Source organism: Pseudidiomarina tainanensis (assembly GCF_004214835.1).
In the GTDB taxonomy this organism is placed as follows: Bacteria; Pseudomonadota; Gammaproteobacteria; order Enterobacterales; family Alteromonadaceae; genus Pseudidiomarina; species Pseudidiomarina tainanensis.
The window spans coordinates 806,480-864,150 of record NZ_PIQJ01000001.1 but is presented as its reverse complement, the minus strand read 5'-3'; the positions used below and the strand labels follow the sequence as shown (position 1 = coordinate 864,150).

55 protein-coding genes and 2 tRNA genes (2 of these 57 running past the window's edge) are annotated in these 57,671 nt (G+C 47.3%); 30 read left to right on the top strand and 27 right to left on the bottom strand.

The window, feature by feature from the left end; genetic code table 11:
• From miaB to CWI82_RS04025, 22 genes are all read left to right on the top strand, one after another.
• A protein-coding gene (miaB, locus tag CWI82_RS04130) for a tRNA (N6-isopentenyl adenosine(37)-C2)-methylthiotransferase MiaB (protein WP_130202756.1) crosses the window boundary here: on the top strand, window positions 1-672 show its 3' end. 771 nt of this gene lie to the left of the window's left edge; 672 of the gene's 1,443 nt are visible here — the last part of the coding sequence; its start codon lies off the left edge, out of view; the stop codon is at window positions 670-672.
• A 15-nt stretch (window positions 673-687) separates the two neighbouring features.
• Window positions 688-1,677: a PhoH family protein gene (locus CWI82_RS04125; protein ID WP_130202755.1), complete on the top strand. Its 990-nt coding sequence runs from the start codon at window positions 688-690 to the stop codon at window positions 1,675-1,677.
• The gene (ybeY, locus tag CWI82_RS04120) at window positions 1,674-2,156 is read left to right on the top strand and encodes an rRNA maturation RNase YbeY (protein WP_130202754.1); all 483 of its coding nucleotides are present in this window, start codon (window positions 1,674-1,676) and stop codon (window positions 2,154-2,156) included. The genes CWI82_RS04125 and ybeY overlap by 4 nt, the downstream gene beginning before the upstream one ends.
• Before the next feature lie 18 nt (window positions 2,157-2,174).
• Window positions 2,175-3,053, top strand: coding sequence for a CNNM family magnesium/cobalt transport protein CorC (corC, locus tag CWI82_RS04115; RefSeq protein ID WP_092855646.1), 879 nt, complete (start codon window positions 2,175-2,177; stop codon window positions 3,051-3,053).
• Complete coding sequence (gene lnt / locus CWI82_RS04110; RefSeq protein ID WP_130202753.1) at window positions 3,054-4,580, top strand: apolipoprotein N-acyltransferase; 1,527 nt, start codon at window positions 3,054-3,056, stop codon at window positions 4,578-4,580. It begins immediately after the preceding gene.
• Window positions 4,581-4,633: 53 nt separating this feature from the next.
• On the top strand, window positions 4,634-4,825 hold the full coding sequence (locus tag CWI82_RS04105) for a hypothetical protein (protein WP_130202752.1): 192 nt from the start codon (window positions 4,634-4,636) through the stop codon (window positions 4,823-4,825).
• A 31-nt stretch (window positions 4,826-4,856) separates the two neighbouring features.
• Window positions 4,857-7,454 carry a leucine--tRNA ligase gene (gene leuS, locus CWI82_RS04100; protein ID WP_130202751.1) on the top strand — a complete coding sequence of 866 codons (2,598 nt, stop codon included), beginning with the start codon at window positions 4,857-4,859 and terminating at the stop codon, window positions 7,452-7,454.
• Between the two features lie 15 nt (window positions 7,455-7,469).
• On the top strand, window positions 7,470-7,958 hold the full coding sequence (locus CWI82_RS04095) for an LPS-assembly lipoprotein LptE (RefSeq protein ID WP_130202750.1): 489 nt from the start codon (window positions 7,470-7,472) through the stop codon (window positions 7,956-7,958).
• A gap of 6 nt (window positions 7,959-7,964) precedes the next feature.
• Window positions 7,965-8,984: a DNA polymerase III subunit delta gene (holA, locus tag CWI82_RS04090; RefSeq protein ID WP_130202749.1), complete on the top strand. Its 1,020-nt coding sequence runs from the start codon at window positions 7,965-7,967 to the stop codon at window positions 8,982-8,984.
• Entirely contained in the window at window positions 8,981-9,610 is a 630-nt protein-coding gene (gene nadD, locus CWI82_RS04085) for a nicotinate-nucleotide adenylyltransferase (RefSeq protein ID WP_092855656.1), read from the top strand. The genes holA and nadD overlap by 4 nt, the downstream gene beginning before the upstream one ends.
• A gap of 83 nt (window positions 9,611-9,693) precedes the next feature.
• Window positions 9,694-10,017, top strand: coding sequence for a ribosome silencing factor (rsfS, locus tag CWI82_RS04080; RefSeq protein ID WP_092856909.1), 324 nt, complete (start codon window positions 9,694-9,696; stop codon window positions 10,015-10,017).
• Window positions 10,017-10,487 carry a 23S rRNA (pseudouridine(1915)-N(3))-methyltransferase RlmH gene (gene rlmH, locus CWI82_RS04075; RefSeq protein WP_130202748.1) on the top strand — a complete coding sequence of 157 codons (471 nt, stop codon included), beginning with the start codon at window positions 10,017-10,019 and terminating at the stop codon, window positions 10,485-10,487. The genes rsfS and rlmH overlap by 1 nt, the downstream gene beginning before the upstream one ends.
• A 1-nt stretch (window position 10,488) precedes the next feature.
• On the top strand, window positions 10,489-12,375 hold the full coding sequence (mrdA, locus tag CWI82_RS04070; protein WP_130202747.1) for a penicillin-binding protein 2: 1,887 nt from the start codon (window positions 10,489-10,491) through the stop codon (window positions 12,373-12,375).
• The gene (gene rodA / locus CWI82_RS04065; protein WP_092855662.1) at window positions 12,350-13,459 is read left to right on the top strand and encodes a rod shape-determining protein RodA; all 1,110 of its coding nucleotides are present in this window, start codon (window positions 12,350-12,352) and stop codon (window positions 13,457-13,459) included. The genes mrdA and rodA overlap by 26 nt, the downstream gene beginning before the upstream one ends.
• Window positions 13,460-13,479: 20 nt before the next feature.
• Window positions 13,480-14,466: a lytic murein transglycosylase B gene (mltB, locus tag CWI82_RS04060; protein ID WP_092855664.1), complete on the top strand. Its 987-nt coding sequence runs from the start codon at window positions 13,480-13,482 to the stop codon at window positions 14,464-14,466.
• Window positions 14,467-14,469: 3 nt separating this feature from the next.
• Window positions 14,470-15,276, top strand: a complete 807-nt coding sequence (locus tag CWI82_RS04055) for a septal ring lytic transglycosylase RlpA family protein (RefSeq protein WP_092855667.1) — start codon at window positions 14,470-14,472, stop codon at window positions 15,274-15,276.
• Window positions 15,277-15,403: 127 nt separating this feature from the next.
• The gene (locus CWI82_RS04050) at window positions 15,404-16,576 is read left to right on the top strand and encodes a D-alanyl-D-alanine carboxypeptidase family protein (protein WP_092855669.1); all 1,173 of its coding nucleotides are present in this window, start codon (window positions 15,404-15,406) and stop codon (window positions 16,574-16,576) included.
• 23 nt (window positions 16,577-16,599) lie between these two features.
• Window positions 16,600-17,448, top strand: coding sequence for an aminotransferase class IV (locus tag CWI82_RS04045; RefSeq protein ID WP_092855671.1), 849 nt, complete (start codon window positions 16,600-16,602; stop codon window positions 17,446-17,448).
• Window positions 17,449-17,451: 3 nt separating this feature from the next.
• Window positions 17,452-17,718, top strand: coding sequence for a DUF493 family protein YbeD (gene ybeD, locus CWI82_RS04040; protein WP_092855673.1), 267 nt, complete (start codon window positions 17,452-17,454; stop codon window positions 17,716-17,718).
• Complete coding sequence (lipB, locus tag CWI82_RS04035; RefSeq protein WP_092855675.1) at window positions 17,708-18,373, top strand: lipoyl(octanoyl) transferase LipB; 666 nt, start codon at window positions 17,708-17,710, stop codon at window positions 18,371-18,373. Before ybeD ends, lipB begins: the two co-directional genes overlap by 11 nt.
• Complete coding sequence (gene lipA / locus CWI82_RS04030) at window positions 18,357-19,322, top strand: lipoyl synthase (protein ID WP_092855677.1); 966 nt, start codon at window positions 18,357-18,359, stop codon at window positions 19,320-19,322. Before lipB ends, lipA begins: the two co-directional genes overlap by 17 nt.
• Window positions 19,319-19,720: an MAPEG family protein gene (locus tag CWI82_RS04025; protein WP_092855679.1), complete on the top strand. Its 402-nt coding sequence runs from the start codon at window positions 19,319-19,321 to the stop codon at window positions 19,718-19,720. Before lipA ends, CWI82_RS04025 begins: the two co-directional genes overlap by 4 nt.
• Here the strand turns inward: CWI82_RS04025 and CWI82_RS04020 are convergent.
• The 17 genes from CWI82_RS04020 to rlmE form a co-directional block, all read right to left on the bottom strand.
• The gene (locus CWI82_RS04020; RefSeq protein ID WP_130202746.1) at window positions 19,701-20,531 is read right to left on the bottom strand and encodes a hypothetical protein; all 831 of its coding nucleotides are present in this window, start codon (window positions 20,529-20,531) and stop codon (window positions 19,701-19,703) included. The two genes, CWI82_RS04025 and CWI82_RS04020, sit on opposite strands and share 20 nt — an antisense overlap.
• Before the next feature lie 12 nt (window positions 20,532-20,543).
• Window positions 20,544-21,440 carry a lipoprotein NlpI gene (gene nlpI, locus CWI82_RS04015; RefSeq protein WP_130202745.1) on the bottom strand — a complete coding sequence of 299 codons (897 nt, stop codon included), beginning with the start codon at window positions 21,438-21,440 and terminating at the stop codon, window positions 20,544-20,546.
• A gap of 146 nt (window positions 21,441-21,586) precedes the next feature.
• Complete coding sequence (pnp, locus tag CWI82_RS04010; RefSeq protein ID WP_130202744.1) at window positions 21,587-23,722, bottom strand: polyribonucleotide nucleotidyltransferase; 2,136 nt, start codon at window positions 23,720-23,722, stop codon at window positions 21,587-21,589.
• A gap of 178 nt (window positions 23,723-23,900) precedes the next feature.
• A complete protein-coding gene (gene rpsO, locus CWI82_RS04005; protein ID WP_092855684.1) occupies window positions 23,901-24,170 on the bottom strand; it encodes a 30S ribosomal protein S15 in 270 nt (89 codons plus the stop codon).
• 121 nt (window positions 24,171-24,291) lie between these two features.
• The gene (gene truB / locus CWI82_RS04000; protein WP_130202743.1) at window positions 24,292-25,233 is read right to left on the bottom strand and encodes a tRNA pseudouridine(55) synthase TruB; all 942 of its coding nucleotides are present in this window, start codon (window positions 25,231-25,233) and stop codon (window positions 24,292-24,294) included.
• On the bottom strand, window positions 25,234-25,653 hold the full coding sequence (rbfA, locus tag CWI82_RS03995) for a 30S ribosome-binding factor RbfA (RefSeq protein ID WP_092855687.1): 420 nt from the start codon (window positions 25,651-25,653) through the stop codon (window positions 25,234-25,236). It lies immediately after the preceding gene.
• Window positions 25,654-25,659: 6 nt separating this feature from the next.
• The gene (gene infB / locus CWI82_RS03990) at window positions 25,660-28,332 is read right to left on the bottom strand and encodes a translation initiation factor IF-2 (RefSeq protein ID WP_092855689.1); all 2,673 of its coding nucleotides are present in this window, start codon (window positions 28,330-28,332) and stop codon (window positions 25,660-25,662) included.
• Between the two features lie 23 nt (window positions 28,333-28,355).
• The gene (gene nusA / locus CWI82_RS03985) at window positions 28,356-29,855 is read right to left on the bottom strand and encodes a transcription termination factor NusA (protein ID WP_130202742.1); all 1,500 of its coding nucleotides are present in this window, start codon (window positions 29,853-29,855) and stop codon (window positions 28,356-28,358) included.
• A gap of 24 nt (window positions 29,856-29,879) precedes the next feature.
• The gene (gene rimP, locus CWI82_RS03980) at window positions 29,880-30,329 is read right to left on the bottom strand and encodes a ribosome maturation factor RimP (RefSeq protein WP_407681422.1); all 450 of its coding nucleotides are present in this window, start codon (window positions 30,327-30,329) and stop codon (window positions 29,880-29,882) included.
• A gap of 169 nt (window positions 30,330-30,498) precedes the next feature.
• Window positions 30,499-30,575 (bottom strand) — tRNA-Met (locus CWI82_RS03975).
• A 65-nt stretch (window positions 30,576-30,640) separates the two neighbouring features.
• Window positions 30,641-30,725, bottom strand: a tRNA-Leu gene (locus CWI82_RS03970).
• Between the two features lie 28 nt (window positions 30,726-30,753).
• Complete coding sequence (gene secG / locus CWI82_RS03965; protein ID WP_130202741.1) at window positions 30,754-31,080, bottom strand: preprotein translocase subunit SecG; 327 nt, start codon at window positions 31,078-31,080, stop codon at window positions 30,754-30,756.
• A 3-nt stretch (window positions 31,081-31,083) separates the two neighbouring features.
• Window positions 31,084-31,848 (bottom strand): triose-phosphate isomerase, encoded by a 765-nt coding sequence (gene tpiA, locus CWI82_RS03960; RefSeq protein ID WP_092855702.1) that lies wholly within the window; start codon window positions 31,846-31,848, stop codon window positions 31,084-31,086.
• Between the two features lie 90 nt (window positions 31,849-31,938).
• The gene (gene glmM, locus CWI82_RS03955) at window positions 31,939-33,279 is read right to left on the bottom strand and encodes a phosphoglucosamine mutase (protein WP_130202740.1); all 1,341 of its coding nucleotides are present in this window, start codon (window positions 33,277-33,279) and stop codon (window positions 31,939-31,941) included.
• Complete coding sequence (gene folP, locus CWI82_RS03950; RefSeq protein WP_092855715.1) at window positions 33,276-34,094, bottom strand: dihydropteroate synthase; 819 nt, start codon at window positions 34,092-34,094, stop codon at window positions 33,276-33,278. The genes glmM and folP overlap by 4 nt, the downstream gene beginning before the upstream one ends.
• 58 nt (window positions 34,095-34,152) lie before the next feature.
• Entirely contained in the window at window positions 34,153-36,078 is a 1,926-nt protein-coding gene (gene ftsH / locus CWI82_RS03945) for an ATP-dependent zinc metalloprotease FtsH (RefSeq protein ID WP_092855717.1), read from the bottom strand.
• A gap of 45 nt (window positions 36,079-36,123) precedes the next feature.
• Window positions 36,124-36,750, bottom strand: a complete 627-nt coding sequence (rlmE, locus tag CWI82_RS03940; RefSeq protein WP_092855719.1) for a 23S rRNA (uridine(2552)-2'-O)-methyltransferase RlmE — start codon at window positions 36,748-36,750, stop codon at window positions 36,124-36,126.
• An 81-nt stretch (window positions 36,751-36,831) separates the two neighbouring features.
• Between rlmE and yhbY the strand changes: the two genes are divergently transcribed.
• Window positions 36,832-37,140, top strand: coding sequence for a ribosome assembly RNA-binding protein YhbY (gene yhbY, locus CWI82_RS03935; protein ID WP_092855721.1), 309 nt, complete (start codon window positions 36,832-36,834; stop codon window positions 37,138-37,140).
• Here yhbY and CWI82_RS03930 read toward each other — a convergent pair whose 3' ends face one another.
• Window positions 37,141-37,629 (bottom strand): helix-turn-helix domain-containing protein, encoded by a 489-nt coding sequence (locus tag CWI82_RS03930; RefSeq protein ID WP_130202739.1) that lies wholly within the window; start codon window positions 37,627-37,629, stop codon window positions 37,141-37,143.
• Window positions 37,630-37,779: 150 nt separating this feature from the next.
• On the opposite strand from CWI82_RS03930, the gene CWI82_RS03925 reads away from it, so the two are divergent.
• Window positions 37,780-38,049 (top strand): helix-turn-helix domain-containing protein, encoded by a 270-nt coding sequence (locus CWI82_RS03925; RefSeq protein WP_130202738.1) that lies wholly within the window; start codon window positions 37,780-37,782, stop codon window positions 38,047-38,049.
• A gap of 24 nt (window positions 38,050-38,073) precedes the next feature.
• Here CWI82_RS03925 and greA read toward each other — a convergent pair whose 3' ends face one another.
• The 4 genes from greA to dapB all read right to left on the bottom strand — a co-directional run bounded on the left by greA (window position 38,074) and on the right by dapB (window position 43,977).
• Entirely contained in the window at window positions 38,074-38,550 is a 477-nt protein-coding gene (greA, locus tag CWI82_RS03920) for a transcription elongation factor GreA (RefSeq protein WP_092855726.1), read from the bottom strand.
• Window positions 38,547-41,771: a carbamoyl-phosphate synthase large subunit gene (gene carB, locus CWI82_RS03915; RefSeq protein ID WP_092855729.1), complete on the bottom strand. Its 3,225-nt coding sequence runs from the start codon at window positions 41,769-41,771 to the stop codon at window positions 38,547-38,549. The genes greA and carB overlap by 4 nt, the downstream gene beginning before the upstream one ends.
• Window positions 41,772-41,773: 2 nt before the next feature.
• Window positions 41,774-42,913 carry a glutamine-hydrolyzing carbamoyl-phosphate synthase small subunit gene (carA, locus tag CWI82_RS03910; RefSeq protein ID WP_130202737.1) on the bottom strand — a complete coding sequence of 380 codons (1,140 nt, stop codon included), beginning with the start codon at window positions 42,911-42,913 and terminating at the stop codon, window positions 41,774-41,776.
• Window positions 42,914-43,173: 260 nt separating this feature from the next.
• A complete protein-coding gene (gene dapB / locus CWI82_RS03905) occupies window positions 43,174-43,977 on the bottom strand; it encodes a 4-hydroxy-tetrahydrodipicolinate reductase (RefSeq protein WP_130202736.1) in 804 nt (267 codons plus the stop codon).
• A gap of 132 nt (window positions 43,978-44,109) precedes the next feature.
• On the opposite strand from dapB, the gene CWI82_RS03900 reads away from it, so the two are divergent.
• Genes CWI82_RS03900 through CWI82_RS03885 form a run of 4 tightly spaced genes read left to right on the top strand, consistent with a single transcriptional unit; the run spans window position 44,110 to window position 50,113 of the window.
• Complete coding sequence (locus CWI82_RS03900; protein ID WP_130202735.1) at window positions 44,110-44,454, top strand: hypothetical protein; 345 nt, start codon at window positions 44,110-44,112, stop codon at window positions 44,452-44,454.
• Between the two features lie 58 nt (window positions 44,455-44,512).
• A complete protein-coding gene (locus CWI82_RS03895; protein WP_130202734.1) occupies window positions 44,513-45,757 on the top strand; it encodes a TolC family protein in 1,245 nt (414 codons plus the stop codon).
• Window positions 45,754-46,974 (top strand): efflux RND transporter periplasmic adaptor subunit, encoded by a 1,221-nt coding sequence (locus CWI82_RS03890; protein WP_130202733.1) that lies wholly within the window; start codon window positions 45,754-45,756, stop codon window positions 46,972-46,974. Before CWI82_RS03895 ends, CWI82_RS03890 begins: the two co-directional genes overlap by 4 nt.
• A gap of 10 nt (window positions 46,975-46,984) precedes the next feature.
• Entirely contained in the window at window positions 46,985-50,113 is a 3,129-nt protein-coding gene (locus tag CWI82_RS03885) for an efflux RND transporter permease subunit (RefSeq protein WP_130202732.1), read from the top strand.
• Here the strand turns inward: CWI82_RS03885 and CWI82_RS03880 are convergent.
• Window positions 50,110-51,309 carry a dicarboxylate/amino acid:cation symporter gene (locus tag CWI82_RS03880; protein ID WP_092855758.1) on the bottom strand — a complete coding sequence of 400 codons (1,200 nt, stop codon included), beginning with the start codon at window positions 51,307-51,309 and terminating at the stop codon, window positions 50,110-50,112. The genes CWI82_RS03885 and CWI82_RS03880 overlap by 4 nt on opposite strands.
• A gap of 278 nt (window positions 51,310-51,587) precedes the next feature.
• Between CWI82_RS03880 and CWI82_RS03875 the strand changes: the two genes are divergently transcribed.
• The gene (locus tag CWI82_RS03875; RefSeq protein WP_092855759.1) at window positions 51,588-51,902 is read left to right on the top strand and encodes a DMT family transporter; all 315 of its coding nucleotides are present in this window, start codon (window positions 51,588-51,590) and stop codon (window positions 51,900-51,902) included.
• A gap of 65 nt (window positions 51,903-51,967) precedes the next feature.
• On the opposite strand, the gene CWI82_RS03870 is transcribed toward CWI82_RS03875, so the two are convergent.
• From CWI82_RS03870 to grpE, 4 genes are all read right to left on the bottom strand, one after another.
• Entirely contained in the window at window positions 51,968-52,780 is an 813-nt protein-coding gene (locus CWI82_RS03870; protein ID WP_092855761.1) for a M48 family metallopeptidase, read from the bottom strand.
• Between the two features lie 113 nt (window positions 52,781-52,893).
• The gene (gene dnaJ / locus CWI82_RS03865) at window positions 52,894-54,033 is read right to left on the bottom strand and encodes a molecular chaperone DnaJ (protein ID WP_130202731.1); all 1,140 of its coding nucleotides are present in this window, start codon (window positions 54,031-54,033) and stop codon (window positions 52,894-52,896) included.
• A 108-nt stretch (window positions 54,034-54,141) separates the two neighbouring features.
• Window positions 54,142-56,052, bottom strand: coding sequence for a molecular chaperone DnaK (gene dnaK / locus CWI82_RS03860; RefSeq protein ID WP_130202730.1), 1,911 nt, complete (start codon window positions 56,050-56,052; stop codon window positions 54,142-54,144).
• A gap of 89 nt (window positions 56,053-56,141) precedes the next feature.
• Window positions 56,142-56,753 (bottom strand): nucleotide exchange factor GrpE, encoded by a 612-nt coding sequence (grpE, locus tag CWI82_RS03855; RefSeq protein WP_092855772.1) that lies wholly within the window; start codon window positions 56,751-56,753, stop codon window positions 56,142-56,144.
• A 124-nt stretch (window positions 56,754-56,877) separates the two neighbouring features.
• On the opposite strand from grpE, the gene nadK reads away from it, so the two are divergent.
• Window positions 56,878-57,671: the 5' portion of an NAD(+) kinase gene (nadK, locus tag CWI82_RS03850; RefSeq protein ID WP_130202729.1), read on the top strand. The gene runs 97 nt beyond the window's last position; only the first 794 of its 891 coding nucleotides appear in the window; it begins with the start codon at window positions 56,878-56,880; its stop codon lies beyond the right edge, outside the window.

The following is a 57,671-nucleotide window of genomic DNA, read 5'->3' as shown; positions in this document are numbered from 1 at the left end:
TTAGTCAGTCATTTGCATCTTCCAGTACAAAGTGGCTCTGATCGTATTCTGACACTCATGAAACGCGGCCATACTGCACTGGAATACAAATCGCAGATTCGTAAGCTGAAAAAAATTCGTCCTGATATTGCCATGAGCTCTGATTTTATTATTGGCTTCCCAGGCGAAACTGACGCTGATTTCGAAGCAACCATGGACTTAATCCAAGCTGTTGATTACGACATGAGCTTTAGTTTCATTTACAGCGCACGTCCGGGCACACCTGCGGCTGACTTACCCGATGATGTAAGCGAAGAGACCAAAAAACAACGCCTGCAATTATTGCAACAGCGCTTGAATCAGCAATCACATGCACATGCGCGCCGCATGCTCGGAACCGAACAACGTATTTTGGTGACTGGCCCGTCGAAAAAAGACCCAATGGAATTGAGCGGCCGGACCGAGAACAACCGGGTGGTCAACTTCACCGGTACGCCAGACATGATTGGCAAATTCGTTGATGTAAAAATCACCGATGTATTTGTGAACTCACTTCGCGGTGACGTGTTGCGCGTTGAATCTGATATGGGATTACGTGTAGATACATCACCCCAAGCAATTCTTGCCCGTCAGGCACGTACACAACCAGACGAATTGGGTGTTGCGACATTTGTGCCGCCAGTAGCCAATTAATATAACGAGGTAACCTTGAGTCAAACTGTCAGTACCCTAGACATCGATTTAGAACCTGCCGACAATCGCCGCATTGCTGATCTTTGCGGCGCTTTGGATGAAAATCTGAAGCATATTGAGCGTCGTCTTGGCATTGAAATTAGTCATCGCCACAATGAATTTCGGCTGATAGGTCCAACCCATACCGTTCAAGCGGGGGCGACAATCCTGCGTGATCTCTACGTCGAAACTGCGACAGTGAAAGGTGAAGAAGGAAAAGTGACACCACAAATGGTGCATTTAGCTGTGCAACAAGCCAAAGTGCTTGAGCAGTCGCCTGATAACGACCCTGCCGCGGAAAAAATGACTCATATAAAAACCAAGCGTGGGTTAATCAAGCCGCGTAACCATAATCAAGCCGAATACGTTCGCGCTATTTTGACTCATGATGTGAATTTTGGTGTTGGCCCTGCTGGCACAGGTAAAACCTACTTAGCCGTGGCTTGTGCTGTTGATGCGTTGGAGCGTCAAGAGATTCGTCGAATTTTACTGACGCGTCCAGCAGTCGAAGCTGGTGAAAAACTTGGATTTTTACCTGGCGATCTTGCGCAAAAAGTAGACCCGTATCTACGCCCGTTGTATGACGCGCTATTCGAAATGTTAGGCTTTGAAAAAGTCGAAAAACTCATTGAGCGTAACGTGATTGAAGTTGCGCCGCTGGCATACATGCGTGGTCGTACACTTAACGACGCATTTATTATTCTCGATGAAAGCCAAAACACCACCTGTGAACAAATGAAAATGTTTCTAACACGTATTGGTTTCAACTCGCGCGCTGTGATCACCGGGGACATTACCCAAGTTGATTTACCGCGTGGTCAAAAATCTGGTCTCCGTCACGTCATCGAAGTACTAAAAGATGTGGACGATGTCAGTTTTACCTTCTTCCAAGCTTCTGATGTCGTCCGCCACCCTGTGGTGCAACGCATTGTGCAAGCCTATGAGGCGTTCGACGAAAACTCATGAACCACGTAACCATTGACGTGCAAATTGCCTGCACTGCAGCGGAATTGCCGTCTGAAGCTTCTTTTGAAGCCTGGGTAGAAGCAGTGCTGCACCACCTCAACAGCACCACTGAAACCGAATTAACCTTACGCATTGTTGATCCAGAAGAGGGCTTAGCCCTTAATCAGCAGTATCGAAACAAAGCGTATGCCACCAACGTATTGTCGTTTCCATTCGAATCACCTATTCCCTTGCCTATCAACTTATTGGGTGATTTGGTTATTTGTGCTGACGTTGTTGCGCAAGAAGCGCGTGAGCAAAATAAGCCCTTAATCGCACATTGGGCACATATGGTTGTACACGGAACCTTGCATTTGCTAGGTTATGACCATATTGAAGACGACGAAGCCGAGCATATGGAACAGCTCGAAAGAGACATTCTGAAAGCACTGGGGTATGCTGACCCTTATGCTGATGACCACGCTGATAACCAGCACTAAACGGAGCAAAAACAGCACATGAGCGATGATAATCCACACTCTACCAACGGTTCTGCGCGTAAAACGTGGGCAACCAAACTGTTGCAACTTTTTACCGGAGAGCCGAACAGCCGCGAAGAGTTAGTTGATTTAATCCAAGACGCCGAAGAACGCGACTTAATTGATAACGACACCAAAGAAATGATTGAGGGTGTGCTTGATGTTGCGGAACTCAAAGTTCGCGACATTATGGTGCCACGTTCACAAATGGTTACTATCGATGTTAATCAAAGCGTTGAGTCTTTTCTGCCTATCGTGATTGATTCTCAACATAGCCGCTACCCAGTGGTTAGTGAGAACAAAGACCACGTTGAAGGTATTTTACTTGCCAAAGATTTGCTCGCTTATGGATTCGGTATGACCGACCATGAGTTTGCCCTGTCTGAAGTCATACGCCCTGCTGTGATTGTGCCAGAGAGTAAGCGTGTAGATGTGCTGTTGAAAGAGTTTCGCTCACAGCGTTATCACATGGCGATTGTTGTCGATGAATATGGCGGTGTTTCTGGTTTGGTGACCATTGAAGATATCCTCGAGGAAATTGTCGGTGAAATCGAAGACGAAACCGATTACAACGAAGATAACAAAGCGGATATTCGCCGAATTAACAAATCCCGCTATTCTGTCAAAGCGTTGACCACCATTGAAGATTTTAATGACTACTTCAATACCACATTCGGCGACGAAGAATATGACACCATTGGCGGCATGGTCGCCCATGGATTTGGTCATTTACCGCAGGTCGGCGAAGAGCTCACCCTTGGCGGCATTTTATTTAAAGTCACCGGTGCCGATAAACGCCGTATTCAACAACTCCAGGTAACCATCACGGATACCAATAACGCTGTAGATGCGGACTAGATGAACACGCGACGAATTATAGCGCTGCTACTTGGTGGCAGCCTAATATTCAGCTATGCGCCCTTCTCTCAGGCGTGGCTGGTGTTACCTGTTTTGGTTGCCTTACTGTTTACCCTGCGCGATACCACGCCATATATGGCTTGGCGTATCGGCTTTTATTTCGGTTTAGGTTGGTTTAGTGCCGGCCTTAGCTGGATCTACGTCAGTATTGACCAATTTGGTGGCTTACCAGTTCTCGCATCGATTGCCGTCTTAGCCGTATTGTTCATCTACTTAAGTATCTTCCCTGCATTAGCGTTGTTTCTGTGGAAATATAGCGAGCGTTGGCTGGGGCGGCTGGCGATTGGCGTGTTACCCCTCACTTGGTTGGTCAGTGAATCGATTCGAGGTTGGTTTCTCACCGGCTTTCCTTGGCTTGAACTTGGTTACACGCAAACCGATGGCTGGCTCGGTAATTACGCACCGTGGTTAGGCGGCGTCGGCATTACGGTCGTACTGTGGTCGATTGCAATTTCACTGTACTGTTGGTTTGAATATCAACGAAAAGAGTTTGGGCTGGTTGCCTTCGGCTTACTCATCATTCCATTCGCCCTACCGTGGATAAGCCCACTGAAATCCACTGGGGAAGAAGCTCGGGTTTTACTTGTACAAGGCAACATCGAACAATCAATCAAATGGAATCCAGATCAACACTGGCAATCTTTGATGACTTATCTGGACTTGAGTCGCCCTCATTATCCAACTCATGACATTATTGTCTGGCCAGAATCAGCGATTACCATGCCCGAACCTTATACCGATGATGTTTTGAAAAATATCGATAAGGCTTTAGTTGATACCAACACCACACTAATTACCGGTATTATTGATTATCAGAATAGCGAATACTTTAATACGATGATTGTGCTCGGTCTCGATGCACCTTATCAACCGGTCGAGCCTTATGCACATGGTCATACCAATCGTTATCAAAAACATCAGTTACTACCGATTGGCGAGTTTGTCCCGTTCGAAGACTTACTACGACCACTTGCGCCTCTGTTCGACTTGCCGATGAGCTCGTTTACGCGTGGAGACTACAAGCAACCGAACTTGCGCGCCAAAGGCTTTCACTTAGCCGGCGCTATTTGTTACGAAATAGCATTCCCGGCGCAAGTTCGAGCAAATGTCTCAGCCAGTACAGACTATATTTTAACCGTGAGCAACGACACTTGGTTTGGCGCTTCACACGGGCCAGCCCAACATATGCAAATTGCCCGTATGCGAGCATTGGAGCTCGGTCGCCCGTTATTACGAGCAACCAATAATGGAATCACTGCCGTGGTCGACGCCTATGGCAATGAGATTGCACGAGCACCGCAGTTTACCTCGACGGCATTAAGCGCCGAAGTTCCTATTGTCAAAGGACAAACGTTGTTTCAACTATTCGGTTCACTCGGCGCATGGCTAATCGCTGTTATACTGGCATTAGTCAGTACTTTGATAGCAGTTCGGCGTAGTCAAACCAGCTCAAAATCAGTAAACTAAGCTTACTCAAGCTACTGTATTAAACTTTTATTTATCCAGCATGGAGAATCGCCATGGAAAACATTATTGCCGCTTTGTTATTTGCCATTTTAGTTGGTGCTGGTTCACTTGGTGTGACTAGTTTGGGCATGTTTGCTTTTCACCGTAACGAAAACCGTGACGCCCAGCAGCGCGAACGCCTTGAATACGCCTTCTTTGGTGTGTTTGGTGTCGTCGTTATGCTGATGATGTGGTACGCCCTTTAATCAATTATTTAGCAGTTGAATGGATAGTCAGATGTCAAAAAAAATAGCGGAACAATATGATCCAGCCGTTGTAGAACCGCAAGTTCAGCAACGTTGGGAACGTGACCAAGTATTTAACGTTACCGAAGATGAAAACAAAGAGAAGTTTTATTGCTTATCAATGTTTCCATACCCGAGTGGCAAATTACACATGGGCCACGTGCGTAACTACACACTTGGTGATGTCGTTGCCCGCTATCAACGCATGCAAGGAAAAAACGTATTACAACCGATGGGTTGGGATGCTTTTGGCTTGCCTGCAGAAAACGCAGCTATCCAAAATAAAACAGCGCCAGCTAAGTGGACTTATCAAAACATCGACTACATGCGTAACCAATTAAAGTCGCTTGGCTTTGGTTACGATTGGTCACGTGAACTTGCAACCTGTACCCCAGAGTATTATCGCTGGGAGCAGTGGTTTTTCACGAAACTATTTGAAAAAGGTTTGGTTTACAAAAAAAATGCGACCGTGAACTGGGACCCAATTGACCAGACGGTATTGGCTAACGAACAGGTTATCGACGGTCGCGGCTGGCGTTCAGGCGCTATTGTTGAGCAAAAAGAAATTCCGCAGTGGTTCATTAAAATCACCGATTACGCTGAAGAGTTGTTGACGGATTTGGACCAGCTAGAAGGCTGGCCTGAGCAGGTCAAAACCATGCAACGCAATTGGATTGGTCGATCTGAAGGCGTCGAAATTGACTTTTCAATTGCCAATAGCGAGCGTCAGTTAACCGTTTATACGACGCGTCCGGATACGCTTTATGGCGTGACGTATATGGCGGTCGCAGCACAGCATCCACTTGCGCAAGAAGCTGCCGCAAACAATCCTGAATTAGCGGCATTTATTGAAACCATCAAAAATACCAAGATGGCGGAAGCTGAACTGGCAACCATTGATAAGAAAGGCATGGATACCGGTGTTCGTGCAGTGCACCCAATGACCGGCGAGCAGATTCCGGTGTGGGTTGCCAACTTTGTCTTGATGGATTACGGCTCAGGCGCAGTGATGGCGGTACCTGCTCACGACCAACGCGACTGGGAATTCGCGACAGCTTATGATCTACCGATTCAAGTTGTCATTGATCCAGCATCTGGCGATGAAGATATCGCTACCGGAGCGATTACAACCAAAGGTACTACCATTAACTCCGGCGAGTATGACGGTCTGAGCAGTGACGAAGCCTTTGACGCGATTGCTGCGCACCTAGAACAGCGCAACATCGGTCGTCGTCAGGTTAATTATCGTCTACGCGATTGGGGCGTTTCACGTCAACGCTATTGGGGCACGCCAATTCCGATGCTGAACTTGCCTAACGGTGAGTCGGTTCCAGTACCGGCGGATCAGTTACCTGTGCGTCTACCAGAAGATGTCGTGATGGATGGCACAACCTCGCCAATCAAAGCCGATGAAAACTGGCGTAAAACAACCTATAACGGTGCGCCAGCCGAGCATGAAACCGATACTTTCGATACCTTTATGGAGTCGTCGTGGTATTACGCTCGCTATTGTAGCGCCAATTTCCATGACGGCATGCTCAACCCTGAGCAAGCAAACTATTGGCTACCTGTTGATCAGTATATCGGTGGTATCGAGCATGCCATCTTACATTTATTGTATGCACGCTTCTTCCACAAGTTATTGCGTGACACCGGCTTGGTTAGTTCAGACGAGCCGTTTAAGCGCCTATTAACGCAAGGTATGGTTTTAGCAGATAGCTACTACCGCGAAGATGCTTCGGGCAAAATCACTTGGTACTCGCCGCTTGATGTTGAAATTATTCGTGACGAAAAGGGTCGTATTACCCAAGCGATTCTGACCACTGATGGCCAGCCCGTGCAACATGGCGGCATGACCAAAATGTCGAAATCCAAGAATAACGGTATCGACCCACAAGTCATGATTGATAAATACGGCGCTGATACCGTGCGTTTATTCATGATGTTCGCAGCGCCACCAGAAGCCACTTTGGAGTGGGCTGACTCAGGTGTTGAAGGTGCACAACGTTTCTTACGTCGCGTGTGGCGTTTAGTGGCTGACTTTGTTGAGGTTGCAGAACAGTCTCGCAGTCAGAATTGGAGCGAATTATCCGACGCTCAACAAGAACTACGCCGCGAAGTGCACCGTACCATTGCGAAAGTTACTGATGATATGGGGCGTCGCCAAAACTTCAATACGGCTATCGCTGCCATCATGGAGTTATTAAATCGCCTGCAAAAAGCACCATTAGCCACCGAACTTGATCGTGGCATTATGGCTGAAGCACTTGATGCAGTGGTACTTATGTTGGCACCGGTAACCCCACATCTGAGCGAAGCGCTGTGGCAAGCACTTGGGCACCAAGACGACGTCAACTTTGCCGCTTGGCCGCAATTCGACGAAGCCGCACTAGTTGAAACATCGGTGCTCGTCGTGGTTCAAGTAAATGGCAAAGTGCGCAGTAAAATTACTGTTTCCGCTGATGCAAACCAAGATCAAGTGACCGCTGTGGCGCTCGCTGATGAAAACGTACAAAAGTTTATTGATGGTAAAACCATTCGTAAGCAAATTTACGTGCCAGGTAAGCTTTTTAATATCGTAGCGAACTAACATAGGTTACCGACTATGCGACAGCTGATTCTGAAGTTAACCGTAATAGCCTTAGCCACAGCCCTAACCGGCTGTGGTTTTCAATTACGCGATGACTATCAGTTGCCACCGGCGATGCAAACAGTCAGTGTACAAGCACCCGCCTTTAGCGAATTTCAGCAAGTGCTTGAGCGCCGTTTGAATCTTGCTGGTGCAAAACTTGATGGCACGCAACAAAAAAGCCTCATTATTGAAGTGCTAGACGACACTCTCGATCGACGCACCTTGTCGTTATCGCAGTCAGGGCAAGTCGCCGAATATGAAATGATTTATACAGTCTATTACCAGTTGATTGAACAAGGCGAAGTTTCCGCGCAACAACAAGTTGAAGTCTATCGCGACTACCAAGATGACCCGAACTTTGCCTTGGCAAAAACACGTGAACGAGAGGTACTGGTTCAGGAAATGCGCGAAGAAGCAGCGCGCTTACTGTTGCGCCAAACGATTGCCTACCTCACGGAGTAATCGATAATGCAGCTCACCCCAACACAATTGCAAGACCAGTTCTCCCAATCGGGACTGCCTGCGGTTATTTGTGTGTTCGGTGATGCTCCATTATTAATCGATGACGCACTTCAACAATTACGTAAAATTGCGCGCCAACAGGGTATCGACGAACGTGAACGGCACTTACAAGACAGCCAGTTTGATTGGCGTTTGCTAAGAGACCAGAGTGCAAGTTTCAGCTTATTTTCAAGTAAAAAGCTTGTTGAGCTAGAACTACCGGAAGGCAAGCCTGGACGTGATGGCGCCGATGCTTTAAGACAGTATGCTCAAGCCCCACTTGAAGATCAGATTCTGATCATCATCGGCCCCAAATTAAAGCAAGAGCAGCTCAAATCAAAATGGTATCAAGACTTAGTCTCGGCTGGGCCCGTGGTGAGTGCTAACAGTCCTGATCGTGCCAGTTTACCCCGCTTTATTCAGCAACGCGCACAGCGATATCGGTTACAACTCAATGCAGAGGCAACACAACTGTTGACGAGTTGGTTTGAAGGAAATTTGCTTGCTCTGGATCAAGAATTACAAAAGCTCGCACTAAGCGATTTACCGCAACCGATATCTGCCGATTCGATTCAGCAAGCCGCTCAAGACCAGAGCCGATTTAATGTTTTTGCCCTGCAAGAAGCCATCCTGCATGCTGACCTAAATAACGCCCTGCATCGCCTCGCTCGCTTGTTAGAAGACGATGTTGAAGAAGCTATTTTAAATTGGATGCTACAACGTGAATGGCAACTCGTATGCACCTTGCAGCAAGCCGATAACTTTGCTGATGCTTGCCGTAAGAATGGCGTTTGGCGTAATCAAGAAGGCCCCTATCGAAACTTTTGTCAACGTATGACAGCTCCGGCTATCAGTAAAGCTGCTGAATTATTGACACGACTTGAGTATGCATTTAAACGCGACTCTGGTGAAGATTACGGTACGCTGGCGACGCATCTTGTTACTCTTTACTGCCAGCCGGATGCCGTGAGTCGGTTACCACAATGATGCGGGCAATATTAGGCGGTACCTTTGATCCAATTCATTGGGGTCATTTAAACGCAGTCAAGCACGTCTGTGAGCTCATTGCCTGCGACCAACTCATCCTGTTACCCAGCGCGCAACCGCCACATCGCAGTTATCCGGGCGCCAGCGCCGAACAACGGCTTGCTATGGCAAAGCTGGCCGCGCAAGAGCTACCTAACTGTATTGCCGACAATTGGGAATTATTGCAACCGCGTAAATCTTACACCCAGTTAACCTTGAGCCAATTTCATCAACGCTGGCCGCACGACACCTTAGTATTTATTGTTGGCGAAGATGCGTTTGCTGGGCTTGAAAGCTGGTACCAATGGCAACATTTACTCGACCATGCGCATATCGTGGTCATGCGTCGCCCGCATTCGCACAATATCTTCAGTGACACCTTACAACAATGGTTAGCCGCGGTTGAAACAAAACACCCTGAACAGTTGCGTGACCAGCCAAATGGTTACGTTTACCTCGCCGAAACGCCCGCATTTGATATCTCGGCTACAGCCATCCGCAATGCGATTCAAACTGAGCAAGCTTGGGCTCATCTTGTACCCACGACAGTTGCTAACTATATCCAAACACATCAACTCTATCGTTAGCTGATTTTTACCATTGCTTCGTGGTAAACTACGCCCGTTTTATGACATTATTTTATTAGCCGAATTATTGGAGCGTGGATCTCTTGCAAGCAGAACAATTACGCGACTTTGTTGTCGACAAAGTTGAAGACCTGAAAGGCCGTGACATTAAAGTACTTGATGTTCATGATCAAACCGACGTTGCAGAATATATGATCATCTGTTCAGGCAACTCAAAAACGCATGTTCGTAGTATTGCCAACTATGTGGCAACTGAAGCCAAACATCATGGTGTTGCACCACTCGGTATCGAAGGTCATGAACATTCAGAATGGGTTCTGGTCGATCTCGGCGATGTGGTTGTGCATATCATGCAAGAATCTATTCGCGACTTCTATGAGCTCGAAAAGCTCTGGGGGCGAAAGTAATGCGTATTCGGCTGATTGCTGTTGGGCAGAAAATGCCTGATTGGGTCAGCACTGGTTATCAAACCTACGCCAAACGTTTTCCAGCTGATTGCCAACTTGAACTCATCGAGATTAACGCTGGAAAACGTGGTAAAAATGCTGATATCGCGCGAATTTTGCGTCAAGAAGGTGAAGCGATGCTGGCTGCTGTTGGCAAGGGCGATCGCATTGTCACCCTGGAAGTAACCGGCAAAAGCTGGACGACACCTCAGCTTGCACAGCGGCTCGAAACTTGGCTCATGGATGGCCGTGATGTTAGCTTGTTGGTTGGTGGGCCAGAAGGACTCGCTCCCGAATGCATTGCAGCAGCTGATGAGCGTTGGTCATTGTCAGCATTAACATTACCACACCCTCTCGTACGTGTACTGATTGCTGAAAGTCTGTACCGCGCTTGGAGTGTTACCGCTAACCATCCATATCATCGCGAGTAATATGAAGCATAAACGCGTCACCATTCGAGATCATCATGCTGAATCTACGCTTTTCGGGCGTCGCGTTTTTGTTAGTCTGCTTATTGTTGTGATTGCCTTTGGTGTATTGTTCACCAACATGTATCGACTGCAGGTCGTTGATCATCAAAGTTTCCAAACTCGCTCCAATGATAATCGTATTAAGGTTGTTCCATTAGCGCCAAACCGTGGCCTAATTTATGATCGTCGAGGGCGTATTCTGGCAGAAAACCAGCCGGTAATGAGTCTTGAAGTAACGCCAGAAAAAGTTCAAGACTTAGAACAAACACTTACTCAACTGCAACAACTGCTCGCCATCGACGATGAGACCATCGCTGAGTTTCACGAGAACCGGCGTCGTGAACGCCGCTTTAATCAGATCATTTTGCTTGACGGTTTAACCGAACAACAGGCGGCGCGCTTTGCTGTGCGCCAACACGAATTTCCAGGCGTTAGCATTGAAGCGCGGCTGGTTCGGCATTACCCCTATGGCGAAGCAATTACTCATGCGCTTGGCTACGTCGCTAAAATTAACCGCAATGATTTAAACAAGTTACGCGAAGAGGACAAACAGGCAAATTACGCCGCCACACGGGTCATCGGTAAACTTGGTATTGAAAGATATTATGAAGAGCTGCTCCATGGCACCATCGGATATCAACAAGTTGAAGTGGATATCCACGGCCGCAATATCCGTACCCTCTCGGTTGAGCCACCTATACCAGGCCAAGATCTTCACCTTGAATTAGACATTGAACTGCAGCAATTTGCATACGAACTACTCGGGGACGAGCGTGGATCGATCATCTTGATGGATCCTCGCGATGGCGCAATTCGAGCCATGGTGAGTAAGCCAAGTTACGATCCGAACTGGTTTGCCCAAGGCATTTCTTACGCACAATACCAGAGCCTGTTAAATTCTCGCCACTCTCCTTTATTAAATCGTTCAACACAAGGCGGCTATCCACCCGCTTCAACGGTCAAACCACAACTTGCCGTGTTGGGTCTCGAAGAAGGTATTATCACCCCAACCACCAAAGTTTGGGATCCTGGTTGGTTCCAAATAGAAGGCGTTGACCATCGCTATCGTGACTGGTTAGCCTGGGGCCATGGCTGGGTCAATGTCACCGATGCGATTGTCGAAAGTTGCGATACGTTCTATTACGATTTAGCGTTAAAAATGGGCATTGATACCATTCACGATGGCATGGTTCGCTATGGTTTTGGTGCACGCACTGGAATCGATATCGCCGAAGAATCAGCAGCTGTCATGCCATCACGAGGCTGGAAGCGGGCTCGTTTCAATCAGCCGTGGTATGCAGGTGAAACCGTTTCGATTGGTATTGGTCAAAGCTACTGGACCACCACACCAATGCAATTAGCCGTGGGAACTTCAGTTATCGTCAACCGCGGCGAAAGACCCGTACCGCGGTTATTGCATGCCATTCAAGAAGGTGAAGTTGTCTTGCCGGCTGTGGTTGAAATGCGCGAACCTGTTACCTTGAAAAATCCCAAAAATTGGGATGTCGTATTACAGGCGCTCAATTTAACTGTGAGTTCGATTAAAGGCACCGCGCATCGTGCATTCAAAGATGCAACCTATACCAGCGGCGGTAAAACAGGAACGGCTCAAGTGCGTAGCATTGGTCAGGAAGAAGAATACAACGCCGAAGAAATTGATGAACGTTATCGTGATAATGCGATGTATGTTGGCCATGCTCCGGCTGAAAACCCTGAGTTAGTCGTTGTTATTGCCGTAGAAAATACGATTGGTGGCGGTGGTAGTGTTGCAGCCCCAATGGCAAGAAGGTTACTTGATTTCTACTTTGAACAGGAACAGCGTTATGCGCAGCAATCAACAAAAGAATAAGTGGCTGCAGCGTTTCCACATTGATGGTCCGCTATTTCTTGGCCTACTGGCGCTAGCGGTGCTTAGCTTAATCACCGTTTATTCCGCAAGCGGGCAAGATCTTGCCATGACAGAACGCCAGCTCATTCGTATCGGCCTAGCATTCACCGCAATGCTGGTGATTGCACAAATTCCTCTCGGTGCTATTGAACGTTTTTCGTTGCCACTGTTTGCTATCGGTGTTGTGCTGTTGCTGGGCGTATTGTTATTTGGTGAATCCAGTAAAGGAGCACAACGATGGTTGAACCTTGGTGTGGTCACCATTCAACCGTCTGAAATCATGAAGCTAGCCGTACCGATGACGATTGCGTGGTTTCTTGCTGAACACGGGATTCCACCGACTAAACGTCGATTAGCTGCCGCATTTATGTTGCTCATGGTTCCCACTTTGATGATCGCAAAACAGCCTGATTTAGGGACATCAATCCTTATTGCAAGCTCAGGTATTTTTGTCTTATTTCTATCGGGTATCAGCTGGCGTTTAATCACCTTTTTTGCGGCAGCTATTGGCGCTTTTATTCCGGTGTTGTGGTTCTTTTTAATGCATGGCTATCAACGCCAGCGAGTATTGACATTTCTTGATCCCGAACGCGATCCGCTGGGCTCTGGTTATCAAATCATTCAATCCAAAATTGCGATTGGTTCCGGTGGTGTTGAGGGCAAAGGCTGGCTTCAAGGTACACAATCACAACTCGAGTTTTTACCAGAGCGCCATACCGATTTTATCTTTTCCGTATTTAGTGAGGAGTTCGGCCTCGTGGGTGTGATTGGCCTGTTCATTCTATACGGCTTTGTCATTGTTCGTGGTCTGATTATCGCCATGCGTGCGCAAAAGGTTTATCAGAAATTACTCGCCGGTAGCCTCACCCTAACTTTTTTTGTTTATGTTCTTGTAAATATCGGCATGGTTTCCGGTTTATTGCCTGTGGTTGGTGTACCCTTACCTCTCATCAGTTACGGTGGCACCTCAATGGTGACTTTGCTCGCTGGGTTTGGTTTACTGATGGCAGTTGCAACGAACCAACGTTTAGTTATGCATGATTAACACAACAAGGAATAACAAGTATGGGTAACTTGAGTAAAGCATGTGTCATTGCCGTTTGCGGCGCGCTAAGCTTAACCAGCCAATTGGCATTCGCGTCCACAGATTATCAACAACAGCGTCAGCAGTTTGTTGAGCAAATGGTTACCAAACACGGTTTTACCGCAACTGAAGTTGAGTCACTATTGGCTCAGGCTACCCGTAATGAAACTATTCTTGAGGCGATTGCGAGACCCTGGGAAGCCAAACCTTGGTATCAATACTACCCAATTTTCCTTACCGAAAAACGCCTACAAGCAGGATTAAAATTCTGGCAAGAACATGAACAAACGCTTGCCCGTGCAGAGCAAGAATTTGGAGTGCCCGCTGAGATAATCGTCGCCATTATTGGTGTCGAAACCTTTTATGGTGAATACCGTGGTAAATATAGCGTACTTGATGCGCTTTATACGCTCGGCTTCCACTACCCGCCCCGTGCTAAGTTTTTCCGCTCAGAACTTGAACAATATATGTTACTTACACGCGAGGAATCTCTCCCAGCGCGAGAGCTAATGGGTTCTTACGCTGGCGCAATGGGTTACGGCCAGTTTATTTCATCGTCATATCGTCATTACGCGGTTGATTTTGACGGCGATAACGTCCGCGATCTGCTTGGAAATATCACCGACGCAATCGGCAGTGTCGCCAACTACTTTGCCGAGCACGGTTGGCAAGCTCATGCCCCTGTGGCAACCAAATTAACCGCGACAGACACCCACGCAAAGCTTGTCAGTAAAGGATTAAAACCAGATACATCAGTTGCAGAATTGAAGCAAAACGGTCTAGAATTAAACCAAATGGGCACAAGCACGGACGAGGCTTTGGCTAAAGTATTCGAATTCGAATTAGCTGACGGTCACGAGTATTGGTTGGGATATCACAACTTTTATGTGATTACTCGATACAATCATAGTCCGCTGTATGCCATGGCTGTGTACCAACTTAGTCAACAATTAAAACAAGCGCGCTAATTCATGATGATCGTTATTCGGTTACTAACAATAGCAGTGTTGATAGTTTTGTTGAGTGCATGTTCAAGTTCATCATCAACAAACTCTCGCTATAGTCAAAAATATGACTCTATTCCGTCGCGGTTACCCACCGCCGACGAGTTGGTTGAGCCTGAACCCTCTTTTGAGCCGCCGAGTCGTCAGGGTAATCGAACCTATTCGTTATTCGGTAATACTTGGCATATTTTGGATGATGTGTCCGATTTCAGTCAGGAAGGCGTGGCATCATGGTACGGTGAAAAGTTTCATGGTCACCTCACATCGAATGGCGAAACTTACGATATGTATGCGATGAGTGCCGCACATAAAACATTGCCACTGCCAACCTATGTGCGCGTAACCAATTTAGATAATGAAAAAAGCGTGGTGGTTCGAGTGAATGACCGCGGGCCATTTCATGGTAACCGTATTATCGATCTTTCCTATGTCGCCGCATACAAACTCGATATGCTCAAATCTGGTACGGCCCGCGTTAAAATTGAAGCTTTGCAACCTAGTTCAGGTAATGAAGTGCTGGCAGTCACGCCACCTTTAGAAGCCGAGTCGATTGAGCAATTTTATATTCAAGTTCATGCTGGCAGTGATACCGAACGATTACGGGCAGAAGCCAGCCGATTACAGAATTTATACCAAGTTCCTGCAACTACTCAGCCAAATAATGGTCTATACCGAGTAGTTTTAGGTCCATTGGCTGAACCACAAACCAATCAGTTACTTGAACAGCTAAGGAAAGCTGGGTATCCCGACGCATTTCGCGTTGCGGTTCCGTAATCTTAGCGTTTGTCGGTAGCATTGCAGCGCAACGTCGTATCGGCCCTGCCATATACTGCTATTGCGGGCATTTTTATGCTATATTCAGCGCCCTTTTCATCCAGAAATAAAAAAGAGAAGAGTTAACATGCGTCGTGTACTTCGTCATTTTTTTCGTACAATTGCCATTACCGCAGTAGCCTTTACTGCTGTTGCCCAAGCAGCAATTGTTCCCCCGGCACCATCAGTCAACGCCAAAGGGTATATCCTGATTGATTACACTACCGGGTACGTCATTACCTCAGAAAATGCCGATGAAGCGTTAGCGCCTGCTAGTTTAACCAAAATGATGACGAGCTATATCATCGGTCGAGAGTTACAAGCGGGACGAATCAGTAACGATGATATGGTAACCATCAGTAACAATGCGTGGGCGAAAAACTTCCCAGAGTCCTCAAAAATGTTCATCGAGGTTGGTAAGCAAGTATCGGTCGCTGATCTCAATCGCGGTATTGTGATTTCCTCCGGCAACGATGCTTGTGTTGCTATGGCTGAACACATTGCTGGTAGCGAAGATGCATTTGCTGATTTAATGAACACCTATGCCGCAGAATTAGGCATGAGTAGTTCGAGCTTTGCCAACAGTCACGGACTTCCTGATCCAAATCAGTACAGCTCACCGCGTGACATGGCTACGCTTGCCCGCGCCTTGATCCGTGATGTACCTGAAGAATACTCGTTATATGCTGAAAAATCATTCACTTATAACAATATCAAACAATATAACCGCAACTCTTTGTTGTGGGATCGCAGCATGAATGTCGATGGTATTAAAACGGGCCACACCAATGAAGCTGGCTACAGCCTGGTTTCTTCTGCAACCGAAGGCGACACTCGTTTAATTGCTGTCGTTATGGGAACAGCTAGCGAACAAGCTCGTAAAGTTGAGAGCAAAAAGCTGCTGAACTACGGCTTCCGCTATTACGAAACAGTTACTGCGTATCAAGCAGGTGAGAGTTTTGTCGATCACCGTATTTGGGGGGGTGAGCAAGACACGGTTCAACTCGGTGTCACTGAACCAGTCGTCATCACGCTACCACGCGGACAGCGCAATAATCTAAAAGCGAACTTTGAACTAAACCAAACTTTAGAAGCACCGATTGCTAAAGGTACACAAGTGGGTACGGTTTACCTGCAGTTAGAAGGCGAAGATATCGCAAGCTATCCATTAGTGACGCTAAATGCCGTTGAACAAGGCGGTATCTTCAAACGCTTAATGGATTGGGCTGAGCAGAAGTTTAGTGGTGAAGGCGAGAGTTAATATCCCCCTGCTAGGTAGTCAATGTGGCTGACATAATCTATTTAAACGGTGACTGGATCACCAGTGAAGACGCAAAAGTCTCGGTTTTTGACCGAGGCTTTTTGTTTGCAGACGGCGTATACGAAGTTATTCCGGTTTACCAACGCCGACCTTTCTTACTCGAATTACATATTCAACGCCTACAACGCTCAGCTGAAGCTATTGGTATCACGTTTATTGAGGCTAACTATTGGTACCAGTTGGTTGATGAATTGATTGATCGCAATAACTATGACAATGGTTTGGTGTACATTCAGCTGACTTTTGGCGCCGATAGCCAACGTAGCCATCTGCCGACGCAGCCTTTATCACCCACGATTTATGCCAGCATGTCTTCGTTACACGTTCATTGGGATACACCAATTCCTGTGAAAGTTGCAGTTTTAGAGGATATTCGGTGGCAGCGTTGTGATATCAAAAGTATTAGTTTGCTCGGTAATATCATGCTAAAACGCGAGGCCGCTAAATTAGGTGCATTTGAGCCATTATTGCATCGTCATGGGCGTATTACCGAAGGCGCTTCATGCAATTATTTTATGGTCAAAAACGGCCATTTATATACACCGCCTGCTGACCACTTGATTTTGGCGGGGATCACCCGCACATGGGTGATACAACTGGCGAAAAGTTTAGCTATCGAAGTGCATGAAGAACCAATGAATGTCAATGAATTGCAACACGTTGATGAGGTATTCCTGACAAGCTCAAGCCGCGAAGTACAGCCGGTTGGACAAATTGATGATATAATTGTCGGCAATGGTCAGTGCGGTGCAATAACTGCACAGATAGCTGAAGCGTTTCACGCCAGCAAACGACATCTCATTCAGGAGTAAAGCATGCAAAAAACACGCTTTGATGAGTTGGTAGAATTTCCGTGTCACTTTACCTTTAAAGTGATGGGACTTGCTGTACCCGAGCTTCCAGATTCGGTAGTTGCGGTTGCCCAGCAACATGCACCAGGTGATTACCTACCAACGGTAAAACCGAGTAGCAAAGGTAATTACCATTCTGTATCAATCAAAGTTCAAGTCACAAGCCAACAGCACATTGAGACGCTGTATCGTGCGTTAGCGGATATCGAAGAAGTTCGTTATGTCCTCTAAATTAGTTATTCGAAGTTTAGGTCGACAACCATACGAGCCGATTTGGGCCGCTATGCAAAAGTTTACTGATGAACGTGACGAAAATACCACCGATGAGCTGTGGGTGTTAGAGCACGACCCTGTTTTCACCCAAGGCCAAGCAGGCAAAGAAGAGCATATTCTGGCACCGGGCAACATCCCGATTGTGAAGGTAGACCGAGGCGGTCAAGTCACTTATCACGGTCCTGGACAGCTGGTGGTTTACTTTCTGCTCGATATTCGCCGGCGTAAGATGGGCGTTCGCCAGTTAGTTAATGCGATTGAAGATGCCATTGTGGCAATGATGGCAGAGTATGGCGTGGAAGCCGCTGCACGTCCTGATGCCCCAGGCGTTTATGTCAATGGTGCAAAACTTTGTTCGCTCGGTTTGCGTATACGTAAAGGTTGCTCATTTCATGGCTTAGCCTTGAACGTCGATATGGATTTGGAACCATTTTTGCGTATTAATCCATGTGGCTACGCCGGTATGCAAATGGTGCAAAGTAAAGATCTGAATGGTCCGCAAAGTGTCAACGAAGCGGCCCTGCATGTAACCCAAATTTTTGCTCGATTATTGGGTTATGAACACACGATAGAAGAAACAGGATTCGCGAAAGATTATGTCAAAGCCAGTTAGAGTTGAACCTGGAGTTAAATTACGCGACGCCGACAAAATGGCGTTGATTCCGGTGAAAATTGTCCCTACTGAGCGCGACCAAATGTTGCGCAAGCCTGAGTGGTTAAAGGTTAAGTTACCCGCGTCTACTCAACGAATTGACGAAATCAAACAAGCGATGCGTAAGCACGGCTTACACTCCGTTTGTGAAGAAGCCTCGTGCCCAAACCTCGCCGAGTGTTTTAACCACGGAACTGCGACGTTTATGATTTTAGGTGCTATTTGCACCCGTCGCTGCCCATTCTGTGACGTTGCACACGGCCGCCCTTTGCCTGTTGATCCTGAAGAAGCAGTGAAATTAGGTGCAACCATTCGTGATATGAAAGTGAAATACGTCGTGGTTACATCGGTCGATCGTGATGATTTGCGCGATGGTGGTGCTCAGCACTTCGCTGATTGTATTCGAGAAATTCGTGAGCAAAGCCCAGGTATCCAAGTCGAAGTGTTAGTGCCCGATTTCCGCGGTCGTATGGACGTTGCGCTTGAAATACTCGCAGATGAAGCACCTGATGTATTCAACCACAATCTAGAAACGGTGCCACGCATGTATAAGGCGGCGCGCCCTGGAGCGAACTACCAGTGGTCGCTCGATTTATTGAAGCGTTACAAAGAAGCGCGCTCTGATGTGCGGACTAAGTCTGGCTTAATGGTCGGTCTGGGTGAAACCAATGAAGAAATCTTAGAAGTTATGCGCGATTTGCGTGCTCATAACGTGGATATGCTGACGATAGGTCAATATCTGCAACCGAGCCGCCATCACCTTCCGGTGACTCGCTATGTCACCCCTGCCGAGTTTGATATGTTCCGCGAAGAAGGTGAAAAAATGGGCTTTACCCATATTGCCTCGGGGCCACTTGTACGCTCTTCCTATCATGCGGACATGCAAGCAGCCGGTAAGGAAGTAAAATGAGTACGCTCATTTGGTGCTTATTAATTGCGGGGTTGCTGCCCATTGCAGCGAAAGCCCCCGTGGTTTACTTTCAAAATCGCGATAAAGGCTATGACAACCGTCATCCTCGTGCCCAACAGAGCCGCTTAACCGGCGCTGGGGCGCGTGCAGTTGCTGGTCATTACAATGCCTTTGAAGCTTTTCCATTGTATGCAGCAGCGATTTTGTTAGTGTTGGTTACCGAACAAATCACTGCACTCAATACCACGCTTGCCATTAGCTTTATTGGTTTTCGTGTGGCATACCATGTGTTTTATCTCGCGAACTGGGACAAACTGCGCAGTTTGGTGTGGCTTTTTGCTCTACTTTGCCCGGTACTGATGATTGCACAAACAGCAATTACCGTGGGTGCGCAATAAGCTCGAGATAAAGCTCAGGCCATTCATTAATATCGTGATATTGCATTGGCGTCATCGCAATCAGCGGGCGCCAAGCAAACTTTCCAGCAACTGCGTTACAGGTTGCTACTGGATGCAAGCCCACCGACTCTGCCGCACTTCCCAAACGCCACTGTTCATCATTGATCTGCGTTGCCAATTGACGCCAATCCGCCACCGCGTGACGCCATGGTAACCGTCGCCAAAGTTGCTTTAATTCGCGCCCAGACATAACCGTGTTGTCGGTAACCACCACGTTGACACTGGCATGGTTATAACGCCCCACACAAAAACCTTCAGCAAGCTCAGGTGCCATGGCGTATTCATCAGCCAAGCCAAGCCAATGGCCTATTTCATGCGCAAATAGAGATAGTGACGCATTAATGGGAAGTATGATTTGATTAGCCGTGCTGCTCGCTATGCCATCACCGGCTCGAACAAAGACAATACGACGCTGGTTCATGTCAATTGTTTGTGTTTGTTGCCACCGACAATCCATGCGTGCGCGAGTACCGACAATGTCGCACTGCAATTGCGCTGCATGATAAGTTTGTATCGAAAAGCAATTCACAAACTGCGCCAGAGGGTGTTGATGCCACTGTGAAAGTTGTTCTAACACCTGTCGTTTTTGCGTCTGTGGCAAATAAAGCGTTACCGGCTCAACAACGCCACACTGTTGATTCTGGAGCGACGGCAGCGGCGCAATGCCATACGCTGCTGCCTCGTGTAAATTACTCGCGTTACTGGCATGACTCAGTACAAGTGCCATCACGCTGGTAAACATTGTCTTCACAACGTTACGCCGTTATCCATTCGTTGCATTGGTTTCTAATGCTTGTTTGCTGCGTTGCAGCTCTAAGCCTGCATAGCGGTATTCTAAGAACATAAACACATTGGTACTCATGGCCAGTCGAAAATACACCGATGCGGCCGAGAAATCACCGTTGAGTTGCTGTAGCTTGCCCAGATAGAAATAGGTTTCGCACATGCGCTCCGCGAGTGTTTCATCTGGCTTTAAATCACGTACCGCAAAGCCGTTCAAAAACGTTTGCTCATCAATGGCGCCGAGCATTAAGTCGACTAGACTCCAGCCCCATTCAGTATTGCCATACTCAACACGACGCTTTGCTAAGTTCAATCTGGCAGCGGTCGCATCGTCTTCCACTTCCGCTAAAAATAGCCAAATGACTCGATATGGGTCTGTCGGTTGTGCTTCAAAATAGTCACGGAAGTCACTAATGGCGAGGTCAATGCGTTCGTCGTAATAAGCGTTTACACCGCGGTTGAGGATTGCATAAGGATGTTCAGGATCAAGTTCTAAAACCCCGTCAAACATCTCATAGGCATAGCCAAATTCTTCTAATTGCGTGTAATGAATCCCGAGGTAATTGTAGGCATCTGCTAAGCGCGGGTTGTACTCTAAAGCGTGGTTAAAATCGATCCGTGCCAACGTGACCAATCCAAGTGCATCGTATAACGAACCGCGACGATACAATAATTCTGCGCGACTTTCTTCCGGCAGTTCCAGATCGCGGGCGACAATTTCATTCAATTTCGCAATCTCTAACTGGTAACGGGCATCCGCTTCTTGTGGCGTCACCACAAATAAATTAGTCAATGCGTTGTCTGATGATTTTCCTGTTTGTGCACACGCACTTAAAAACATCATCAGAAAAATGACAAGCCCGATACGAATTTTCATGAATCACTACCTTGTTGAAAAGCTTCTAACAGCATAATAACGTAGATTGCCTAAAAAAACGAAAATTCAATGTTAAGAAAGCCCAATAAAAAAGCTGTGTCCGGCTCCCCGAACACAGCTTTTCAGCTTTTGATTACGACGGTAACTTATTCGTCGTTTGAAGACTCTTCAGCCGCATCTTGTGCAGGCGCTTCAGCCGGCTTATCAGCAGCATCTTTCATGCTCAAACGAACACGGCCTTGGCGGTCAATTTCGAGTACTTTTACTGGTACAACATCACCAACTTTCAAATACTCGTTCACGTCGTTCACACGCTCTTCAGCGATTTGTGAAATGTGCACCAAGCCATCTTTGCCAGGTAGAATCGTCACGAACGCACCGAAATCAACGATACGTGCAACTTTACCTTGGTAGATTCGGCCCACTTCAACTTCAGCTGTCAATTCTTCAATACGCGCAATCGCTGCATCTGCTGATTCTTGGTCAGTTGCTGCGATACGTACGGTACCGTCATCATTGATTTCGATGTTGGTATTTGTGCTCTCGGTTAATTCACGGATAACTGCACCGCCCTTACCGATAACGTCACGAATCTTATCTGGATTAATTTTGATTGTGGTGTAGCGTGGCGCGTAGCTTGATAATTCAGTACGAGCACCAGAAATCGCATCATCCATCACGTTCAAAATGTGCAAACGCGCAGCTTTTGCTTGAGCCAATGCAATTTCCATGATTTCACGTGTGATACCGTCAATCTTGATATCCATCTGAAGCGCTGTGACACCTTCTGTGCTACCCGCTACTTTAAAGTCCATGTCGCCCAAGTGGTCTTCATCACCCAAGATGTCAGACAACACAACAAAGTTGTCGCCTTCTTTGACCAAGCCCATGGCGATACCAGCAACTGACGATTTAATTGGAACACCAGCATCCATCAACGCTAATGATGCACCACAAACTGATGCCATCGAGCTTGACCCGTTTGATTCAGTGATTTCTGACACCACACGAATGGTGTACGGGAATTCTTCTTGTGATGGCATGACCGCTTGCACACCACGTTTCGCCAAACGACCGTGACCAATTTCACGACGCTTCGGTGAACCTACCATGCCGGTTTCGCCCACACAGTATGGAGGGAAGTTGTAGTGCAACATGAAACGGCTATCAGTGCGACCAGTTAGGTCGTCAATCATCTGCGCATCACGCTCAGTACCTAAGGTAGCAGTGACCAACGCTTGGGTTTCGCCACGAGTAAATACCGCAGAACCGTGCGTACGCGGTAACACGCCAGTAGCGATATGCAATGCACGCACCATATCTGGTTCACGGCCATCGATACGCTTTTCACCGGCGATGATACGGCTACGCACCACTTTGCTTTCCAATGAATGGAATAAGTCACCAATTTCTTTCGCATCCAAAGTTTCGTCTTCGGCAACTAATTTCTCAGTGATTTCAGCCTTTAGCGCAGCGATTTGTTCGTAACGCTTGGCCTTCTCAGTGATGCGGTAAGCATCGCCGATACCTTGCTCAGCCAATTCTTTGATTTTGTTCAATAAAGAATCGTTAGTCGCAGGAGCTTGCCAGTCCCACTTCTCTTTACCAGCTTCAGCTGCAAATTCGTTAATCGCATTGATCACTGATTGCATTTGATCGTGACCATAAACGACCGCGCCTAACATGGCGTCTTCAGACAGCAACTGAGCTTCTGATTCAACCATCAATACTGCGCTTGACGTACCAGCAACAACTAAATCAAGTTTCGAAGTAGCGAGTTCGTCCATGGTTGGGTTCAATACATATTCGTCGTTGATTACACCAACGCGTGCTGCACCAATTGGGCCAGCAAATGGAACACCAGAGATAGCCAACGCCGCAGAAGTACCAATCAACGCAACGATATCAGGATTGATTTGTGGATTAACCGATACGACGGTCGCAATCACTTGAACTTCGTTGTTAAAACCTTCAGGGAATAACGGACGAATTGGACGGTCGATTAAACGTGAGGTCAACGTTTCGTTTTCTGAAGGACGGCCTTCACGCTTGAAAAAGCCACCAGGTATTTTACCAGCTGCGTAAGTACGCTCTTGGTAGTTCACGGTTAATGGGAAGAAATCTTGACCTTCTTTAGCGTCTTTTTTTGCGACAACGGTCACCAATACGGTGGTGTCGTCCATGCTTGCAAGTACTGCTGCTGTTGCTTGACGCGCCATCGCGCCAGTTTCTAATGTGACTGTATGCTGACCATACTGAAATTTCTTTGTAATCGGATTCACGTGTTATTTTCCTTTCTTCTTTCTCTCTAAATTCTAAAGCGCTATTAGCTACTAGATATTAGATACTCGCTAAATGCCGGCTCGCTTTTCTAATATCCAATATCTAATATCCAATATCGCTTTAGTTTTTCATTAAACGAAAAAGGGGCCACAACAGGCCCCTTTGCTCGAACAGTGCTTAGCGACGTAAACCGAGTCGCTCAATCAGGCTTGCATAGCGCTGATTGTTTTTACGCTTTAAGTAGTCCAACAACTTACGACGTTGGCTTACCATACGTAACAGACCACGACGTGAGTGGTGATCTTTTGCGTGTTCTTTAAAGTGGCTTTGCAGCTCGTTAATGTTTGCAGTTAACAAAGCAACTTGAACTTCTGGAGAACCAGTGTCGTTTTCGCCTTGACCGTATTCTTTAACGATTTCCGCTTTTTGTGCCGCAGTTAGTGACATATATTACTCCTGATTGTTTAAGAATGTCAGTGCCAATCACTAATTCAGCACCGACGAAATCGCTGTGGATTATACGCATGAACGCTCGCAAACGCAATGCTAACAGCGGGTAAACTCAGTTTTATAGATTCAGTACGCGCTTTGGTGCGAGCACGCCATTTTGCCAAATGCCAATGCCAATAAATTCACCGCTATCCGATCGAAAAACTCGCCATGGCTCAGCGCTATCAGCAGCATCCAGCGCAGCTCGCGCTGGATTACCACTTTGAAAACGCGCTGCATTTTCGGCATCAATTGAAACCGCCTGAATTTGTCGAATGACACAGTCGTTTGGCTGTAATAAGGCGTCCAAAGCGGCGTAGTCACCGGCCTCAGGGTTGCACTGGTCTGCAACTTCGGCCAATTCACTTAAGCTCAATAGCGGCCCCTCAACGCCTTCTATCCAACTGCGATGCAATTCTTGTACGTATGCCCCGCAGCCTAGATATTGCCCCATGTCGTCAATTAACGTTCGAATATAAGTGCCTTTCGAACACGTCACTTCCAACGTTAATTGTTGCTCTGACCAATCAATAAAATTTATCGCATGAATGGTGATTTGCCTCGTTTTTCTAGGCACTTCAATACCTTGACGCGCATACCAATACAGCGGACGGCCTTCATGTTTTAGCGCCGAATACATCGATGGCGATTGTTCTTGGCTGCCGATGAAATGGTCAATTGCTTGATTGATTCGCGTCTGCGACAAGGTTGCTAGCGCCGCTGATTCGCATTCCCAAGCAATATCCCCCTCGGCGTCGCTGGTGGTTGTTCTCGCACCTAACTGTGCGACAACCCGATAGGTTTTATCTGCCTCTAGGGCAAAATGAGATACCTTTGTTGCCTCACCAAAACACAGTGGTAACAGCCCAGTTGCTAACGGATCTAAAGCGCCCGTATGACCCGCCTTATTGGCATTAAAAAAACGCCGCACTTGCTGGAGTGCGGCGTTTGATGTGATATCACGGGGCTTATCTAACAAAATCACGCCGCTGACATTGCGGCCCGATTTACGTCGTCCCATTTATTCGTCTCCGCTTGAATCCGATTGAGTATCACTGCTGTCATCAGTTTTATCGCTACGCTTTGAATCACGTCTAATGGCTTCATCAACCAGACGTGACATACGAATACCTTCGTTCAACGACGGGTCGTGTACAAAGCGTAATTCTGGCGTGATACGAGCGCGTACGCGCTTGCCCAACAATGAACGGATAAAGCCAGATGCCTCATTCAGCACTTTAAGTGCTGTTTTGACATAAGCTTCATCGTCGTTAAAGAAGGTCACGAAAACTTTTGCATATGCAAGATCTCGTGACACTTCAATATCCGACACAGTGACCATTGATACGCGTGGGTCTTTGATTTCGCGTTGCAATATCATCGCGATTTCTCGTTGATATTGCTGCCCCACGCGATCAGTACGGCTAAAATCTTTTGCCATATTGGTTTATAGGCTCCGCTCTACTTGAATCGTTTCAAATACTTCGATTTGGTCACCGACTTTCACGTCGTTGTAGTTCTTCACGCCGATACCACATTCCATGCCATTACGAACTTCTTGTACGTCGTCTTTAAAACGACGCAACGAATCAAGCTCGCCTTCAAAGATAACAACGTTATCACGAAGAACACGAATTGGAGCTGAACGTTTGACGACACCTTCAGTAACCATACAACCGGCAATAGCGCCAATCTTCGGTGACTTAAACACGTCACGAACTTCTGCCAAGCCGATGATTTGTTGTTTGAATTCTGGTGCGAGCATACCGCCCATTGCCGCCTTCACTTCATCAATCAGGTCGTAGATAACGCTGTAGTAGCGTAAATCAACCGCTTCTTGTTCAATGACACGTTTAGCTGATGCATCAGCACGGACGTTAAAGCCGACAACGATAGCGTTCGAAGCACTTGCCAACGATGCGTCAGTTTCGGTAATACCGCCAACGCCGCTACCAATAATATTCACTTTCACTTCATCAGTAGATAACTTCACCAATGAGTCAGCAATCGCTTCCAACGAACCTTGAACATCAGACTTCAATACAACGTTCAATTCTTTCACGTCGCCTTCAGCCATATTCGCAAACATATTTTCTAGCTTCGCTTTTTGCTGCTTCGCTAGCTTAATTTCACGATATTTGCCTTGACGATAGTTGGCAACTTCACGCGCTTTACGCTCATCTTTTACAGCGGTTGCTTCATCGCCCGCTTGCGGAACACCCGATAAACCGAGAATTTCCACAGGAATTGAAGGCCCAGCTTCTTTAATGTCTTTACCGTTCTCATCGCGCATCGCACGAATACGACCATATTCAAGACCACAAAGAACGATATCGCCTTGGCGTAAAGTACCTTCTTGAACCAAGACTGAAGCAACTGGACCACGCCCTTTATCGAGACGTGATTCAATCACGATACCTTTTGCCATGCCGCTGGCATTGGCTTTTAGATCAAGTACCTCAGCTTGCAACAAGACCGACTCAAGCAATTGCTCAATACCGTCACCGCTATGCGCAGATACCGGTACGAACATCACATCACCACCCCATTCTTCTGGGATAACATCGCGTTGTGCTAGTTCGTTCTTCACACGATCTGGATCTGCTTCTGGCTTATCCATTTTGTTGATTGCAACAACAATTGGTACGCCTGCCGCTTTCGCGTGCTGAATCGCTTCCAATGTTTGTGGCATCACGCCATCATCTGCAGCAACAACCAAGATAACGATATCCGTTGCACTCGCACCACGTGCACGCATTGACGTAAACGCAGCGTGGCCTGGTGTATCGAGGAAGGTAATCATGCCATGGCCGGTTTCAACGTGGTACGCACCGATATGCTGAGTAATACCACCCGCTTCGCCACTGGCGACTTTCGCTTTACGAATGTAGTCGAGTAACGAGGTTTTACCATGGTCAACGTGACCCATAACGGTTACTACTGGCGCACGAGAAACTTGTTGCTGGTTCTCAGCTTCATCACGATCCGCCAGAATCTCTTGCTCAAGCGCATTTTCACTAACCAACACCACTTTGTGCCCCATCTCTTCAACTACCAACGAGGCAGTTTCTTGATCAAGCACTTGGTTAATCGTGACCATTTCACCCATTTTCATCATGGTTTTGATCACTTCGCTAGCCTTCACCGCCATACGGTTCGCTAACTCACCAACAGTAATGGTTTCACCTAGTTTCACTTCACGTTCAACAGGTGCTGCAGGCTTGTTAAAGCCGTGCTGCAACGATGAACGTTTTGAACCTTTACGACGTTTCTCACGGCGAGGCGCTTCGTCACGCTCGTCGTCTTTACCACGACGTTTGGTTTTGTTGCGACGAGCACGGCGTTCTTCGCCTTCATCCTGCTCATCTTCTGCTGCTTGCGCAGTTTGCGAAGTCGTGAAGTGCACTTCTTCCTGCTCAGCTTGCTTACGTTTGGCTTCTTCTTCTTGCCAACGCGCTTCGTTTTCTTCTGCTAAGCGGCGAGCTTCTTCAGCCTGACGTGCAGCTTCTGCTTCCGCTTTTTTGCGCGCTTCTTCTTCTTGCGCTTTGCGTAAACGTTCCGCTTCAGCCTTCGCCTCGTCCGCCTTCTGGCGCTCTTCTGGCGTCATTGCTGCGCGTTTTTCAGCTTCAGCTTTTGCCTTCGCTTTCTCTTTTTCTTTGCGGGCCGCTTCTTGCTTCGCTTTCTCTTCGGCCGCTTTCGCATCAGCTTTTGCCTTCGCTTCAGCTGCCGCTTTCGCTTCTTCTTCTTTGCGCTTGGCTTCTGCCGCTAAGCGTTCTTGTTCGGCTTTTTCTTGATCAGCTTTTTGCTGTTCTTCAAGCGCAGAACGCTTCACGTAAGTACGCTTTTTACGCACTTCAACCTGCACTGACTTGCTGCGACCTGGGCCGCCACCAATACTCAGTGTGCTTTTTTCTTTGCGCTTCAACGTCATTTTGGCAGGCTCACTCGGACCACTACCACCATGCGCCTTATTTAAATGGGCTAACAGGGCCTGCTTTTCATCCTCATTGACACGGTCGCCTGGCTGCTTTTTCATGCCTGCTTCCGCAAACTGTTGCACCAAACGATCAACTGTCGTACCGACGTCTTTAGCTAGTTTATCCAGCGTTACTTCTTCCATAGTCTATAGTACCCCCGTTGATCTTATTCTTCGTTACCGAACCAGCAAATGTTGCGTGCTTGCATAATCAGCTCGCCTGCTCGTTCTTCGGTCAACTCATCAATTCCGGCTAAATCATCGATACCTTGCTCTGCAAGGTCTTCTAAAGTGATGATGCCACGGCTTGCGAACACATAGGCCAAATGACGATCTAAGCCTTCTAAGTTCAATAATGTTTCGTCCGGCTCAGCACTTTCTAACGACTCTTCGTTCTTCAGCGCTTGTGTTGTTAACACCGCTTTCGCACGTGTACGCAGCTCTTCAACGATATCTTCATCCATACCTTCAATGTCGAGTAATTCGTCAACTGGTACGTATGCGATTTCTTCAAGCGTTGAAAAGCCTTCATCGACGAGTACTGAAGCAAAGTCTTCGTCGATATCAAGTTTTGACGTAAACAAGTCGAGAACTTTCTGCGCTTCAGCTTGGTTTTTCTCGGTGAACTCATCAACTGACATGACATTTAATTGCCAACCAGTTAACTGGCTTGCCAAGCGCACGTTCTGACCCGCTTTACCAATTGCCTGTGCCAAGTTACCTTCTTCAACCGCGATATCCATGGTGTGCGCTTCTTCGTCAACGACAATCGACGCAACTTCTGCCGGCGCCATTGCATTAATAACGAATTGCGCTGGGTTATCATCCCACAACACGATATCGACACGTTCACCACCGAGCTCACCCGATACGGCTTGTACACGTGCACCACGCATACCAACACAAGCGCCGACTGGATCGATGCGACGGTCATTACTTTTCACTGCAATTTTGGCTCGTGAACCCGGGTCACGCGCGGCACCGCGAATTTCAATCATCTCTTCGCCGATTTCCGGTACTTCGATGCGGAACAATTCAACCAAGAAATCTGGATGTGTGCGGCTTACGAATAATTGTGCACCACGTGCTTCTGGGCGCACATCGTAAAGAAGACCGCGAACACGGTCGCCAGCGCGGAATGATTCACGCGGTAATAATTCTTCACGATAAATAATCGCTTCGGCGTTGTTACCTAAATCAAGAATAACGTGCTCACGCGTTGCACGTTTGACAATGCCGCTCACTAACTCACCGACTTGATCTTGATATTCTTCAACAACTTTGGCGCGCTCAGCTTCACGGACTTTTTGCACGATAACTTGCTTCGCGGTCTGCGTTGTAATGCGGTCAAATTCAATCGATTCGATTTGCTCTTCAACATAGTCGCCAGCGTTTACAGACTCGTCTTCATACTGAGCTGCCGCTAAACTAATTTCGCGATATGGGTGCTCAAGCGGCTGTTCACTGTCGTCAACTACTAACCAACGACGATAGGTATCAAATTCGCCGGTTTGACGATTGATACTTACGCGAACATCGATATCGCCTTCATATTTCTTTTTAGTTGCGTGTGCAAGCGCAGATTCAAGTGCCTCAAAAATCTTCTCTTTTGACACATCTTTTTCGTTTGAAACCGCTTCTGCAACCAATAAAATTTCTTTTGCCATTGTTTTGCCTCGCCTACGCAATCCTTAGTTGAACTGAGGAACTAAATGAGCTTTCTTAATTGATGACTGAGCTACTTTGAACTGCTCGCCATCAATACTAAATTCAATGTGATCGCCATCAACAGCGGCAATCACGCCTTTAAACTTACGTTTACCTTGTTGCGCCATGGTTAGCTCAACCGCAGCCCTTTCACCGATATAATCAGCGTACTGGCTAGCTTTAAAAAACGGACGTTCCATTCCTGGCGACGATACTTCAAGGAAGTACTCACTGTTGATCGGGTCTTCAACGTCCAAAATTGCGCTCACCTGATGGCTGACATCAGCACAGTCATCAACACTAATTCCATTTTCGGAATCAATGTATACACGCAACGTTGAGTGTTTTCCGGCGCGCACAAACTCGACACCCCATAAGGTGAAGTCTAAGGCGGCAACTGCCGGTTCTAACATGTCAAATAAACGGTCTTCCATTCGAGCCAAGTTTGCTAACTCCTAAAAACAAAAAAAGGGCGTAAACGCCCAGTGTTGTTGACTGCCCACTCAAACTAATATTTCAGAATTAGTTTGCCGCAGCAAAGGTCACATAGTAAAAAGCCCCGAACTGCTGCGGGGCTTTTAAAACACTGGACCCTTTTGTAATTGGTTGCGGGGGCAGGATTTGAACCTACGACCTTCGGGTTATGAGCCCGACGAGCTACCAGACTGCTCCACCCCGCGTCCGAAAACGTGTCCATATTATACGGGTTTCGACTTGAAACCGCAACCGTGGCCGGTTGCTAATTTGGTGCGGATGGCGGGACTTGAACCCGCACGCCCGAAAGCACTACCCCCTCAAGATAGCGTGTCTACCAATTCCACCACATCCGCAAAACTTTGACGCTTATCAAGCGTTTAATTAATTGCCGCCAGGAACGTCGCTGTCGTTCGCTGGAACAGCTGGCACTTCTTCAACTGGCACTTCGATTTCGTCAAACTTACCTTTGGTGTCGCCATTGCCAGAAGACAAGTTACCAAGCACCAAACTCAAGACGAAAAATACGACAGCCAAAATTGCCGTTGTCCGCGTTAAAAAGTTACCTGAACCGCTTGAGCCGAAAACGGTATTTGATGCACCTGCACCAAATGACGCGCCCATATCAGCTCCTTTACCCTGCTGAATCATAATGAAACCAATCAGGATCAAGGCAACAATTAAGTATGCAATCAATAAAATTTCGTACATAACTTATTTACTCCGGGTTTGTGCAGCGTTACAAATCGCGACGAATTGTTCTTCGATTAAGCTTGCGCCGCCTATCAAACCACCATCTATATCCGCCTGAGCAAACAGTTGCTCGGCATTGTCAGCCTTCACGCTTCCACCGTACAGTACTTGCACGTTAGCGCCTGAAGGCCCGAATTTTTCTTGCAACCAGTTACGAATAAACGCATGAACTTCTTGCGCTTGCTCTGGGCTGGCCGTTAAACCGGTACCAATCGCCCAAACTGGTTCATAAGCAACCACTATACGTTCACAGTTATTACAATCTGCTAGAGCTTCTTGTAACTGTGCCGCAACAACATCAAATGTTTGCTGTTGTTCACGTTCTTCAGCACTCTCACCGACACACAGCACAACGGTCAAATTTGACTCGTTAAGGGTGTGGTTTACTTTCGCTGCAATGCGCTTTGCATTATCGCCATAAAACTGACGACGCTCAGAGTGACCAACGAGTACCATACTGGCACCAGACTCTACCAACAACGCTAAGCTATGTTCACCGGTGTGCGCACCACTTACGTGTTCATTGGCATCTTGTGCGCCAAGTTGAATGTTGTCGTAAAACGCTGCTTGTTGCCAAGCTGGGAGTAATACGGCTGGTGGGCATACCACCACACTCACGTCAGCATGCTGCGCTGCACTTTCGCGAAGTGCTTCAGCCATGGCCGTGACCAATTGCCGGTCACCGTTCATTTTCCAGTTAGCTATAACTAACGGTTGGCGTTGCATCTAAACCTCTGACTTCGTTGAGAGCGGCGAGATATTACATAACCTCGCCGCAACTTACAAGCAGTGAATGCGGAAATAATGCATCACTGGTTAATTACTAGCCGCTTCGACTTCGCTCGCTATTTCTTCGGCGAATTTACGAACAGTTTTGGCGTCTTTTCCTTCCACCATGACACGAATCAATGGCTCTGTGCCTGACTTGCGTAAAAGTACTCGTCCATTGTTGCCTAACGCACGTTCGACTTCTTGCACGACCGCCCGCACATTCTCCGCTGCAAGCGGATCTGAGCCGGCATTGAATCGCACGTTAACTAATGCCTGAGGAAACTTCACAAAGTTTTCCAGTAGCTCATCGAGCGAGCGACCTTCGCGCTGCATTGCGGTAAGTACTTGCAAACCGGCAATGATACCATCACCGGTGCTATGGAATTGGCGATTAATAATATGGCCGGAATTTTCACCGCCAATGCGCCAATCACGTTTGACCAACTCTTCCATCACATAGCGGTCACCGACTTTGGCTCGAACAAACGGAATACGCCTATCAGTAAAGAACTTCTCAAGCGCAAAGTTGCTCATCAATGTGCCGACAATACCACCTTGTAGCAGGCCATCTTGCTGCGCTGCACGCGCAAGGATGTAGATGATGTCATCGCCATCAACAATACGACCACTTGAGGTGACCATCATAATGCGGTCACCGTCGCCATCCAGCGCGAAACCCAAATCAGCTTTGTGCGCTAATACTTGCTCACGTAGCGCATCAAGATGCGTTGCACCGCATTTTTCGTTGATGTTCACACCATTTGGTTCAGTGCCAATTTCCCAAATATCAGCACCCAGCTCAGTCAACACATCTGGCGCGATGTGATAGGTCGCACCATGCGCACAATCGACAACAATCTTTAACCCTTTTAAGGATAAGTCCGATGGGAATACACTCTTACAAAACTCAATGTAACGCCCAGGCGCATCATCAATACGACTTGCGCGGCCCATGTTTTCAGACGGCACACAACGAATCGGCTCGTCTAATAACCGCTCGATTTCCGCCTCAACACTATCCGGTAACTTACTCCCTGAATCAGAGAAAAATTTAATACCGTTATCATAATATGGGTTGTGTGAAGCACTGATAACAATACCGGCAGCAGCACGGAAGTTCCGCGTCAGGTATGCTACCGCAGGCGTCGGCATAGGTCCTAAAAACTCAACACTGACACCGGCAGAAAGCAAGCCAGCTTCTAACGCGGACTCTAACATATAGCCTGATAAGCGGGTGTCTTTCCCTACCAATACACGCTGATTACCACTTGCCGACAAGACTGTTCCGGCAGCCCATCCAAGTTTTACCGCGAAATCTGGGGTTATCGGAAAATCACCAACGCGACCACGCACCCCATCGGTTCCAAAATACTTACGCTGACTCAAGCGAATTCTCCAGCCAAGGTTGCTGCAACAACTTTCATTGCATCAACCGTTTCCTTGACATCATGCACACGAATAATCTGTGCCCCTTTCATTGCAGCAATCGTTGCCGCCGCTATGCTACCCGCTAAACGTTCATTAACTTCACGCCCAGTCACTTGGCCGAGCATCGACTTTCGGGACATGCCAACCAATAGTGGTAACTGCATGTCATGAAACGCCTGCAATCGCTGTAGTAGCTGGTAATTATGCCTGACTGATTTACCAAAGCCAAAGCCTGGATCGAGATAAATGTTGTTTTTTTGTATTCCGGTATTCATGCAAGCACGTACACGCTCATCAAGAAACTGTCTTACGTCATTAACTACGTCATCATAACGCGGCTCATGTTGCATCGTGCGCGGCTCACCTTGCATATGCATCAGGCAAACTTTAACTTCGGGGGCCGCTGCTAGTAACTGCTCCGCCCCCTCATCGCGAAGCGCATTGATATCGTTAATCATGGCTACATTCAGCTTCAAAACTTCAGCCATAACGGCGGTTTTGCAGGTATCAACTGAAATAGGAACGGCGAAATTCGCTTTTAATTTCTCAACAATCGGCACAACTCGGTCAAGCTCTTCGGCAACGCTAACACCGGTGCTACCAGGACGGGTTGATTCGCCCCCCACATCTAACCATGCGGCGCCATCAGCGATCATCTGCTCAGCTTGACGTAATGCGTTATCCACTCGATTAAATTTACCACCGTCAGAAAAAGAATCCGGTGTCGCATTTAAAATGCCCATCACTTCAATGTTTGCGCGTGTATCAGCCATCAGTTTGTCCACCATCATTCAAAAAAAAGCCCCGCTTTACGGGGCTTTTCGACACTGATTAACTCGCTGGTGTGTCGCCAGCTGGTTTACTCGTCGATACCGGTTGGCTACCTTCCGCCTTCCCGTCATCGCCACCAGACTTGTTGTTGTCGCGTTGCTGCCAATCACGTGGCTCACGCACATCACGACGGTTCATCAAGTCATCAATCTGATCTGCATCAATTGTTTCGTACTTCATTAATGCATCTTTCATGGTGTGCAAGATGTCGACGTTTTCTTCCAATATCCGCTTTGCCCGATCATAGTTACGGTCGATGAACAATTTAACCTCTTGATCAATTGCTCGCGCGGTTTCATCAGACATATGTTTATGTTGAGTTACTGAGCGACCTAAAAACACTTCATTTTCGTCGTCAGCGTATAACAATGGCCCCATCTTTTCAGATAGACCCCATTGCGTCACCATCTTGCGCGCGATTTGCGTTGCACGTTCAATATCATTGGAGGCACCGGTGGTCACTTTATCGTCACCATAAATCAACGCCTCGGCAATTCGACCACCAAACAGACTTGAGATCATACTCTCCAAGTGCTGCTTTGAATGACTCACACGATCTTGCTCCGGCAAGTACATGGTCACGCCGAGTGCTCGGCCGCGAGGAATAATCGACACTTTATAAACTGGATCATGCTCAGGCACTAAACGCCCGACAATCGCGTGTCCCGCTTCGTGATAAGCAGTCATTGCTTTCTCATCTTCGGTCATCACCATCGAGCGGCGTTCGGCACCCATCATGATCTTGTCTTTAGCTTTTTCGAACTCTTCCATCGCGACAACTTTTTTGTTGCCTCGCGCCGCGAATAATGCCGCTTCGTTTACCAAGTTCGCTAAATCAGCACCTGAGAAGCCTGGTGTACCGCGCGCAATTAATGATGCATCAACATCTTTGCCTAAAGGAACCTTACGCATATGAACTTTCAAAATCTGTTCACGACCACGAACGTCTGGCAAGCCAACCACAACCTGGCGGTCGAAACGACCTGGACGCAATAACGCAGGGTCAAGAACATCTGGACGGTTGGTTGCAGCAATCACGATAATACCTTCGTTGCCTTCAAAACCATCCATTTCCACAAGCATTTGGTTCAAGGTTTGCTCACGCTCATCGTGCCCACCACCTAAACCAGCACCACGCTGACGACCAACCGCATCAATCTCATCGATAAAAATGATACAAGGTGCAGCTTTTTTCGCTTGCTCGAACATGTCACGAACCCGCGAAGCACCGACACCGACGAACATTTCGACGAAGTCTGAACCAGAAATCGAAAAGAATGGTACACGCGCTTCACCCGCAATTGCTTTCGCAAGCAAGGTTTTACCAGTACCTGGAGGGCCAACCATCAACACACCTTTTGGAATTTTGCCGCCAAGGTGCTGGAATTTGGTTGGGTCTTTTAAGTAATCAACCAGTTCGGTCACTTCTTCTTTCGCTTCGTCACAGCCGGCGACATCAGCAAACGTGGTTTTAATTTGGTCTTCGCTCATTAAGCGCGCTTTACTTTTACCAAACGACATAGCACCACGGCCACCACCGCCTTGCATTTGGCGCATAAAGAATATCCACACGCCAATCAACAACAACATTGGGAACCAAGAAATAAAGATTTGCGCCAAAATACTAGGTTCTTCCGGCAGCTTACCGTTTACTTCTACGTTGTTCTCCAACAAGTCATCCAACAACTTGGGATCGTACTGAGTTGGCACCACCGTAGTAAACTGCTCACCACTGCGCGACTGCGCGGTAATCATGCGACCATCGATATCAACCGAACGCACACCACCGTTGTGGACTTGATTGATAAATTGGCTGTAAGCCACTTGTTGACCATTAGCACCGCTTTGACTGAAGTTGTTAAATACAGTCATTAGAACAACGGCTATGACCAGCCATAAAATGAGATTTTTTGCCATATCGCTCAAAGCTGACTACCTCTTGTTTGCATTTGTAGCACGCCCTACAGGGTACTACAGTTTGTAACCGGTCGCTACCAGATACACTTCCCGCGAACGGGCTCGTGATGAGTCTGGCTTACGTGTCTTCACTGTTTTAAAAGCAGCGCGGACATTTTTCAAAAATTCTTCAAAGCCTTCGCCTTGGAATACTTTGACGACGAAACTACCGTTTGGTTTCAATACTTGATGACACATATCTAACGCTAATTCAACGAGATACATAGAGCGTGGTTGATCCACATTGTCATTCCCACTCATATTCGGTGCCATATCGGACAACACTACATCTACGTTTTTGCCACCAATTCGGCTCAATAGCGCACCCAAAACTTCCTCGTCACGGAAATCGCCTTCGAGGAAATCGACCCCAGCGATTGGGTCCATCGGCAAAATATCGCAAGCAATGACTTCGCAGTTACCATGTAGCGAATCCACCACAAACTGCGACCAACCTCCCGGCGCAGCTCCAAGGTCGACCACGGTCTGGCCTTGCTTTAAAATCCGATCTTTCTGCTGTATCTCTTCTATTTTAAATACGGCACGTGAGCGGTAACCCTTTTTCTGTGCCTTTTGCACATAGTGGTCGCTAAAATGTTCTTGTAACCAGCGTTTGCTGCTGGCGGAGCGTTTTTTCGTCATGTTTCTCTTACCAAACTGGCTTCTTCTACCCAGATGGCGGTAGAATAGCGGAAATTCAAGTCATTCGATGGGATATATTACATGGCAACGGCCGTAACCTTAAGCAATAAACAAAAACAACACTTAAAATCATTGGCGCATTCACTTAAACCAGTGGTGCTGTTGGGCGCTAATGGTCTCACTGAAGGTGTGATGGCGGAGATTGAATTGGCGCTTGATCACCACGAGTTAATCAAAGTGAAAGTACCTGACGAAGACCGCGAAATGCGCGAGCAAATTTACGCGACAATCATAGCACACACCGGTGCAACGAAAGTTCAGGTAGTCGGTAAGATTCTGACAATGTATAAACCAAGCGCAGCAGCGAAGATTCAACTGCCACGAGCTTAACTATTTATTGTCGGTGGCCTTTTGCGCTGTGGCGAGAGCTAATGCAACTTGTTGCAGCGCAGTATCGAGTAACATTGCGTCACCTCGACGTTTAAAATAAGCCTCTGTCATAAATTGATGATTGGCTTCGGTCATCGGCACGTTATGCTTTTTCATAATAGGCTCTACATACTGCAAAGCCTTCATGGTATCGGCAACCGACGGAGCGGCATACTGAACCTCGTCTTGCTCAGTGACAACCAAGCTCACATTCGGGTAAAACAGATCCACATTTGGCGCAAACAGCCAATCCAACGACACCCCCTGTCGTAGCATTCCTTCAATCACGCGATCATAATTCAATGACTTACGTCGCTTCCAATTACTATACGTACTCGCTGGAAGCCCCAGCCAGCGCATTACAGCGCTCGCCGTAGTCTGTTTCGAAACTAATTTCAAGCGTTCCATACAGGTATCAAGATCCGGCAATTCCATGTTGCTTTTAGCCATAGTCTGTGGTCTATTTTGCCTAACCTGTCATTTGACACTTCTTTGTCGATTTACGCATCAAATGACATGTTTTTATTATTTATGAGTTATTTTTGGAGTTCGTTGTGAGCTTCATTTTCACTTCACTTGAACAAAGAAGCACTATACCTGATGGATAGCAAACAAATCAAAAAGGAATTAATGCGACGGGGTTATGATTTTTCAATGATCGCGGAGGCTTTAGGTAAAAGTCCATCTTTGATTTCCAAAGTGGCGTCGCGCAAAGCGCGCTCACAGCCGGTTGCCTTGGCGATTGCCAAAGCACTGGGGATGGAGATTGATGAGGTGTTTCCGGATGTCGATGCGTATCATCAAGTACCTATGACACCGGAGCAGCGCAAACAAAAACAGCGCGAACTGGTCGCGCTGTTAAGAAACTAAAAAGCTTAATGATGATGTGATCGGTTAAAGATATTCGACCTTAACAACCTCATATTCAACTTCGCCGTTCGGGGTATTCACTCGAGCAGCATCATCAATCTCTTTACCAATCAATGCACGTGCAATTGGCGAATTAATCGAAATCAGGTTCTGCTTAATGTCGGCTTCATCATCACCGACAATCCGATAGGTCATTTCTTTGTCGGTAACCGTATTATAAACCGTTACCGTTGCGCCGAAGATGACTTTACCTTGGTTGGGCACCTTAGTGACATCAATGATTTGCGCATTAGATAGCTTCGCTTCAATTTCTTGAATACGGCCTTCACAAAACCCCTGCTGCTCACGCGCGGCATGATACTCGGCGTTTTCTTTCAAATCACCGTGCTCACGAGCATCAGCGATCGCCTGAATAATGCGCGGGCGATCTTCCGTTTTTAAGCGTTTCAATTCCTCCCGCAGCATCTCAGCGCCGCGGGTGGTCATTGGAATCTGATTCATCGTTCTAAAACCCTTTTGTGCAACGATTGCAATGAGTTAACACGTGCACGGTCATCCGCCGTATTCGCTTTCACCGTCGCAAATGCTGCATTTAATGTTGTGGTATAGGTTACTTTATTTAAGAGCGCTTCTCGGCGAATATAAACCGAGTCTTCAATGGCTTGGCGCCCTTCAACAGTATTAATAATGTAACTGTACTCGCCGTTCTTAATTGCATCAACAATATTCGGACGACCTTCTTGTAGCTTGTTAACCACCGAGCAAGCAATACCCTCGTCATTGAGTAGTTTTGCTGTACCGCGAGTCGCTTCAAGGCTAAAACCTAAGCCAATCAAGCCGCGAGCCAAATCGAACAGACGCGATTTATCGCCATCACGCACTGACAATAACGCTTTACCAGCTTTCGCTAGAGCTTCACCAGCACCTAAGTTAGCCTTGGCATAAGCCTCTTCAAAGCTTTCGCCAACACCCATAACTTCACCAGTTGAGCGCATTTCTGGTCCGCGAATCGGGTCAACGCCTTGGAACTTAGCAAAAGGAATGACAACCTCTTTTACCGAGTAGTAAGGAGGAATTACTTCTTCCGTATAGCCTTGCTCAGCAAGTGACTGACCTACCATGACGCGAGCCGCGATTTTGGCAAGCGGTAAGCCAGTTGCTTTCGACACAAACGGCACCGTACGGGCAGCACGTGGATTCACTTCGATGAGATAAATCTCGTCGTCTTTAATCGCAAACTGTGCGTTCATTAGTCCATTCACGCCAAGTTCAAAGGCTAACTTGCTCATTTGATCGCGCAGTTCGTCTTGGATTTTGTCACTTAACGAGTATGGCGGTAATGAACAGGCTGAGTCACCCGAGTGAACACCCGCTTGTTCAATGTGTTGCATAATGCCGCCAATCAATACATCTTTGCCGTCACAAATCGCATCGACATCAACTTCAATTGCATTGTCTAAGAAGCGGTCAAGTAAGACTGGTGCTGAGTTTGAAACTTTTACTGCATCCGTTAAGTAACGCAACAAATCGCTCTCGTCATAAACGATTTCCATTGCGCGCCCGCCCAACACGTAAGATGGACGCACAACCAACGGATAACCGATACGTTCTGCTTCACGTAATGCTTCATCAACTTTCGTCACCGTTGCGTTTTCCGGCTGCTTCAAGCCTAAACGGCGTACGGCACCTTGGAAACGCTCGCGGTCTTCGGCACGGTCAATGGCATCTGGGGAGGTACCAATCACCGGCACACCATTCGCTTCAAGTTCGCGCGCTAATTTCAGTGGCGTCTGGCCGCCGTATTGAACAATCACACCTTTCGGTTTTTCAACACGAACAATTTCCAGCACGTCTTCTAATGTAATCGGCTCAAAGTAGAGGCGATCAGAGGTATCGTAATCGGTTGAAACCGTCTCAGGGTTACAGTTCACCATGATGGTCTCGTAACCATCTTCACGCAATGCCAACGCCGCATGAACACAGCAGTAGTCAAATTCAATACCTTGACCAATGCGGTTCGGGCCGCCACCGATAACCATGATCTTATCTTTATCGGTTGGTGCCGCTTCGCACTCTTCATCATAAGTCGAATACATGTAAGCAGTGTCTGAACGGAATTCAGCTGCACAGGTATCAACGCGCTTATAAACTGGATGAATGGCTAATTCATTGCGGCGGCGACGTACTTCAGTTTCAGCAACGTCAAGTAAATCAGCAATACGCTTGTCGGCAAAGCCCTTACGCTTCAATAAACGCAGTGCGTGTTCATCCAAACCTGCCATACCCAGTTTCTGGACTTCTTCTTCGAGCAGTACAATTTCTTCGATTTGAATCAAGTACCACTCGTCGATGCGGGTCAGCTCAAACACTTCATGCACGGTCATACCTAAACGGAAGGCATCGGCAATGTAGAAAATACGTTCTGCACCCGGCTCTTTCAATTCGCGAATCACTTTACCGCGTGCTTCTGGGTCATTCACATCAACCATTGGGTCGAAGCCAGACACGCCGATTTCCAAGCCGCGTAATGCCTTTTGCAATGACTCCTGTTGGTTACGACCAATCGCCATCACTTCACCCACTGATTTCATCTGGGTGGTTAAGCGGTCATTACAGCCAGCAAACTTTTCAAAGTTGAACCGTGGGATCTTCGTCACAACGTAGTCAAGCGCAGGCTCAAATGACGCTGGCGTGACGCCACCGGTAATCTCGTTCTCTAGCTCATCAAGGGTATAGCCAACCGCTAATTTCGCTGCAACTTTCGCAATGGGGAAACCAGTCGCTTTCGAGGCAAGTGCTGATGAACGCGACACGCGCGGGTTCATCTCAATGATAACCATGCGTCCAGTATCTGGACATACGCCAAACTGAACGTTTGAGCCACCGGTTTCAACGCCGATTTCACGTAATACAGCCATCGCTGCATCACGCATCAACTGATATTCTTTATCGGTTAATGTTTGCGCCGGAGCAACGGTGATTGAGTCACCGGTATGAATACCCATGGCATCAAAGTTTTCAATGGCACAGACAATAATGCAGTTATCTGCACGGTCACGCACCACTTCCATTTCGTACTCTTTCCAACCAATCAATGATTGGTCAATCAGCAACTCTTTGGTTGGCGATAAATCTAAACCACGGCGGCAGATTTCTTCAAACTCTTCGCGGTTGTAGGCGATACCACCGCCGCTACCGCCCATGGTGAAGCTTGGACGAATAATTAACGGAAAGCCGAATTCTTCTTGAATCTCGAATGCTTCTTGCAGGTTATGGGCAATTTTTGCATTTGGCGTTTCAAGGCCAATTGCTTTCATGGCTTTATCAAAGCGATCACGATCTTCTGCTTTATCAATCGCATCCGCATTCGCGCCAATCATTTCAACATTGTACTTATCCAGTACGCCGTGTTTATCTAGCTCTAACGCACAGTTTAGTGCAGTTTGACCACCCATGGTTGGCAATACGGCATCAGGACGTTCAACTTCGATAATTTTCGCAACCACTTCCCAATGAATGGGTTCAATGTAGGTGACATCGGCCATTTCTGGATCGGTCATGATAGTTGCCGGGTTCGAGTTCACCAAAATAACTCGGTAACCTTCCTCACGCAGCGCTTTACATGCTTGCGCACCAGAGTAGTCGAACTCGCAGGCCTGGCCGATAACAATCGGACCAGCACCAAGAATTAGAATGCTTTTAATGTCGGTACGTTTTGGCATAGTTACTGGCTCATCAATTCAATAAAGTGGTCAAATAACGGGGCCGCATCATTCGGGCCAGGGCTTGCTTCAGGGTGTCCTTGAAAGCTAAACGCTTTAACATCCGTGCGCTCAATACCCTGTAGAGTACCGTCGAAGAGTGATTTGTGTGTTGCCTTGAGATTTTCTGGCAAAGTCGCTTCATCAACCGCAAAACCATGGTTTTGACTGGTAATCATCACACGGCTTGTTGCTAAATCCTGTACTGGATGGTTCGCGCCATGGTGACCGAGCTTCATTTTCACGGTTCGTGCACCACTTGCTAAAGCTAGCAATTGGTGACCTAAGCAAATACCAAAGATAGGTACTTCTGCAGCAATAATGTCTTTAATCGCCTGAATGGCATAATCACATGGTTCCGGGTCACCCGGTCCATTCGACAGGAATACCCCGTCTGGATTCATCGCTAAGACATCTTTTGCTGGGGTTTGCGCCGGTACCATCGTGACTTTACAGCCCCGGTCCGCCAACAAACGTAAAATATTACGTTTACAGCCATAATCGTATGCAACAACATGGAACTTCGGCTCGGTTAGTTCGCTAAAGCCTTGGCCCAATTTCCAACTTTTACTCGTCCACTCTACTGGTGTGCGGATGGTCACTTCTTTCGCCAGGTCTAAACCTTTCAAGCCTGGGAATCGTTGCGCTAATTCAAGTGCTTTGTTCACATCAATATCGCCAGCCATGATGCAACCATTTTGCGCACCTTTCTCACGCAAAATACGGGTCAACTTACGCGTATCAATGTCGGCTATACCCACAACATTGCGTTGACGAAGATAATCACCCAACGACTGTTCGCGGCGGAAGTTACTCGCTTTGAGCGACATATCACGAATGATCAAACCTTTCGCCCATACGCGATTCGATTCTTCATCTTCGTGGTTTGTGCCGTAATTGCCAATGTGGGGATAAGTAAGGGTAACGATCTGTTCTGCGTAGGAGGGGTCGGTGAGAATTTCTTGGTAACCGGTCATTGCGGTGTTAAAAACAACTTCACCAACTGCGGTACCGCCGGCGCCAATAGCCGTGCCGTGAAAAACAGTCCCATCGGCAAGTACCAAAATGGCTTTACTTGCTGAGTGGCTCGCTAGAATACTCAAGGTTAACCTCCGTACATAAAAAAACGGGTGAATCAAAAAAATGACTTCCCCGTTGATTACCTTGCACCAGCGTCGGATATTCAGAATGCATCCAAAGCTATTTAGCTCGCTCTGAATTTGCACCTCTGAATACCAGTGGAGTGCGCGTTTCAGCTTGCCCGAAATGTTACTGGCAAATTGACCGCATTCTACAGAAATTTAGCCGTTTCGTAAACTGAAAATTAGCGGTCAAGCATACGAATTAACTCAACCGCGCCAGTCTAGATGAATTGTTTTAAAAGTGTATTCAATGCTAAGACATCCGCCATCTCATAATATCCCGAAGGCTGTTCTTTAAGCCATTGCGCAGCTTGAATAGCGCCGCGGGCAAATATTTGTCGGTTACTGACGCGATGAGTCAACTCAAGTCGTTCGCCTTCATGTGCAAATAACACCGTATGTTCGCCAATGATATCCGCAGCTCGCATCACCGAAAATCCGATGGTTCCTGATTTACGCACACCATCGCCGCGCACACCAGCCGAAACATCCTTTAACGTTTGTCCCCGCCCTCGGGCCGCACTTTCTCCTAGCACCACCGCAGTACCTGAGGGCGCATCACGTTTTTTATTATGATGCGCTTCAAAGATTTCTATATCGGTATCCGGAAGAGCCGCCGCAGTCAATTCCACCAGTTGTCGCAATAACGTAATCCCGACACTCGTATTCGCGGCATATAACACGGGAATGCTTTGCGCAGCGTGGTTTAGTTCGTGATGGTGTTGCTGACTGAGTCCAGTGGTGCACACCACAATGGGCACATTCAATTTTTTCGCTAAGGCTAAATTGTCAGGCAACGCCTGCGGCAGAGAGAAATCGATGAGTATTTCGACTTGATTCAACTTTAGGTCGCTAGCATGCTGATATTGTAAACCCGCCCCAGCGTCGTTGGCGCGCACTAACTCACCATATCGATTCGATTGCTGACTGACGATTGCAGCTGTTACTGCAATATCTGATTGTCGGGCTAGCGCCATCACCGCCTGCCCCATACGGCCAGAGGCACCGAGAATTCCAAGTTTCATGAGTCATACTCGTGGTCATTGTTTATGGCTCAAAGCTTAGCGTAAAAGTCATCCATGTTGCCATCATTGTTTTAACCAGCGCGCCTTGTTATCATCAATTCTTCCTTTGCACTTGAAGAAAATATTCGTCACGTGAATAAAACTGTCTTGCTCCTCATTTCGATTATGTTGTTTCATGGACTATTTACATGTTCCGTGGCAGCAGGTCATATCAGCGACAGCGAACATAATATTGATATTGTTTACCAACAACATTCTGACCACCAACAACATCATCAAAGTGACAAACATCAACAAGCAACCGATGAGCATGACAGCGAGCATCAATTCCATGCTCACGTGAGTTGCTTGACTGCTTATGCTGCATTTGCGTTGCCAACCAGTAAATTGGTTGAGCGCATTAAAACTCCCAAATTGTTCATCACTATTGCGAACCCGCAACCGCCGGTTCCGCCGCCTAATTCTTCGGCCGTTTAAACGTCAACTCGGATCAAGTCCGATTCTCATTGATTAACAAAACGAATGGAGAATTTCCATGGCGATATTTCGCTTTGGCCTCGCCTTGCTATTGATTACTTTGATCAATACACCTGCGCTGGCTAAGAATTTAAGTTTGCGTGAAGCATTAACGCAAACCCTCAATCAAAACCCAACATTACTGCAGTTCCCTTACCAATTAAGGGTGGCTGAGGCGACCCGAATGCAAGCTGCATTGCGCCCTAACCCCTCGCTCGATATTGAATTCGAGAATTTACTTGGTAGTGGTTCACAAGAGGGTTTAAGCCATCTCGAAACGACGTTGGCATTTAGTCAGGTTATCGAACTTGGCGGCAAACTCGATTCACGAATCGCAGTTGCCGACGCAGAACGAGAACTGATTGAAGCAGAGTTTAACTATGCCAAAATTGAGATTCTTGCTGAGACGACAACCAGATTTTATCGTTTACTTCTGTTGCAAGAGCTAGAGAAACACCAGCAGATCTATCTATCTCGATTACAAGATACCTATCAGCTTGCGCAGCAACGCTTCAATCTTGGTGGCGCTCCGCGAGGCGAATCGATGCGTGTTGAACTCGCGATTGCAACCAACCAAGCAAAGCTCAAAGAGCTTGGTAATCAGCTGGTTCAGGCGCGCTATGAATTAACCTCGATGTGGGCTGAATCAACCGAATTTAATCGTGTGCTCGGTAACTTTGCTAGTGATATTGCAATCCCGACTCGAGCGAAACTCGAAAGCGCGGTAATGCGCGCACCAGAACTACTCAAGCTCTTTGACTCTGAACGATTACTCACTGCCAAGCTTGAAGCACTGAAAGCGGCAGCAGTTGCTGATGTTCGGATCGGCGCTGGTGTTCGTCATAACGCCGCTAACGATGATTTTGGTTTCGTTTTAAACGCATCTATTCCATTTCAGCTTAGTAATCCGCAACGCGGCAATATTGCGCAAAACCGCGCTGAACAAAATCTTGTGCTAGCCCAGCAAAAAATGCTCCGTGAGCAGCTAAAGAGCAGAGCGAATGCACTCCTTGCCAATGTGCAGGTGCAAACACAAATGCTGACCGATTTAACTGAGCAACTCGTGCCGCGAGCAAAAACACTCGTTGAAACGATTCGTAATGGTTACAGCGACGGTATCTACAGTGTACTGCAAATCTTAGATGCGCAAGAACAGCTTGCTGAACTCGAAAAACAACAAATTCAACGCCAATACGCGACTTATCAAGACCTTCTACAACTTGAGCGTATGACTGGCCAATCATTTATGGAAGCAACCCTATGAAGTTCATGATCCATTTATTCTCACTCATGTTGATGTTAGGCGTCACGACTAACATTGCTACTGCAAGTACATCAGCTCTCACGGAAACGAACGAGGTTGAAGGTCCACATGGCGGTAAATTACTTACCAGTGATAACTTTGACATTGAAATCACAATTTATGAGACAGGTATACCACCGGAGATGCGAGTTTATGCATACAGCGACGGCCAAGCAATCATGCCTACGGATTTCCAACTCACTGTTTCATTGGAGCGACTCGGTGAAGTCACTGACAACTTAACTTTTGTTCCAGAAAACGATTATTTCGTCAGTGAACAGGAGATCTACGAACCTCACTCATACACAGTTAATGTCAGTGCAAGTTACCAAAATAACCAAGTGCAATGGCGATACGAGAATTTTGAAGGTCGCACAGAGCTCTCTAATCGCGTTATCGAAGCCGCAGGCATAACAACCGCAGAAGTTGAACCGAAAAACTTGGTTTTTAAAGAAACAATGTTTGGCATTGTCGCACCAGTCAATTCATTACAACGCGGTGTCAGCGCGCAATATCCGGGAGTAATTACCGAAGTGCTTGTTGATATTGGTGATGCCGTCGAGCATGACCAACCTCTTGCGCGGATTCGTAACGCAGCAAGTGGTTCGATTTATACTTTATTTAGCCCTATTTCTGGCGAAGTGACCGAGCGCAACGCAAATATCGGCGAAGTCGCCAATTCACAACAGTTGTTTGAAATTACGAATTTATCCAAGGTATGGATTGAATTATCCGCCTTTCCAGAAACTATCGAGCAATTATCCGTTGGGCAATCAGTTAACGTTTACGACTTACATCAGCACTTACAAGCGACCAGCGAAATCACCTATATTGCGCCAAAGATGACCGGCGGTCATATCGCTCGTGCACGCACAGTGATTGATAATAGTGAAGGTCATTGGCGTCCTGGCATGCACGTGAAAGCTGACGTGACAACTCATCAGATAAAAGCAGCACAAGCGGTTGCCAAGCGAGCGTTGCAAACGTTTCGCGAGCGCCCTGTAGTCTTTGTGCGCGTAGGCAATACCTTTGAGGTCAGAATGCTTGAGCTAGGTCGCGACGATGGCGAGTTTGTTGAAGTTCTTGATGGTATTGAACCTGGCGCAAGCTACGTGGTTGATAATAGCTATTTACTCAAAGCTGACGTCTTAAAAGACGGCGCAGCGCATGATCATTAGGAGGTAAATCATGATTGACCATCTGATTCGATTTGCCATCCAACGGCGCTGGTTGGTTATCGCGTTTACACTGTTGCTAGCAGGTTATGGTGTATACAACGCGATGAAACTCCCCATTGACGCCGTGCCAGATATCACCAACGTTCAGGTACAAATTAACACTGAAGCAGCTGGCTATTCGCCATTGGAAGTTGAACAGCGAATTACTTATGCCATCGAGACGGCCATGGCTGGCATACCAAAGCTCGATTACACACGCTCGATTTCGCGTTACGCTCTTTCTCAGGTGACTGTTGTCTTTGATGAAGGCACTGATATTTATTGGGCAAGACAACAAATTAGTGAACGCTTACAGTCGGTACGCTCCAGTCTTCCGGATGAAATAGAGCCCGCACTTGGACCTATCGCAAGTGGCTTGGGAGAGGTATTTACTTACATTGTTCGTGCCGAACCAAACGCGCGCGACGCCAGCGGTAATCCTTACACAGCTGAAAGCTTACGAACGATCCAAGACTGGGTTATTCGACCACAACTGGTGAAGGTACCTGGCGTCACCGAAATAAATACAGTTGGTGGTTTCGAGAGAGAATATCAGGTTGCGCCAAACCCCGGAAAAATGCTGGCATTTAAAGTAACCATTGATGATATTTTTAGTGCCCTCGAGATGAACAACAATAACGCCGGAGCCGGATATATTGAGCACAACGGCGAACAATGGTTGGTACGCTCGCCGGGACAAGTTAATAGTCTTGCTGAAATTGGTAACATCGTCGTGACCAAGCGTGATGATGCACCCGTACGAATTCGCGATGTTGCCGAGGTGCGCTGGGGTGAAGAACTACGAACCGGCGCGGCCACCTCAAACGGTGAAGAAGTGGTACTTGGCACCGCCATGATGCTCATCGGCGAAAATAGTCGATTGGTTGCGAAAGCTGTTGCCGAACGCTTAAAAGTTGTGCAACAAAGCCTACCTGAAGGTGTCATTGTAGAGGCACTCTATGATCGCACCATTTTAGTCGATAAAACCATTGCGACCATTGAAAAAAATCTATTCGAAGGCGCCGTGTTGGTCATCGTTATCCTATTTCTCTTACTTGGTAATATTCGAGCAGCGTTGATTACGGCAATGGTCATTCCGCTTAGTATGCTGTTTGCCATTTCAGGAATGGCGACGAATCGCGTATCAGGCAATTTGATGAGTTTAGGGGCAATCGATTTCGGGATCATTGTCGACGGCGCTGTTATTGTGGTCGAAAATGCCCTGCGTCGTTTAGGTCTAGCACAACAACGAGCGGGGCGATTACTCACCGCTAAAGAACGCTTTGAGGAGGTCTATCAGGGCGCGCGTGAAGTCTTTAATCCTGCAACCTTTGGTGTGCTAATCATCATGTTGGTTTACTTACCGATATTTGCACTTACCGGAGTAGAGGGGAAAATGTTTCATCCCATGGCATTCACCGTTATTTTTGCCCTACTCGGTGCATTGCTATTTGCCATGACCTTTATCCCAGCAGCAATTGCAATATTTGTTCGTGGGAAAGTTAAACACGAAGATAATCGGATTATGCGCGGTGCGCGAAAACTCTATGAACCGGGTTTACGCTTTGCACTAAAGCAACCTGTCTTGGTTATTTTGTTTGCCGTCATGCTGTTTGCCGCAACGCTCTTTCAGGCCTCGCGCATGGGAAGTGAATTTATTCCTCAACTCGATGAGGGAGATATTGCGATGCATGCGCTACGGATTCCGGGAACCGGCTTGAAACAATCAATCGAGATGCAAGAAAATCTAGAAGCCGTGATTCGCGAGTTGCCTGAAGTGAAAAGGGTCTACTCTAAAATCGGCACTCCGGATGTTGCCACCGATCCGATGCCTCCGAGCGTTGCAGATACGTTTATTTTGCTTAACCCGCGCTCACAGTGGCCAGATCCAACCAAATCAAAAGAGCAATTTATTGAAGAGTTGAGAGACGTCGTAACACAACAACCAGGTAATAAGTACGAGTTCACGCAACCGATTGAAATGCGTTTTAATGAACTGATTGCCGGGGTTCGCGCCGATGTCGCCGTGCGTATTTATGGCGATAATCTCGATACGCTGAAAGAACTTGGTGATCAAGCCGTCGGGTTGTTACAACAAATTGACGGCGCAAGTGACGTTCGCGCAGAACAAATGACCGGTTTACCAACCTTATCTGTTGTTCCACAACGTGATCATCTCGCCTTACTCGGCTTATCCGTTAACGATGTTCAGCGGGCACTTCAAACAGCCGTTGGCGGTATTCAAGCGGGCATCATTTATGAAGGTGATAAACGCTTTCCGTTGATTGTACGTCTAGATAACAATTGGCGTGAACACATTGAGTCATTACGCCAGTTACCTGTTCCAATACCACAAGCAAAGAACTCGGAGCTTCAGTATGTTCCTCTTGGTGAGGTTGCGCATCTCGAACTTGAATTGGGGCCAAATCAAATCAATCGAGAGTCTGGTAAACGTAATATGGTGGTAAGTAGCAACGTCACTGATCGCGATCTTGGCTCGTTCGTAAACGAAGCGCGTGAAGTGTTGCGTGAAGATTTACAAATGCCAGCTGGTTACTGGGTCGAGTTTGGGGGAACATTTGAGCAACTTGAATCCGCCTCAAAACGGCTTAGTATCGTTGTGCCTTTAACTCTGTTGTTAATTTTGGGCCTTCTCTACAGTGCGTTTAGTTCGTTACGCAATTCATTGATTATATTCACCGGCGTACCATTAGCACTAACGGGCGGCGTGATTGCGCTTACTTTACGCGACATGCCGCTGTCGATATCGGCTGCGGTAGGCTTTATCGCTCTATCCGGAGTTGCGGTTTTAAATGGCGTCGTCATGCTATCATTTATTGAGCAACTGCGATTACAAGGTATGCAACTTCGCGAGGCTATTTTTGAAGGTGCTCGCACACGTTTACGGCCGGTTTTAATGACGGCGCTAGTTGCGAGTTTAGGTTTCGTACCAATGGCCTTCAACGTTGGTACCGGAGCTGAAGTGCAACGACCACTCGCCACCGTCGTAATAGGCGGCATAATTTCGTCGACGTTATTAACCTTATTGGTATTACCAGCCTTGTACAGACTGGTACACCGAGGGAATAAAGCAGTTTAAGTTTTCTGTTGTTGACGCCCGAGCACCACTGACACAGCCATATCACCGGTCACGTTAGTGGCAGTTCGGGCCATATCAATAATTCGGTCAATGGCCGCAATGAACGCGATACCTTCGAGCGGCAGACCAATCGCGTTTAAGGTAACAGTCAACATCACCATTGCTGTTCCAGGGACGCCTGCCGTACCCACTGACGCTAACGTTGCCGTTAACGTAATCAACATATAATCCGCCCAGTCTAGCGGGATACCGTAAATTTGTGCAATAAAGATAGACGCAATAGCTGGATAAATGCCGCCGCAACCGTCCATGTTAATTGTAGCGCCGAGTGGCAAAACGAAGCTCGCGTACTCTTTTTTGACGCCCAGCTTTTCGGTAATCGCCTGGTGCGCAGCTGGAATCGTGCCAAAACTGCTACACGTGGTAAATGCGACCAATTGCGCCGAGAACACCGACTTAAAAAAGAACCAAGGCGACATGCCGGCTAAACGCACCATCGTGCCGTACACGAACACAATGTGCAGTATGCACGCCAAATAAATCGCACCAATAAACGCCGCCAATGGGGTTAAGCTGGATAAACCATAATGGCCCACAACCCATGCCATCAAACCCAACACCCCGAACGGCGTTAATTCGAGAACCATTTTGGTAATACGATACATCACCTGTGCGCCAGCTTTCATGACATCGCCAAACGGTTTAGCCACTTCACCCAACTGATTGATCGCGACACCAACCAGAGCTGCGAATACCACGATTTGAATCACGTTACCTTCCGCCAACGCCGCAATTGGATTGGTCGGTATAAAGTTTAGAAAAACCTCAATCGGTCCAGGAACATCCTTGGGTTGATAGTTTGTATCAGCAACAAGATCGGGCGACGGTGTAACATCCAGTAACTGCGCTACCGACAATCCAATTAAACTGGCAATGACGGCAGTTAACAAAAACAGTCCGATGGTTTGTGCACCAATCTTGCCCGCTTTCTCGCCGCTACCGAGTTGTAAAATTGCACTGACAATTGCAAAGAATATCAGCGGTGCAACGAGCATTTTCAATGCATTAATAAATAGTGTCCCCAGCGGACGCAATGCTTGCGCCACATCAGGGTGCACAACACCAATTAGTACCCCCAGTGCAAACGCACCGAGTACACGCTGCCAAAATGGAATTGCAAACCAAGCCTTAAACATAACACCTCATCAAAATTCAACTTCGATATTGGCTGTTGGATATTCGATATTAGATAAACCACTAATACCTGATACATCGGCTCTAAAATCTATTATCCAATATCGCTTTTGTTGAGTATTGTACTAACGGTGGTGGACGGGCTTTAGTTCATTTTGGACTGACATATAACCAAGTGATAAAATTCCCGACAGAGGACGACCTCTCCCAATCTGGGCCCACTCGATATATTTAAGGGATAACTGACCAGGACGACCTGGCGCTAAAAAAGGAGCGCCGTATGGCTTGGCTCTATCTATTTATTGCCGGTGTTTTTGAAATTATTTGGGCGTTTTCAATGAAGCAATCACTCGGCTTCACCCGCCCTCTCGCATCCACTATTACACTCGTTACAATGCTGATTAGCTTTTGGTTACTTGCTGTAGCTATGCGAACTATTCCATTAGGAACGGCCTACACTATTTGGACAGGAATTGGGGCGATAGGTGCTTTTGCAGTAGGTATTTGGTTTCTTGGCGAACCAGTCACGCCCCTGAGATTGTTAGCTGCCACACTAATTATATCAGGCTTAATTCTAATGAAACTCGCCAGCTAGCTTTCAAACGACGATAGTAGCTGTTGCTAATATCTAATATTCAACAGCTAATATCGTCGTTGCCGTTAAAGGGTGCAGAGCGGTTTGCGGCGTTGCGATGAAGCTTGCTGATAAAGCTGTTGCACCTTCGGCGCATACGCCTCTATCGCTTGAATCCGTGATTGTGGCGAGGGGTGAGTCGACAAAAATTCTGGAGTACCGCCACCACCAGCTTTGGCCATGTTGCGCCATAAATCGGCTGCTTCCAGAGGGTTATAGCCAGCTGCAGCCATGTAATCGAGACCGAGTTGATCGGATTCACTCTCATGCACACGAGAGTATGGGAGTAATACGCCCACTTGCGCACCAATACCCAGTGCCGCCATTGCTAGCGCAGCCGTTTCACTATCGAGGTTTTCAGCAACCAATACTGACCCCAGTTGCAAGCCTAAGCCAACAGCAAACTGGTTAGACATGCGTTCGTTACCGTGGTCGGCAATCACATGACCAATCTCATGACCAATAACAGCCGCCAGTTGATCGCGATTTTCGGCAACTTTTAACAGCCCAGTGTAGACACCGATATTTTCGCCAGGTAAGGCAAAAGCATTCACCTGTTCGCTATCAAATACCGTAACTTCCCACTCCTTGTCACGCCAAGGGCTCGGCAGAACGGCAATCAAATCATCGGTAATACAACGCACATAGGCATTAGTGCGCGCATCGGTACTCACCTTTTCTTGGGCTTTAAGTTTGGCGTAACTATCATCACCTAAGGAGGCTAATTGACCACTGGAGAATAGCATCAGCTGACTACGCCCAGTTGGCGATTCAGTACATGCGCTTAGTAGCGACACGCTCAATAGCGCGGCACCAGCAACTTTCATCCAATGACCCATATCCCCTCCTAAATTCAACTGCGATATTAGCTATTAGATATTGGATACTAGCAAGAGTTTCAAACTTTTGTTCTAATATCCAATATCTAATAGCCAATATCGCTTTTGCTTTGTTATCCGCGAAGGTCGTCGAAGAACTTGCGTACTCCGTCAAAGAAACCCTTCTCTTTCGGACGATACTTACCTGCTTCTTCGCCGGTTCCCATCGACTCCTCAAGCTCTCGCAATAAATCACGTTGCTTTTCAGATAAATTTACCGGTGTTTCAATCACAACTTTACAAATCAAGTCACCTACCGCACCAGTGCGCACCGATTTCACGCCTTTACCACGCAAACGAAGTAATTTCCCCGTTTGAGTTTCAGCCGGTACTTTCAGTTTCACTTTGCCTTCAAGTGTTGGTACTTCAATATCACCACCTAAAGCTGCACGTGTAAAACTCAGCGGTACTTCACAGTATAGATTATTTCCGTCACGTGCAAAGATTGGGTGTTCACGTACATGAACTTGCACATATAAGTCGCCGGCTGGTGCGCCCATTTCGCCAGCTTCACCTTCACCAGTTAAGCGGATGCGATCACCGGTATCAACACCTGCAGGAATTTTAACGGATAAGGTTTTAGTGCGCTCAACTCGGCCTTCACCGTGACACGTGCGACACGGATCTTTGATGACTTTGCCGCGCCCACGACAGTGTGGACATGGTTGTTGTACAGCAAAGAAACCTTGGCGCATTTGGATTTGACCAGAGCCATGACAATGGTTACAGGTTTCAGCGCTACTGCCTTCGCTCGCACCGCTACCATCACAGTCTTCGCAAGTGCTTAGCTTAGGAATTTTCAGTTCAACTTCTTTGCCGCGAACAGCTTCTTCTAAACTTAACTCTAGGTTATAGCGTAAATCAGCACCGCGTTGCGCTTGTGCGCGGCCGCGACGTCCGCCACCGCCAAAAATATCACCGAACACATCACCAAAAATATCAGCAAAGTCAGCTGCGCCAGCACCACCGCCGAAGCCACCCTGACCTTGTTCAAACGCGGCATGACCATACTGGTCATAAGCAGAGCGTTTTTGTGGATCTGACAGCACTTCATAGGCAGCTCGAACCTCTTTGAATTTCATCTCGAGGTCTTTGTCACCTTTGGTGCGGTCGGGATGATATTTCATCGCCAACTTTTTGTAGGCTTTTTTGATGTCGCGTTCGCTGGCATCTTTACTGACACCCAGCACTTCATACAAATCTGGTTTCGACATAATTATGTGGTTTCCGCGTTCCTTTACTTCCTGCCTGATACAAGCACACGGAGGCTACCCCTCGGCAACCCCCGTGTGTTGAACTACAGACACCCGGTGGGCGTGCAATTACTTCTTGTCGTCTTTAACTTCTTCAAACTCAGCATCAACAACATCGTCAGCATCTTGTTTACCGCTGTCACCAGCGTCACCCGCTTGCTGTGCTTTCGCCTGAGCTGCTTCCATCAATTTACCCGATGCTTCAATCAAGGCTTGCTGCTTCGCTTCAATTTCAGCTTTTTCATTGCCTTTGATAGCCGCTTCTAAGTCACTGATAGCTGATTCGATGGCTTCTTTGTCACTTGCCTCAAGTGCATCGCCAGCTTCTTCAAGTTGCTTACGCGTACCGTGAACCAATGCATCAGCTTGGTTACGCACTTGTACCATCTCTTCAAACTTACGATCTTCTTCGGCGTGAGCCTCAGCATCGCGAACCATTTTTTCAACTTCATCATCACTCAAGCCTGATGAAGCTTTGATGGTGATCTTCTGCTCTTTACCAGTGTCTTTATCTTTCGCAGATACGTGCAAGATACCGTCCGCATCAATGTCGAAAGTAACTTCAATTTGTGGCACGCCGCGTGACGCTGGACGAATACCTTCCAAATTGAACTGACCTAACGATTTGTTATCTGCGGCGCGCTTACGCTCACCTTGAATCACATGAACCGTCACGGCAGCTTGGTTATCTTCAGCAGTTGAGAAGGTTTGCGATTGCTTTGTAGGAATCGTTGTATTCTTCTCAATTAATTTAGTCATCACGCCGCCCATGGTTTCAATACCCAGCGACAGTGGTGTTACGTCAAGCAACAATACGTCTTTCACATCACCTTGCAGAACACCCGCCTGCACTGCCGCACCAACGGCCACAGCTTCATCTGGGTTCACGTCGCGACGTGGCTCTTTACCGAAGAAATCGGTCACTGCTTGCTGTACTTTTGGCATACGGGTTTGACCGCCAACCAAAATGATGTCGTGAATATCGCTTACCGACAAGTCAGCATCTTTCAACGCTTGCTTCACTGGCTCGAGCGTTTTCGCAATCATGTCTTCAACTAAAGACTCAAGCTTCGCACGAGTTACTTTGATAGCCAGGTGTTTTGGACCTGTCGCATCGGCAGTAATATACGGCAAGTTCACTTCTGTTTGTTGCGCTGAAGACAATTCAATTTTCGCTTTCTCTGCAGCTTCTTTTAAACGCTGCATTGCCAACGGATCTTTGCGCAAGTCAATGCCTTGGTCTTTGTTGAACTGCTCAACCAAGTAGTTAATTAAGCGGTTATCAAAGTCTTCACCACCCAAGTGAGTATCACCGTTCGTTGCTAAAACTTCGAACGTGTGGTCGCCATCAACTTCATCAATCTCGATAATTGAGATATCGAATGTACCACCACCTAAGTCGTAAACGGCAATGGTGTTATCGCCTTTCTTCTTATCAAGACCATACGCCAACGCAGCCGCTGTTGGCTCGTTGATAATACGCTTCACTTCTAGGCCAGCAATACGACCAGCATCTTTCGTTGCTTGACGTTGTGCATCGTTAAAGTAAGCCGGCACGGTGATAACCGCTTCAGTTACTTTCTCACCTAAAAAGTCTTCTGCAGTTTTCTTCATTTTCTTCAGAACTTCGGCAGAGATTTGTGGCGGTGCCTTTTTCTCATCATTAATTTGCACCCATGCATCGCCATTGTCTGCCTCGACAATTTTAAATGGCATGATGCCAAGGTCACGCTGTACTTCTTCGTCTTTGAATCGACGTCCAATCAGACGCTTGATTGCAAATAAGGTTTTGTTTGCGTTCGTTACAGCTTGGCGTTTTGCAGGTGAACCTACCAACACTTCACCGTCATCAGTGAACGCAACCACTGATGGCGTAGTACGATCGCCTTCAGCATTTTCAATAACACGCGGTTTGTCACCATCAAGTACTGCTACGCAAGAGTTAGTAGTACCTAAGTCGATTCCGATAATTTTACCCATGATTCGTCTCCAACTTCATAATCTAAAACAGGTTTGATAACTCAAATATGGGGTGGCTTTTGCGTATTTCAACACCCCTAATAGGGTTATTAAGAATTTTTCACTACCATCACCATTGCTGGGCGCAATAAACGGCCGCTTAAGGTGTAGCCTTTCTGCATTACGGCCAATACGGTGTTGTTTTCATGCTCTTCAGATGGTTGCATCGCCATTGCTTGATGCAGCTCTGGATTAAACGCATCGCCAACAGCACCCACTGCCTCTACACCAAATTTATTCAATGTGCTGAGTAGATTTTTGTGGGTCAGCTCAATACCTTCGAAGAAACTTTGATTGATATCGTCTGCTTGCTTGGCAATGTCCATCGCACGCTCTAAGTTGTCCACGGTATCTAAAATTTCTCCGGCAAACTTTTCCAACGCGAATTTGTGGGCTTTTTCAACATCCTGAGCCGAGCGACGACGCACATTTTCCATCTCTGCCACAGCGCGAACGGCGCGATCATTAGCATCGTCTGCACGCTGTTCGGCTTGGCTCAAGGCCAATTCCAAAGCTTCAATGCGTTGTTGATTCTCATCACCCGACTCATTTTCGGTTGCCTGAGATTCGACTTGCTCGTCCTGAACCACTTGCTCAGCTTGCGCCTCTGCGCCTTGCTGTTCTTCCGCCTGAGTGGCTTTTGTTGAATCATTCTTGGTCATAACTGCGTACTCTTGGTTGAAATTCACAAATGAACAATAATTTGTTGTGATATAACTATCTGCAGGCAGTTATGGGGTCAGCTGTGAATGATTCAAGTCATCACAGTAAAAAAAGGAAAAAAACATGGCGACAACAGGGCAATCTGGATTCCGACGAATCGCACTGCTCGGTAAGGTGCATCACGAAGCAACGCGTACAACGTTGTTAAAGCTTGAAGAGAGCTTGATGTCGATGGGCTATGACGTGATTATTGAGTCACGCACGGCAGAGCAGTTGAAAACCACACGCGCACAAATACTCCCCCTACACCGCATTGGCGAATCGGCCGATCTTGCCGTCGTTGTCGGCGGTGATGGGAATATGCTTGGTGCCGCTCGTATCTTATGCGAAGCGGATATTGCAGTCATTGGTGTCAACCGCGGTAACTTAGGCTTCCTCACAGATCTTGACCCCGACCATGTGATTGAGCAATTAAAAGCGGTACTCGAAGGCGAGTATCAAACCGAGCGGCGCTTCTTATTGCAAGCGGAAGTTTTTCATAATGGCAAATCAAAAAGCGTTGGGCGTGCCATTAACGAAGTTGTTTTACACTCCGATAAAGTCGCCCACATGATTGAGTTTGAAGTGTATGTAAACGACGAATTCGTGTATTCGCAGCGCTCCGACGGGCTCATAATTAGTACCCCAACCGGTTCTACCGCTTATTCATTATCTGGTGGCGGGCCAATTTTAACGCCGGGGCTTGATGCCATCACCATGGTCCCCATGTTTCCACATACGTTGAGTAGCCGCCCAATTGTTGTGGATGGACATAGCGTCATTCGCCTGCGCGCCGCGGCTGATAACGATAGCCTACAGTTAAGTTGTGATGGTCATGTACGTATGACCGTTCAACCCGGTGATGATGTTGTGATTCA

Excerpts from the sequence above, each read along its gene's own strand:
- ybeY (WP_130202754.1), top strand. The coding sequence starts at position 1,674 with ATGAACCACGTAACCATTGACGTGCAAATTGCCTGCACTGCAGCGGAA.
- corC (WP_092855646.1), top strand. The coding sequence starts at position 2,175 with ATGAGCGATGATAATCCACACTCTACCAACGGTTCTGCGCGTAAAACG.
- lnt (WP_130202753.1), top strand. The coding sequence starts at position 3,054 with ATGAACACGCGACGAATTATAGCGCTGCTACTTGGTGGCAGCCTAATA.
- CWI82_RS04105 (WP_130202752.1), top strand. The coding sequence starts at position 4,634 with ATGGAAAACATTATTGCCGCTTTGTTATTTGCCATTTTAGTTGGTGCT.
- leuS (WP_130202751.1), top strand. The coding sequence starts at position 4,857 with ATGTCAAAAAAAATAGCGGAACAATATGATCCAGCCGTTGTAGAACCG.
- CWI82_RS04095 (WP_130202750.1), top strand. The coding sequence starts at position 7,470 with ATGCGACAGCTGATTCTGAAGTTAACCGTAATAGCCTTAGCCACAGCC.
- holA (WP_130202749.1), top strand. The coding sequence starts at position 7,965 with ATGCAGCTCACCCCAACACAATTGCAAGACCAGTTCTCCCAATCGGGA.
- nadD (WP_092855656.1), top strand. The coding sequence starts at position 8,981 with ATGATGCGGGCAATATTAGGCGGTACCTTTGATCCAATTCATTGGGGT.
- rlmH (WP_130202748.1), top strand. The coding sequence starts at position 10,017 with ATGCGTATTCGGCTGATTGCTGTTGGGCAGAAAATGCCTGATTGGGTC.
- mrdA (WP_130202747.1), top strand. The coding sequence starts at position 10,489 with ATGAAGCATAAACGCGTCACCATTCGAGATCATCATGCTGAATCTACG.
- rodA (WP_092855662.1), top strand. The coding sequence starts at position 12,350 with ATGCGCAGCAATCAACAAAAGAATAAGTGGCTGCAGCGTTTCCACATT.
- mltB (WP_092855664.1), top strand. The coding sequence starts at position 13,480 with ATGGGTAACTTGAGTAAAGCATGTGTCATTGCCGTTTGCGGCGCGCTA.
- CWI82_RS04055 (WP_092855667.1), top strand. The coding sequence starts at position 14,470 with ATGATGATCGTTATTCGGTTACTAACAATAGCAGTGTTGATAGTTTTG.
- CWI82_RS04050 (WP_092855669.1), top strand. The coding sequence starts at position 15,404 with ATGCGTCGTGTACTTCGTCATTTTTTTCGTACAATTGCCATTACCGCA.
- ybeD (WP_092855673.1), top strand. The coding sequence starts at position 17,452 with ATGCAAAAAACACGCTTTGATGAGTTGGTAGAATTTCCGTGTCACTTT.
- lipB (WP_092855675.1), top strand. The coding sequence starts at position 17,708 with ATGTCCTCTAAATTAGTTATTCGAAGTTTAGGTCGACAACCATACGAG.
- lipA (WP_092855677.1), top strand. The coding sequence starts at position 18,357 with ATGTCAAAGCCAGTTAGAGTTGAACCTGGAGTTAAATTACGCGACGCC.
- CWI82_RS04025 (WP_092855679.1), top strand. The coding sequence starts at position 19,319 with ATGAGTACGCTCATTTGGTGCTTATTAATTGCGGGGTTGCTGCCCATT.
- nlpI (WP_130202745.1), bottom strand. The coding sequence starts at position 21,440 with ATGAAAATTCGTATCGGGCTTGTCATTTTTCTGATGATGTTTTTAAGT.
- rpsO (WP_092855684.1), bottom strand. The coding sequence starts at position 24,170 with ATGTCACTAACTGCGGCACAAAAAGCGGAAATCGTTAAAGAATACGGT.
- truB (WP_130202743.1), bottom strand. The coding sequence starts at position 25,233 with ATGGGACGACGTAAATCGGGCCGCAATGTCAGCGGCGTGATTTTGTTA.
- rbfA (WP_092855687.1), bottom strand. The coding sequence starts at position 25,653 with ATGGCAAAAGATTTTAGCCGTACTGATCGCGTGGGGCAGCAATATCAA.
- infB (WP_092855689.1), bottom strand. The coding sequence starts at position 28,332 with ATGGAAGAAGTAACGCTGGATAAACTAGCTAAAGACGTCGGTACGACA.
- nusA (WP_130202742.1), bottom strand. The coding sequence starts at position 29,855 with ATGGCAAAAGAAATTTTATTGGTTGCAGAAGCGGTTTCAAACGAAAAA.
- rimP (WP_407681422.1), bottom strand. The coding sequence starts at position 30,329 with ATGGAAGACCGTTTATTTGACATGTTAGAACCGGCAGTTGCCGCCTTA.
- secG (WP_130202741.1), bottom strand. The coding sequence starts at position 31,080 with ATGTACGAAATTTTATTGATTGCATACTTAATTGTTGCCTTGATCCTG.
- tpiA (WP_092855702.1), bottom strand. The coding sequence starts at position 31,848 with ATGCAACGCCAACCGTTAGTTATAGCTAACTGGAAAATGAACGGTGAC.
- folP (WP_092855715.1), bottom strand. The coding sequence starts at position 34,094 with ATGGCTGATACACGCGCAAACATTGAAGTGATGGGCATTTTAAATGCG.
- rlmE (WP_092855719.1), bottom strand. The coding sequence starts at position 36,750 with ATGACGAAAAAACGCTCCGCCAGCAGCAAACGCTGGTTACAAGAACAT.
- yhbY (WP_092855721.1), top strand. The coding sequence starts at position 36,832 with ATGGCAACGGCCGTAACCTTAAGCAATAAACAAAAACAACACTTAAAA.
- CWI82_RS03930 (WP_130202739.1), bottom strand. The coding sequence starts at position 37,629 with ATGGCTAAAAGCAACATGGAATTGCCGGATCTTGATACCTGTATGGAA.
- CWI82_RS03925 (WP_130202738.1), top strand. The coding sequence starts at position 37,780 with ATGGATAGCAAACAAATCAAAAAGGAATTAATGCGACGGGGTTATGAT.
- greA (WP_092855726.1), bottom strand. The coding sequence starts at position 38,550 with ATGAATCAGATTCCAATGACCACCCGCGGCGCTGAGATGCTGCGGGAG.
- carB (WP_092855729.1), bottom strand. The coding sequence starts at position 41,771 with ATGCCAAAACGTACCGACATTAAAAGCATTCTAATTCTTGGTGCTGGT.
- dapB (WP_130202736.1), bottom strand. The coding sequence starts at position 43,977 with ATGAAACTTGGAATTCTCGGTGCCTCTGGCCGTATGGGGCAGGCGGTG.
- CWI82_RS03895 (WP_130202734.1), top strand. The coding sequence starts at position 44,513 with ATGGCGATATTTCGCTTTGGCCTCGCCTTGCTATTGATTACTTTGATC.
- CWI82_RS03890 (WP_130202733.1), top strand. The coding sequence starts at position 45,754 with ATGAAGTTCATGATCCATTTATTCTCACTCATGTTGATGTTAGGCGTC.
- CWI82_RS03885 (WP_130202732.1), top strand. The coding sequence starts at position 46,985 with ATGATTGACCATCTGATTCGATTTGCCATCCAACGGCGCTGGTTGGTT.
- CWI82_RS03880 (WP_092855758.1), bottom strand. The coding sequence starts at position 51,309 with ATGTTTAAGGCTTGGTTTGCAATTCCATTTTGGCAGCGTGTACTCGGT.
- CWI82_RS03875 (WP_092855759.1), top strand. The coding sequence starts at position 51,588 with ATGGCTTGGCTCTATCTATTTATTGCCGGTGTTTTTGAAATTATTTGG.
- CWI82_RS03870 (WP_092855761.1), bottom strand. The coding sequence starts at position 52,780 with ATGGGTCATTGGATGAAAGTTGCTGGTGCCGCGCTATTGAGCGTGTCG.
- dnaJ (WP_130202731.1), bottom strand. The coding sequence starts at position 54,033 with ATGTCGAAACCAGATTTGTATGAAGTGCTGGGTGTCAGTAAAGATGCC.
- dnaK (WP_130202730.1), bottom strand. The coding sequence starts at position 56,052 with ATGGGTAAAATTATCGGAATCGACTTAGGTACTACTAACTCTTGCGTA.
- grpE (WP_092855772.1), bottom strand. The coding sequence starts at position 56,753 with ATGACCAAGAATGATTCAACAAAAGCCACTCAGGCGGAAGAACAGCAA.